The sequence below is a fragment of the Microbulbifer sp. S227A genome, assembly GCF_049800935.1.
Genome location: NZ_JBNAFZ010000004.1, coordinates 443,203 through 499,867, shown reverse-complemented (window position 1 = coordinate 499,867; position 56,665 = coordinate 443,203). Strand labels below are relative to the sequence as shown.

The following is a 56,665-nucleotide window of genomic DNA, read 5'->3' as shown; positions in this document are numbered from 1 at the left end:
TGAAACCGCTGTTGAGCGAAGCAAATGGCGTGGCGCCTGCGGAGGACGTGTAATGCCCGAAGTTACCATTCACATCGGGGGCCGCCCCTTTAACGTTGCCTGCCAGGATGGCGAAGAAAGCTTTCTGCACTCCGCCGCCGGGATGCTGGACGAAGAGGCGCAGGTTCTTGCCGACCAGGTCGGCCGGATGCCCGAGGCGCGGATGCTGTTGATGGCGGGGCTGATGCTGGCGGACAAGACGGCGGCATCGGAAGACCGGGTGAAACAGCTTGAAACCGCCCTGGCCGAACGGCAGGCCGAACTTGAGCATTTGCGCGATGCGCCCAAACCCGCACCGGAGCGCGTCGAAGTTCCGGTGGTGCCGCAGGCGGTGACCGACACGCTGGCCGAACTCGCCGCGCGGGCCGAGGCATTGGCAAGCGAAATCGAGGAAAAGGCGCGCAAATGAGAGCGTATCTGGCTTTTGCGACGCTGCTCTGCGCACCGCTGGCCTCGACGGCGCAAGATGGCCCCGAGGTGTCGAGCCGAACCTATCAATGCGAACGCGGCGTCCTGTTGCCGGTTACTTTTGTCAATCCGCCGGACGGGGCGGGGCTAGCGGTCATGCATGTCGAGGGCAAGCAGGTTGCCATGCGTGCGCTGCCCGCAGCGTCCGGGGTGCGTTATGTCGCTTTTGATGAGCAGGACAGCTACCGGCTCTATACCAAGGGGGACGAGGGTTTTGTCATGCACATGGCCGCGGATCACACCGCCGAGGAAATTCCGGTTTTGCGCGGTTGCGTGACGATCACACCATAGGCGACGGACCACCCGCACAATTTCAGGTGCCCGAAAAACAAAACCGCCCCGAAACGGGGCGGTGATGGCGTTCTGTCGTGATCCCCGGAATCAGCCGTTGGCTTCGCGGATCTTGTCCGCCGCGTCCTTGTCAAAGGTCACGCCCTTGTCCTGGAACAGCGTGTCGAGCTCGCCGGACAGGGTCATCTCGGTGACGATGTCACAACCGCCGACAAATTCGCCCTTGACGTATAGCTGGGGCACGGTGGGCCAGTCGGAGAAATCCTTGATCCCCTGGCGCATGGATTCATCCGCCAGCACGTTCACATCGGCATATTGCACGCCCATGTAGTTCAGCACCCCCGCCACGCGCGAGGAAAACCCGCATTGCGGCATTTCCTTGGTGCCTTTCATAAAGAGCACTACGTCGTTGCTGGTGACGGTATCCTTGATTTGGGTTGCGATGTCGCTCATTTCGCTATCCTTGTCTCGCGCCATGCCCCGTAGGGGCGCGCATTTCGGTTGTCCGTGGTTCGGCAGATCGGTGATCTGTCGCAATCGGTTCGTTCGGTTACGCCGGGACCTTGGTGGTCAATGCCAGCGCGTGCAATTCCCCGCTTGAGCCGTCCATCTTGCCCTTGAGGGCCGCATAGACCGCGCGTTGCTGCTGCACCCGGTTCTGGCCGCGAAAACTCTCGTCAATGACTTCGGCGGCATAATGATTGCCGTCACCCGCCAGGTCGGTGATCGAGATCTTGGCATCGGGAAAGCTTGCGCGGATCAGTTCTTCGATTTCATGGGCCTGCATTGCCATGTGGTGCGTCGCTCCTGCTGGTTCGGTCTAGATTTAGGGTGATGCCGCTCAGGGCGCAAGGGATTGCGTGGTCACAACCGGTTCGCAATGGCCCGGTGCCGCCATGGGAAGGCGAAGGGCTAGGGGCGCAGGCGCTTGGCAAACCCTGCCGGATCGTCCTGCATCTGTCGCAGGATCAATTCGGCCCAACAGGTCATCAATCGCAGGGTTTCGGGGGCAAAATGGTCTTCTGCCTCCAGGCTCTGCGGGTCGGCCACGGTCTCGTCGCCGGCGGCCAGAAGTGCTGGCAGGAAACAGGGGTCGCCGATCCAACGGGCGTCCATCTGTTCGGCGTCGTCGCGATAGCGGGCCTGGAACCAGTCACAGAGCGCGCGGGACAGGCGGAGCTTTTCGAACGGGCGTTGTGACGGTGCGGCGTGCAGCAGCCGACCGAATTGTTTGCCGAACGGAATGGCCGAGGGGTGTTCCGGGCCCAACTGCTCGGCAAAGCGGCGTTGCAGCAGGCGCATCAGGGCGAGATCGGCAAGGGACAGAGACGGGTTGGCATCGGTGGTGTCGCCAAGCTCGTAAGCGCCATCGCCCAGGATCAGCCGCAGGAAGTCGTGCCGCACATCGCCACCGGCCAGACGGTTGCGGGTGAACGGGCGCACGATCAGCCGGTCGCCAAACGCGTCGCGCCAGCGTTGCAGCCGCGAGACATAGTCGAGCCGCCCGAGGCGATCCATTCGGGAGGCAAAGTCCTGCATGTCGCCAATCGTGTGGCCGTTCTTGAGGTTCTCGGCAAACTGCGACAGGAAACGCCCGGCATGGGGGCGCACATAGGCGACGACGCGCAGGCTGTCGGCATGGTCGGGAATGTGCTGGCGCAGCACATCGGCGACCCGGTCGGGGGCAGAAAATTCGAACAGCTCGGTCGAGATCACCGCCACGTCCCAGTCGGTCGCGGCAAGGGTGCGCCCGATATTGCCCCAGCGTTTGTCCCGCAGATGCTTGTGCGTGGTCAGCGAGCGGGCCAGCATCCCGTGCTGCATCGGGCGCGGCATCAACAGGCGGGTGCCCGGCGTCACAAGACCGGACCCCGCCAACATGGTCTGCAAGGTGGTCGATCCGGTCTTGCAATCGCCGATATGCAGGTAAAGCTGCTGCGTCATCCCTTAGCTGAGCGCGTCGTGAAACGCGCTGCGATAGGTTTGTGCCAGCTCGGACAGCGGTGCGGATGCCGCCCCGATCTGCACCGTATCGCCGGTAAACCGGCCCACGGATGCCACGGTGACGCCGGCCTGCCCGGCGGCGATCATCAGCGCCTCGGCCTGGTCGAAGTTGCAGGCCACGAGATAGCGCGCCTGATCCTCGCCAAACAGGAACTGGGTCGAGGCGTCGTCAAGCTGTACACCGACACAAGCGCGTTCGGCGAGCTCAAAGGCCGCAAGCGCCAGCCCGCCATCCGAGAGATCGGTACAGGCGGTGACCAGTTCGCGATTGTCGCGGATGAATTCGCCGTTGCGTTTCTCCGCCTCCAGATCGACCGCCGGTGCGTCCCCTTCCTCGCGGTTGAAAACTTCGGCGAGCAGGGCGGACTGGCCCAGATGCCCGGCGGTTTCCCCGATCAGGATCGCCACATGCCCATCGCGCACGTCGCAGCCGATGATGTCGTCGGTATGGTCGAGCAGCCCGACAGCCCCGATCGTCGGGGTGGGCAGGATCGCGGCACCATCAGTTTCGTTATAGAGCGACACGTTGCCTGACACGATCGGCATGTCGAGCGCCAAACAGGCCGCCCCGATGCCCTTGAGCGCGCCGACGAACTGGCCCATGATCTCGGGCTTTTCCGGGTTGCCGAAATTCAGGTTGTCGGTGGTGGCGAGCGGGCGCGCACCCACCGCGCACAGGTTGCGCCAGGCCTCGGCAACCGCCTGTTTGCCGCCTTCTTCCGGGTTGGCGCGCACATAGCGCGGGGTCACGTCGCTGGTAAAGGCCAGCGCCTTGTCGCTGCCATGCACACGCACGATGCCGGAACCCAGCCCGGGAGTCCGGGCGGTGTCGGCCATGACCATGGTGTCATATTGTTCATAGACCCATTGCTTGGCTGCATAGTTGGGCGAAGAGATCAGCGCCCGCAACCCGTCGATCGGATCGATGCCGGGCACATCGGCAAGGGACTCGGCGGCGGGGGTCGGAACCCAGGGGCGATCATATTCCGGCGCAGAGCCCGACAGCGTCGCAAGCGGCAGATCGGCCATGACCTTGCCCTGATGTTCGATGATGAACCGGTCTTCGGCGATGGTTTCACCGACGATGGCAAAATCGAGATCCCACTTTTCGAACACGGCGCGGGCCTCGGCCTCGAGCTCGGGGTTCAGCACCATCAGCATCCGTTCCTGCGATTCCGACAGCATCATTTCATAGGCGGTCATGTTCGGTTCACGCTGTGGCACCGCGTCCAGATTGAGCCGCACACCAAGGCCACCCTTGTCGCCCATCTCGACCGCCGAACAGGTCAGCCCCGCCGCGCCCATGTCCTGGATCGAGACAACCGCGCCGGTCTGCATCAGTTCGAGCGTGGCCTCCATCAGCCGCTTTTCGGTGAACGGGTCGCCGACCTGTACGGTGGGGCGCTTTTCCTCGATGGTGTCGTCGAACTCGGCGCTGGCCATCGTCGCGCCGCCAACCCCGTCACGGCCGGTCTTGGCCCCGAGATACACAACCGGGCGGCCGACACCGCTGGCGGCGGAATAGAAAATCTTGTCGCTGTCGGCGAGACCGGCGGCAAAGGCATTCACCAGGCAGTTGCCGTTATAGGCGGGGTGAAAGCGCACTTCTCCCCCCACGGTCGGAACGCCGAAACAATTGCCATACCCGCCGATGCCTTCGACCACGCCATTGACCAGCTGCCGGGTCTTGTGGTGGTCGGTTGCGCCAAAGCTCAGCGAGTTCATCGCCGCGATCGGGCGCGCGCCCATGGTGAACACGTCGCGCAGGATACCGCCAACACCGGTCGCGGCCCCCTGGTAGGGTTCGATATAGGACGGGTGGTTGTGGCTTTCCATCTTGAACACCACCGCCTGGCCATCGCCGATATCGACCACGCCGGCATTCTCGCCGGGGCCACAGATCACCTGCGGTCCCGAGGTGGGAAGCGTGCGCAGCCATTTCTTGGACGACTTGTAGGAACAATGTTCATTCCACATGGCCGAAAAGATGCCGAGCTCGGTAAAGGTGGGCTCGCGGTTCAGAATGCGCAGGATCTCGGCGTATTCGTCGGGTTTCAGCCCGTGGTTTTCGATCAGCTCAGGCGTGATGGCAGGCTCTTGCATCCGGTCTTTCCCCAGGGTGGCGTGATTGCGCCGTTGTTAGTGCAAGCCGCGTCCGGGGAAAAGCCCTGTTCCCAACTTGTCGCGATTGCGGGGCCGATACCGGGGTGGGACAGTCACGTGAAACGCCGCCCCGCGATGAAACGGGGCGGCGTTGCTTTGCGCGTCGGCCATGGCACCGCCAGCCGGCGCGGGGGTCACTTCTTGGCGTTCTGATCCTCGATCTGGGCCTGCACCACGCCACCGGCCCCGGCGGCGATGGCCTGTTTCTCGGCGTCGCTCAGGTCGTCGTCGTGATCCAGCCCCGGAATGGCAACGCGTACTTCGCGGCGGGCAAACTCGATGCCGTTTTCGGCGAATTCCTTGCGCACGCGATTGTAGATTTCCTTGCGGATGGTGAATTGCGTGCCGGGCTTGGCCATGAACTTGCCGCGCATGACGATGCCGACATCATCGAATTGCAGCACGCCCTGGCTCTTGAACGGCTCGAGGAAATCGTCCTTGAACAGTTCGTCCTGCATCATCTCGGCCCCGATCTTCTTGAAGATCTTCTTGACCTTGTTGGGGTCGGTGTCGAAGGGCACGGTGAACATGAGTTTCATGATGACCCAGTCGCGGCTGAAATTGGTGACTTTCTCGACGCTGCCATATGGGATGGTGTGCACGTTGCCGCGATGATGGCGCAGCTGCATCGAGCGGATCGAGATTTTCTCGACCGAGCCCATGGTGCCGCCGACATCGACATATTCCCCGACGCGAAAGGCGTCATCGATCAGGAAGAAGATGCCCGAGACGATATCGGTCACCAGCTTTTGCGCACCAAAACCGATGGCGAGGCCAAGAATGCCGGCCCCGGCCAGCAGCGGGGTGATGTCGATGCCCAGCGATCCGACCGCGAGCAGCGTGAAGATGACGGCAATGGCGATCTGCGCGCTCAGCCGCAACAGCGGCAACACCGTGGCCAGGCGCGAACCGCCGGCACCGCCGCCTTCGCCCCCTGCCGAGTCTTCGCTGACCGGTCCGGCGCTGGTCTGTTCCTTGGCCAGTTTGCGGTTGATCCACAGCGAGACAACCTCAAAGACGACGTAACCGACCGCCAGCGTCATCAGGAATTCGACCAGCCGCGCGCCAAAGCCTTGGCGTTGCGCGGTGAAATCGGCGATGTCCATATCCCAGCTGTTGGCGACCAGCACGAGCACCAGCCCGCCAATCAGCACCCGACCGATGCGGATATAGCTGCGCTTGGTGGCGCGATAGGCTTTCTCGGCGATCGGGCCCTGTCCGATCATCGGCGGCACCAGGTGGCGCACCAGCCCCCGCACCAGCATGTCGAGCGTCGGGGCAAGGATGAGCCAGAACATCGTGGTGTAATGCGCCCCCTGAAGCAGCAGCGCGATGTTTCCAAGCCCGGTCATCGTGGTGACGAGCACCCACATGCCTGCGGCCACGGCCATCACGTAATAGGGATAGTTGCGCGCGACCATTTCGTCATAGTCCGTGCGGTCCGGATCAGAACCGCGCATCAGCTGGACCAGACCGTCGCGCGCGGTCCAGGCGATGATGACGATATAGATATAGACCGCGGTATCGAGCCAGAAGCCCAGACGCGTTTCGGCCAGCGGCTGGCCGGCATTGATGTTGAAGCTGACCGCGAAGATGGTGAATCCCGACAGCAGGATCAGGCCGATGAGGTGGCGATGCAGGTAGCGCGCCCAGGTGTCGTCAAGGCTGACAAGGCGCAGTTTGGGCTGCCGGGGTGCGAGAACCAGGCGCGACACAGCCGCGGCAAGCCGGGGCCACCAGACCAGGTAGGTCACAAGCGGGGCGGCAAAGCTCAGCTGTTGTGCATCCAGCAGCGCGCGCCCGACCATGCGGATGGTAAAGTAGAAGATGATCAGGCCGAAAATTTCGCGCATGAACCGCCGGAAGAGGAAATTTACCGACTCCGACAGGGTCGCGGTGTCCGATTGCGGGATGCTGCGTTGCCAGCGTTTGGTCAGGCGCTCGGCCAGGAATTCCACGGCAAAGCCGATGGCCAGGGCAATTGCGGTGAGGCCGAGCATCTTGAACACGCCGCTGGCACCGCCGAAATTGGCCATGAAGCTCGATATGGCCTGTCCCTGTTTCTGGAACAGCGTGGGAAGCTTGACGATCGCGTCCAGCGGGTTTGAATAGAACGCCGTCCAGAGCGTGTTGAGCCGTGCAAACACACCGGTATTTGCGGGGGCGCTGGCCTCGGCCTCGGCGGCGGCGACCGCATCGAGCCGGTCCAGCAGCATGTCGCGCACCTGGTCATCGGACATCCGCGCGACCATCTCGCGCACGGCATCCTGTGTCAGGGGATCGGGAAGTTGCGCCGCCGGGGTCTCTTCGCTGCCGGACGTGCCGCCTACCGAGGCGAGCGCCTGGCTATGTGCGTCGGTTGCCATTGTCTGGAATGCAAGGATGGCGAACACAATTGCGCACATGCGCGAAACAAGACCCATGATACAACTCCCGTTTGAAGAATGGCGATCAATATCCACTTCATTGGCGCGAGTTGGCTGAAATTTCAACAGAATTGGCAAATAGCGGTTCCGCCCGCGCGCCAGTGTTGCCATGACGGGACGGGGTTGCGGAAAAAAAGAGGCCGAGCACTAAGCTCGGCCAAAGTCCAACAGGGAGGTATGAAGTGATGAGCTTTTAGGCATCAATCGCTTCATGCGTCCAACTAGGCGTCGATTTCTGTTCGATCAAGGCCCATATTGCCGCACCATGAGCAATGCCGCTATGCGATTTCTGCATGCCTTACTCTTTTTCCAGTGATCTCAGGTGTTTACGGTAGGTGATGATTTCTTCCTGAACAAAGTCCCGAAACGCCGCGATCCGCTGGGATTGGCGCAATTCCTCGGGATAGGCGAGAAAGACGGGCACATCCGCCGACTCAATCTCGGGTAGAACCCGGACCAGTTGCGGAAAATCGTGGGTTACATAGTCGGGCAGCACGCCGATGCCCACATTGTGCAGCACACCTTGCAGCACGCCGAAATAGTTGTTGATCGTCAGCGTCGAGTGCGGGTTGTGGGTCATCAGAGATTGCACCAGGGTTGCGCCGGCCATGGCCTGCGCGGCGTCGGTGTTCTGGCAGATCAGGCGGTGGTCGGCGATATCTTCGATGCTGGTGGGCGTGCCGTTCTGGTCGAGATATTCGCGTGATGCATACAACAACATCTGAACCGACATCAGGCGCTTGCGGATCAGGTCGGCCTGGCTGGGTTCTTTCATGCGGATGGCGACATCGGCCTCGCGCATGGGCAGATCGAGAACCCGCTCGTCCAGGATCAGGTCGACCTTGAGCTCCGGGTAGCGTTCGTAAAGCTTGGGTAGGCGCGGCGCGAGCCAGAGCAGGCCAAAGCCGAATGTCGTGGTGACCCGTAGTTCTCCAAAGACTTCTTCCTCGCTGTCCTTGATGCGGGCGGCAGCGGTTTCCAGCCGTTTGGACATGGAATTGGTGGCATCAAACAGCAATTCGCCCTGTTCCGTAAGGATCAGCCCCCGCGCGTGGCGGTGAAACAGCGTGGCACCCAGGCTGTCTTCAAGCGCGCGGATTTGCCGGCTGACCGCCGATTGCGAGAGGTTCAGCCGGTCTCCCGCATGTGTCAGGCTGCCAGCATCGGCAACGGCGTGAAAAATTCTGAGCTTGTCCCAATCCATTCGAGAAGCCTTTGATCCATTGCATTGCCCTATAAGAAAGGCCGGTATGCCCTCCATGCAATAGTCGTAACGTCACGGCAATCGTCTTTTTGGGCTATACAGGTCAGGAATTATGACCTATTATCGGGATAGCCAGCACAATCATGTATAGCGGGGAGGCCGACATGAGCACGCAAAAGATCTCGTTGAACGATCGTTACGACCTGAGCAAGAGCCCGATCATGCTGAACGGGACGCAGGCCCTGGTGCGGCTGATGCTGATGCAGAGTGCGCGTGACAAGGCGGCGGGTCTGAACACGGCGGGGTTCGTGACCGGTTATCGCGGCTCTCCGCTCGGGGCGGTCGATCTGCAGATGCAGCGTGCGGCGAAACCGCTGGCCGAACATGACGTGACCTTTCAACTGGGGCTGAACGAAGATCTCGCGGCGACCGCACTCTGGGGCAGCCAACAGGCGGAACTGCGCGGCGATGGCAAATATGACGGCGTGTTTGGCCTGTGGTACGGCAAGGGGCCGGGCATCGACCGTTCCGGTGACCCGATGAAACATGCCAACATGGCCGGCAGCAGCCCGCATGGCGGCGTGCTGATGGCGATGGGCGACGATCACACGGGTGAATCGAGCACCGTGCTGCACCAGAGCGAATGGGCGCTGGTCGATGCCTATATGCCGGTGGTCAGCCCGGCGGGCGTTCAGGAAATTCTCGACTACGGTATCTATGGCTATGCATTGTCGCGGTTCTCGGGGCTTTGGGTCGGCCTGAAAACCATGAAGGACACCATCGAGGTCACGTCGATCGTTGACGGCGACCCCGAGCGTATGAAGCTTGTCACCCCCGAATTCGACATGCCCGATGGCGGCCTGAACATCCGTCTGGTCGACACGCCCACCGCACAGGAAGCGCGGGTCATTGATTACAAGCGCTTTGCCGCCGAGGCCTTTGCCCGTGCCAACCGCATCGACAAGCGGGTCTGGGGCAAGCCCGGAGCCAAGATCGGTTTTGTCGCGGCTGGTAAGAACTGGCTCGATCTGGTGCATGCGATGTCGCTGCTCAATATCGACGAGAACGAGGCCGAGCGCCTGGGGATCACCACCTACAAGGTCGGCCAGACCTTTCCGCTCGACATGGACAGCTTTCATGAATGGGCCGACGGCCTTGAATTGATCGTGGTGGTCGAGGAAAAGCGCAAGCTGATCGAGGTGCAGGTCAAGGAAGCGATCTTTGACGACCGTGGCGGTCGCCGGGTCTATGGCTGGCACAAGGGTGACACATGGGAGCACGGACGCCGCCTGGAGCTGTTCCCGACCCGTGGCGCGCTGGACCCGATCATGATCGCCGAGAAGCTGGGCGAGATCCTGATGGAAGAGGGGCGCGAAACCGATGGCATTCGCGCCGGCATGGCAACGCTGAGCGATGCGCGGCGCAATGACAACGCCGAAGAGATCGCCGCGCGCCTGCCGTATTTCTGTTCGGGCTGCCCGCATAACAGCTCGACCAAGCTGCCCGATGGCAGCCGGGCTTATGCCGGGATCGGCTGTCACTATATGGCGCAGTGGATGGACCGTTCGACCGTCGGGTTCACCCATATGGGCGGCGAGGGGGTCAACTGGATCGGCGAAGCGCCGTTTTCCAAGACCAAGCACGTGTTCCAGAACCTCGGAGACGGAACCTATAACCACTCCGGCATCCAGGCGATCCGCGCCGCACATGCCTCCAAGACCAACATCACCTACAAGATCCTGTATAACGACGCGGTGGCGATGACCGGCGGCCAGGACAACGAGGGCGATCTGGACGCGCCGCGTATCGCGCGTGAGCTCAAGGCCATCGGGATCGAACGGGTCGCCGTGGTCTATGACGAAAAGGAAGAGCCGGCGCGCGACGGTTTTCCCAAGGGGCTGGAATGGCACGAACGGGCCGATATGGACGCGGTGCAGCGCGAATATCGCGAGATCGAGGGTGTCAGCGCCATCATCTATATCCAGACCTGCGCCGCGGAAAAACGCCGTCGGCGCAAGCGGGGGCAATTCCCCGACCCGGACAAGCGGGTGTTCATCAATACCGATATCTGCGAGGGCTGTGGCGATTGCGGTATCCAGTCGAACTGTGTTTCGATCGTGCCGGTCGAGACCGAGCTGGGCCGCAAGCGGGCGATCGACCAGTCCAGCTGCAACAAGGATTTCTCTTGTCTCAAGGGGTTCTGCCCGTCGTTCGTGACGCTGGAGGGGGCCAAGATCAAGAAAGAGGCCACCACCGAACTGACCCTGCCGGACCTGCCGGAACCGGACCTGCCCGAAATCGACGGCACCCATAACGTGGTGATCACCGGCGTCGGGGGGACCGGGGTTGTGACCATCGGGGCGCTGCTGGCGCAGGCGGCCCAGATCGATGGCAAGGGGGCCGGGATGATGGAAATGGCCGGCCTCGCCCAGAAGGGCGGCGCGGTTCACATCCATTGCCGGCTGGCCAACAAGCCCGAAGACATCAGCGCCATCCGGGTTGCCACCGGCGAGGCACATGCGCTGATCGGTGGCGACCTCGTGGTCAGTGCCGGGTCCAAGACGCTGGGCCTGACCAAGACCGGACAGACCGGGGCCGTGGTGAACAGCCACGAGATCATCACCGGGGATTTCACCCGCAACACCGAGTTTGCATTGCCGTTCGACCGGCTGGAGCTGGCGTTGCAGGCGCGGATCAAGGAGCGGCTCGATCTTTTTGACGCGTCGGATCTGGCGCGGGCCACCCTGGGCGATTCGATCTTTTCCAACATGATGGTGTTCGGCGGTGCCTGGCAGCGCGGGCTGATCCCGCTGAGCTATGAGGCGATCACCGGTGCCATTCAGCTGAACGGGGCCGCGGTGGAGCGCAACCTGCGGGCGTTCGAAATCGGTCGCTGGGCGGTGCTTTATCCCGAAGAGGCCGCGGGATTGTCGCAGCCCAAGGTGATCGAACTGCCCAAGACGCTGGATGAAACGATTGCCTATCGCGCCGATCACCTGACACAGTACCAGAACAAGCGGCTGGCCATGCGCTATCGTAGGATGCTGGACGGGATCGAGAATTCGGAGCTGAAGGAGGCGGTTGCCAAAGGCTATCACAAGCTGTTGTCCTACAAGGACGAATACGAGGTTGCGCGCCTCTTGCTGAGCAGTCAGGAAAAGGCGGCAGCCGAGTTTGACGGCGATTTCAAGATGACATTCCACCTGGCCCCGCCGATGCTTGGGGGCAAGGGCTCGGATGGACGCCCCAAAAAGCGCGAGTTCGGCGCGTGGATGCAGACGCCGCTCAGGTTGCTGCGCGGGCTCAAGATGCTGCGCGGCACGCCGCTGGATGTGTTCGGATATAGCGAAGAACGCAAAATGGAACGGGCGCTGATCCGGCAATATGAAAGCGACATGGCGGACATCCTGTCCAAGGTGACGCCGCAAACGATGGATGTCGCGGTGGCGCTGGCGCGGTTGCCGCTGGACATTCGTGGGTTCGGTCCGGTCAAGATCGCGAACGAAGCCAAGGCGGCGAAACGGCGCGAGGAATTGCTGGCGGCATTCCGCAGCGGCGGGCCGAAAATGTCCGAGGCCGCGGAATAGGAAAACTGTTACAAAACTGATATACGCGGCCCGACAGGACAGGCACCTGGGGGTGCCCAACGATGGTGGCCCGTATGAAATCACGCCGGCATTTGGTGCGCGACATTTCCTATTCCCACTCCGCCCCCTCGCGCGGGGGGCGCGCCATGATCCGCCTGATGGAGAACAGCACCGGGCGGATCGGGCTGATCAGGCGGGCTCGCGGATATGAAGAGGAGGTCGCGCAGGGGCGCGACTTCTGGTCGGTGATGATCGAACGCTACGGGCTCACGCTGGACGTGGTGGGGGGATCGCTGGCCAATATCCCCGCCGACGGGCCGTTGATCCTGATCGCCAATCATCCTTACGGCATTCTCGACGGGTTGATGATGGGGCATATCCTGGCGCGCACCCGCACGGATTTTCGCATCCTGGCGCATCGTATTTTCCGCAAGGCCGACGAGCTTGAACGTATCGTGTTGCCGATCTCGTTTGACGAGACCAGGGAGGCGGTGCGCCAGAATCTCGCGACCCGCAAGGAAGCGCTTGGCTATCTGGGGCAGGGCGGCGCGATCGGGATTTTCCCCGGCGGCACGGTCAGCACCGGGGTCAAACCGTTTTCTTACCCGATGGATCCGGGCTGGCGCAGCTTTACCGCGCGGATGGTGGCCAAGTCGGGCGCCACGGTTGTTCCGGTGTTTTTCGATGGCCATACCAGCCGGCTGTTCCAGATCGCCAGCCACCTGCATGCAAATCTGCGCATGGGGCTGTTGATCAAGGAGTTTCACAAGCGCGTGGATCGCCCGGTACAGGTGGTGATCGGAGAACCGCTGGGGCGCGACATTCTTGCGCCGCTGACCAAAGACTCGAAAGCGATGATGGATTTTCTGCGAAAAGCCACGTATGAGCTGTCTCCAACGCCATTGAAGTCGTATGACTATGGCTGTGAGTTTGAGGACAAGCATCGCGCTTGAGCAAAATGGCAGTAGGTATTTTCGATTCCGGGCTGGGCGGGCTGACCGTTCTCGCGGCGGCGCAAAAGCGTCTGCCCGAGGTGGATTTCCTGTATCTCGGCGACAGTGCGCACGCGCCCTACGGGGTGCGTGATGCGGATGATGTGTACAACCTGACGACCACGGCGGTTCACCGCCTGTGGGACGCCGGGTGCGACCTGGTGATTCTCGCCTGCAACACCGCCAGCGCCGCCGCGCTGCGCCGGATGCAGGAGGGCGGACTGCCCAGGGGCAAGCGCGTGCTGGGGGTTTTCGTGCCGCTGATCGAAGCCCTGACCGAGCGGCAATGGGGCGACAACTCGCCCCCGCGCGAGGTGGCGGTCAAACATGTGGCGTTGTTCGCCACGCCGGCAACCGTTGCCAGCCGGGCCTTTCAGCGGGAGCTGGCGTTTCGGGCCATCGGCGTGGATGTCGAGGCACAGGCCTGTGGCGGAGTCGTGGACGCGATCGAAGACGGCGACATGATCCTGGCCGAGGCGCTGGTGCGCAGCCATGTAGATGCGCTGAAACGCAAGATGCCACAGCCGCAGGCGGCGATTCTGGGCTGTACCCACTATCCGTTGATGCAGGATACCTTTCAGGATGCGCTTGGCCCCGATGTGCAGGTGTTCAGCCAGGGCGCGCTGGTGGCGGAGAGCCTTGCGGATTACCTTGTGCGGCACCCTGACATGCTGGGTGGCGGCGCGGCGGGGTATCTGACCACCGGGGATGCCGCCCGCGTCAGTGACCGCGCGACACAATTCCTGCGACGACAGATCACGTTTGCGGCGGCCTGATCCTGATCAAGGCGCGGGCCGGATACATCCGTTAGCCCTGTCGACGCGGACATGGGCTGCTTCTTCCTACATATGATCAAAGAACGATTCCTGACATGACCCATAAAATCGCGATCCTAGGTGCCAGTGGCTATACCGGTGCAGAACTGATCCGGCTGATTGCCGGGCATCCCAACATGGACATCGTCGCCCTGTCGGGCGAGCGCAAGGCCGGCATGAAGATGGCCGAGGTGTTTCCCCATCTGCGCCACATGGCCCTGCCGGCCCTGTGCAAGATCGACGAGATCGATTTTTCCGGCGTTGACCTGTGTTTCTGTGCCCTGCCGCACAAGACCAGCCAGGAGGTCATCCGCGACCTTCCCGCGGAACTCAGGGTGGTTGATCTCTCGGCGGATTTCCGGCTGCGGGATCCGGAGGACTACCGGAAATGGTATGGCAATGCCCATGCGGCGCTGGCGCAGCAGGGCGAGGCGGTCTATGGGCTGAGCGAGTTTTACCGTGACGAAATACGCGGCGCGCGGTTGGTCGCGGGAACCGGATGCAATGCCGCGACCGGACAATTTGCCTTGCGGCCGCTGATTTCGTCGGGTGTGATCGATCTGGACGACATCATCCTCGATTTGAAATGCGCCGTGTCCGGTGCGGGGCGGAGCCTCAAGGAAAACCTGCTGCATGCCGAACTGAGCGAGGGCTACAACGCCTATGCCATTGGCGGCACACATCGGCACCTGGGCGAATTCGACCAGGAATTCAGCGCGTTGGCGGGGCGACCGGTCAAGGTACAGTTCACCCCGCACCTGGTTCCGGCGAACCGGGGCATCCTGGCGACCGTCTATGTCAAGGGCGACGCAGAGCAGATCTACCGCACGTTCGAAGCGGCCTATGCGGATGAGCCCTTTGTCGAATTGCTGCCCTTTGGCGAAGCGCCCAGCACACATCACGTGCGCGGGTCGAATTTTGTGCATATCGGGGTGGCTGCCGACCGAATCGAGGGCCGGTCCATCGTGATCGCGGCGCTGGACAACCTGACCAAGGGCAGCAGCGGGCAGGCGTTGCAAAACGCCAACCTGATGTTAGGTGAAGAGGAAACCACCGGGCTGATGATGGCCCCGCTGTTTCCCTGAGCGCCGCGCGACCATTCGGCGCGGAAAGCGCGCATAGGAGGGCACGAAATGAGAAACCTGAAAAAGCAACGCCGTATGCAGGTGATCGTTTTGACGCTGGTGTCCTTGATGGCGGCGACCGCCCTGATCGGCTACGGGATGCGCGATGGCATCAATTTCTTTCGTGCGCCTAGCCAGGTTCTGGAGGAGCCGCCCGCGCCGAACGAAGTGTTTCGCATCGGTGGGCTGGTCGAGGAGGGCACGCTTGAGCGTGGGCAGGGCGAGGTGATCCGTTTTTCGGTGACCGATGGCGGGGCTTCGGTACCCGTGTCATTCTCGGGCGTTCTGCCGGATCTTTTCGCCGAGAATCAGGGGATGGTTGGCACCGGAAGTTACGTGAACGGAGTGTTTGAAGCCACTGAAATATTGGCGAAACATGACGAGACCTATATGCCCAAGGAAGTCGTGGACGCGTTGAAGGCACAAGGTGTCTACCAGGAGCCGGGCGAAGGCTGAGCGCAGTGTGACCCGGTGTGTTTCGGGTCTTGCCATACCCAGCCGGCAGCACCTGCAGGGGTGAGACTTCGGAGGCCGGGCCACGTTGGCGGACCAGCATGTGACAGGAAGCGCTTTAACCGCCCGCGCGCCATGATCGGCGCGCGTTAACCATTCTTGTGGAGGTTTTCCGGCATTGGTTCGGGAGACTCCCATGCAGAATGTTCGTCAGATTGCCGAAGAGATCGTCGCTCGCGAAGGCGGCTATGTGAATGACCCGGATGATCCGGGCGGTGCGACCAAATACGGTGTTACCATCCATACCATGCGCAGGCTGGGCCTTGACCTGAACGGGGATGGCATTGTCGGTGTTGCCGATGTGCAGGCGCTGAGCCGGGCACAGGCGGTGGACATATTCATCACGCATTACTTCGAACGCCCGCGGATTGCGGAAGTGCCAACGGCGTTGCAGTCCAGCCTGTTTGACATGTACGTGAACGCGGGCGGCAACGCCGTCAAGATCCTGCAACGGATGCTGCGGGACATGGGCTATGAGGTGTCGGTTGACGGCGCTATCGGACCGCAGACGCTGGCCGCGGCACGGGATGCGGCCATGCCCGATGCGGTGGCCCTGCGCGATGCTTATGGCGTGGCGCGGCGCAATTACTATTTCCGCATTGCCGACAAACGCGTGGCGAGCCGGAAATACGCCCGCTCAAAGGCGGGCGGCAAGGGAGGCTGGATCAAACGCGCCGAAGAGTTCCTGTCTCCGAAGTTTCACATGACACCGGCGCAATTCCAGAGGAGGGTGGCGGCATGGGGCTGATCCAGGGATTTCTGAGCCTGATGTTTGGCGGTGGACGCAACGTGATCCGTGAAACCGCCGAGGTGTTTACCGAGAATGCCGAAGCCGGTGCCAAGCGGGCGGTTTCGGTACAGGGGCAGGCCATGCAGCAATTCGGAGCCGAGTTCGCGGTGCCGCGCGCCGGTTGGTTCGACCGGTTCATGGACGGGCTCAACAGGTTGCCGCGCCCGGCGCTGGCGCTTGGGACGCTGGGACTGTTTGTCACCGCGATGGTCGATCCGCTCTGGTTTGCCGCGCGCATGCAGGGGATCGCCCTGGTGCCCGAACCCTTGTGGTGGCTTTTGGGGGTGATCGTGTCCTTTTACTTTGGGGCGCGGCACCAGGTGAAGGCACAGCAGTTTCAGCGCGAAGTCGCAACCACGATGGCGCGGGTGCCGCAGGTAATGGAGAATATCGACCGGCTCGACCGGATGCGGGCAGACAGCCCGGGTGCCGCCGATCCGGGACCGGATGTCAAACTGAGCATCGCGGTACTCAGCCCCGAAGACAATCCGGCGCTGGAAGCCTGGAAGGCACGTCGCCGTCGATAGGGTTGCGACAATGTGATCCCGGCGGGGCGGCAAAAAGCATTGGCCCCCCGCCAGCAGCGGCCTATACCCGTAGGCATGATTACAGAACTTGGCCACTTTGCCCTGATCCTCGCGTTTATGGTTGCCATCGTGCAGATGGTTGTGCCCCTTGTCGGGGCGCATAATCGTTGGCCGGGGTGGATGGCGATGGCCGAGCCCGCCGCCACGGTACAATTCATCCTGACGGCATTTTCCTTTGGCGCGCTGACCTGGGCCTTTGTGACCTCGGATTTCAGCCTGAAGATCGTCGTCGAAAACAGCCATTCGGCGAAACCGATGCTTTACAAGATCAGCGGGACCTGGGGAAACCACGAAGGGTCGATGCTGCTCTGGGTGCTCATCGTGACGCTGTTCGGCGCGATGGCGTCATGGTTCGGCAAGGGGTTGCCGCCAAGCCTCAAGGCGCGTGTTCTTGGCGTGCAGGCGGCAATTGCGGTGGCGTTTTTCGCCTTTATCCTCTTTACTTCCAACCCGTTCCTGCGCCTTGCGGTGCCGCCCTTTGACGGGCAGGATCTGAACCCGCTGTTGCAGGATCCCGGCCTGGCCATACATCCGCCGTTCCTTTACCTGGGCTATGTCGGCCTGAGCATGGCGTTTTCCTTTGCGGTCGCGGCGCTGATCGAGGGGCGCGTCGATGCGGCCTGGGGCCGTTGGGTGCGGCCCTGGACCCTGGCCGCGTGGATTTTCCTGACCATCGGGATCGCGCTCGGGTCGTGGTGGGCCTATTACGAACTGGGCTGGGGCGGGTTCTGGTTCTGGGATCCGGTTGAAAACGCGTCTTTCATGCCCTGGCTGCTGGCGGCGGCGCTGCTGCATTCCGCGATCGTGGTGGAAAAACGCGAGAGCCTGAAAAGCTGGACGATCCTTCTGGCGATCCTCGCCTTCGGGTTCTCGCTCATCGGTACGTTCATCGTGCGCTCGGGGCTGCTGACCAGCGTGCATGCCTTTGCAAACGATCCCGAGCGGGGCGTTTTCATCCTGATGATCCTGGTGATCTTTACCGGCGGCGCACTGACCTTGTTCGCGATGCGGGCAGGGGCGCTCGAGGCCAAGGGTGTGTTCGGGATCGTCAGCCGGGAAAGCGCGCTGGTGGCGAATAACGTGATCCTGGCGGTGTCCTGTTTCGTGGTTTTCATCGGCACCATGTGGCCGATGGTGGCCGAGATGTTCTTTGATCGCAAACTCAGTGTCGGCCCGCCGTTCTTCAACCTCGCCTTTACGCCGTTCATGGTGCTGCTCGGGCTGATCCTGCCGGTGGGTGCGATGCTGCCATGGAAACGCGGACGATTGGGACGTGCCATGCGCCCGCTGCGGGGGGTGTTCCTGTTGGCGGTTGCGCTGGCGGTGCTGGTCTGGGCGATGCAATCAGGACGCAGCGCGCTTGGGCCCGTGGGTCTGTTCCTCGGGTCATGGATGGTGTTTGGAGCGCTGGTCGACCTGTGGTCGCGCACCGGGCGCAAGGGCGACCGGCTGGGCCGCCTGCGCCGCCTGCCAAGGGCCGATTGGGGCAAGGCCATGGCCCATGCGGGGCTGGGCATCACCATGTTCGCGATCGCCGGGCTGACCGCATGGGAGGAAGAGGATATCCGCGTGGCCACCATCGGCGAGTCCTTCGAAGTCGGCGCCTATGTCCTGACCTTGCAGGACGTGGTTGATGCGACCGGCCCGAACTATCTGAGCACCACCGGCATCGTGTCGCTGGCGCGAAACGGCGCGGTTCTGGCCGAATTGCGGCCGGAAAAACGCCAGTACCCGGTGGCCCGTATGCCCACGACCGAGGCGGCGATCGATTACCGGTTCATGCGCGATGTCTATGTGGTGCTCGGCGACCGGCAGGCGGATGGCGGCTGGACCATGCGGACCTATATCAAGCCCTTTACCAACTGGATCTGGGCGGGTTGCCTGATGATGGCGCTTGGCGGCACGCTGAGCCTGTCGGACCGGCGCTTTCGTGTGGCGGCGGGGGCGCGGCGGGTCGCTGCCAAGGGGATGCCCGCGGAATGATCATGCGCCTTGTCCTCGTGTTCCTGTTCTGCGCATCGGCGGTCTTTGCGGTGCAGCCGGACGAAGTGCTCGATGACCCGGTGCTGGAAGGCCGGGCGCGTGAGCTGAGCAAGGAATTGCGCTGTCTTGTCTGTCGCAACGAAAGCATCGACGAAAGCAATGCCGATCTCGCGCGCGACCTGCGGTTGCTGCTGCGTGAACGGCTGGTCGCGGGCGACAGCGATGCCCAGGCGATTGATTTCATCGTCGCGCGCTATGGCGAATACGTGCTGCTGCGTCCGACGACCGGCGGCTCGAACTGGCTGCTCTGGGCGGCGGGGCCGATGATGCTGCTGCTCGCCGGCGGGATCGGGATCGGGTACCTGCGCAAGCGTGCCACCGCCACCGGCAGCCAGGAGACCGAGTTGAGCCCGCAAGAGCAGGAACGGTTGCGCCGAATTCTGGAAGAATAACGCGCCGTTCCTCTTTTCTTGCGCCTCCGCTTGCGTCACTCTGCCGCCGAACAGGCACATGAGGGCGCGATGGACTATCAGACAATCAAGGTCGAAATCACCGAGGGCTTGGGCGTTTTGACGCTGAACCGGCCGGACAAGATGAACTCGCTGACCGGGCAGATGCGGGCCGAGATCGACCATGCGATGCGCGACATGGCCAAGTCGGCGCGGGTCATCGTGATGACTGGGGCGGGGCGGGCGTTTTGCACCGGACAGGATCTGGGCGATTCCGGCGACGCCACGCAGGTCGATCTCGAGCGCGTGCTGCGGGACGAATACGCGCCGATGCTCGAAGCGATCTATGACTGTCCGGTGCCGACACTCGCGGCGGTCAACGGGCCGGCAGCCGGTGCCGGGGCCAATCTCGCGCTTGCCTGTGACATCGTGATAGCCACCGAAAGCGCCTATTTCCTTCAGGCCTTTGCCCGGATTGGCCTGTTGCCCGACGCGGGCGGGACATGGTTCATGCCCCGGCAAATGGGGCTTGCCAAGGCCATGGGCGCGGCGTTGTTTGCCGACAAGATCAGCGCCCGGCAGGCCGACGACTGGGGCCTGATCTGGGAAGCGGTGGCGGATGCCGAGTTCGACGCCCGGTGGCAAGCACGCGCCGCGCAACTGGCGGCCGGACCGACCATGGCCTATGGCGCGATCAAACAGGCGATACGCGGCAGCTTTGACAAGACCCTGTCCGAACAGTTGGAAACCGAAGCCCATTTGCAGGGGCAATGCGGCAAGTCACGGGATTTCCGCGAAGGCGTTCTGGCCTTCATGGAAAAGCGCAAGCCGTCATTCGAAGGCCGCTGAGGCGGGCCAGGACATGCAAAATATGAAAAACCCGCGGTTGTCGCCGCGGGTTTTTTTGTTGCCTACCGCGCCGGATGAAACCGGCGTTTTTCAATCAGCGGTTCTCGATGTCGACATAATCGCGCTGAGTCTCGCCCAGATAGAGCTGGCGCGGGCGACCGATCTTGTTCTGAGGATCGGCGATCATTTCTTTCCACTGGCTCACCCAGCCGACGGTGCGCGACACCGCAAAGATCGGCGTGAACATGGATGTCGGGAAACCGATCGCTTCGAGGATGATGCCCGAGTAGAAATCGACATTCGGGAACAGCTTCTTGTCCGCGAAATACGGATCCTCAAGCGCCTGTTTTTCAAGTTCCTTGGCGACTTGCAGGATCGGGTTGTTCTCGACGCCGAGCAGGTCGAGAACCTCGTCCGCCGATTGTTTCATCACCGTCGCGCGCGGATCGAAATTCTTGTAGACGCGGTGGCCAAAGCCCATCAGGCGGAACGGATCGTTCTTGTCCTTGGCGCGGGCGATGAATTCGGGGATGCGGTCCGGCGTGCCGATCTGCTTGAGCATCTCAAGGCAGGCCTGGTTCGCGCCGCCATGGGCCGGACCCCAGAGACAGGCGATGCCCGCCGCGATACAGGCAAACGGGTTCGCGCCCGAGGACGAGGCAAGCCGCACGGTCGAAGTCGATGCGTTCTGTTCGTGATCAGCATGCAGGGTAAAGATGCGGTCCATCGCACGGGCGATGATCGGGTCCACGTGATACTCTTCTGCCGGAACCGCAAAGCACATGTTCAGGAAGTTCGCCGCATAGCTCAGGTCGTTGCGCGGATAGATGAACGGTTGCCCCACCGAATACTTGTAGGCCATCGCCGCGATGGTCGGCATCTTGGCAATCAGCCGGTGCGTCGCGATCTCGCGCTGGCGTTCATCGGCGATGTCGGTGCTGTCGTGATAAAAGGCCGACATCGCGCCCACCACGCCCACCATGGTTGCCATCGGATGCGCGTCACGACGGAAGCCACGGAAGAAATAGTGCATCTGTTCGTGGATCATCGTGTGGCGGGTGATCGTGGTTTCGAACTCTTCCAGCTCGGATGCGGTCGGCAGGTAGCCATAGAGCAGCAGGAAGCACACTTCGAGGTAATGCGACTTGCTGGCCAGCTGGTCGATCGGATACCCGCGATGCAGCAGTTCACCTTTTTCACCGTCGATAAAGGTGATGGTGCTGTCGCAGCTGGCGGTCGACGTGAATCCGGGATCATAGGTAAAGACATCGGCCTGCCCATAGAGCTTGCGGATGTCGAGAACGTCGGGACCCGCGGTAGGCGAGTAGATCGGCAAATCATATGACGTGCCGTCAATGGTCAATGTCGCGGATTTCGTCGATTCAGTCATGTATGTCCCTTCCTCTTGTGTCCACGGGGCGGGGCATCGCCAGACCCGTGCGGGGGCTTGCCGTGCGGTGGCACGGCACTGCTTGTATCGGCGTCGTATGACCGGGACGTGAACCCCGACTTAACCGGACGCGTCTTTCAGCCGGTTCAGGGTCTCCTCGCGCCCCAGAACCAGCATCATGTCGAACACCGAGGGCGTGACGGCCCGGCCTGCCAGCGCCGCCCGAAGCGGGCCGGCGAGCTTGCCGAACTTGGTTTCCTGCGCTTCTGCAAAGCTGTTCAGGGTCGCCTCGAGATCGTCTCGTGTCCAGCTAGCATTTTGCAACTGCGGCGTCAATTCTGCCAGTATACCATGGGATACTGAATTCAGCGCCTTTGCCGCTTTCTCGTCCGGCACAATCGGCCGCGAGGTCAGTACAAAATGCGCCTTTTCAAGGAGTTCGGGAAAGGTACGCGCCCGATCCTTGAGGCAATACATCGCAGCTTCAAGATGTTTTGCCTGATCCGACGTCAGCGGCGCTTGCCGGGCTGCGGCCAGGTAGGCTTGGATCTCCTGCCGCAGTGCAGCATCGTCCGAAACGGCGATATGCTGCCCCGAGAGATTCTCGAGTTTCTTGAGGTCGAACCGCGCCGGGCTCTTGCCGATTCCGCCCAGGTCGAACCAGTCGAGCGCCTGCGCATCGGTAAAGAACTCGTCATCGCCATGGCTCCAGCCCAACCGCGCGAGATAGTTGCGCATACCGGCGGCGGGATAGCCCATGGCCTGGTACTCCTGCGCCCCCAAAGCGCCGTGCCGCTTGGACAGTTTCTTGCCATCGGGGCCGTGAATCAGCGGGATATGCGCCCAGACCGGCACCTGCCAGCCCATCGCGTCATAGATCATCATCTGCCGTGCCGCGTTGTTCAGGTGGTCATCGCCGCGGATCACATGTGTCACGCCCATGTCGTGGTCATCCACAACCACGGCGAGCATGTAGACCGGCGTGCCATCGGCGCGCAGCAGGATCATGTCATCAAGCTGGTCGTTGCGGATGGTCACGTCGCCCTGCACCTCGTCGCGGATCACCGTGGTCCCGTCCTGCGGTGCCTTGATACGGATCACATAAGGCGCGTCAGGGTGGGTCGACGGGTCGGCATCGCGCCACGGGCTGCGGTACAGGGTCGATTTCCCCTGCGCGCGGGCCTCTTCGCGAAAGGCGGCGATTTCGTCCTGCGTGGAAAAGCATTTATAGGCCTTGCCTTCGGCGAGCAGCTGGCGGGCAACCTCGGCATGGCGCGCGGCACCTTCAAACTGGCTGATCACATCGCCATCGTGATTCAGCCCCAGCCAGGACAGCCCCTGCAGAATCGCCGCCGTGGCCTCGGGTGTCGACCTTGCCCGGTCGGTGTCTTCGATGCGAAGCAGGAACTTGCCGCCACGCCCCCGCGCAAAAAGCCAGTTGAACAGCGCCGTGCGCGCGCCGCCGATATGCAGGAATCCGGTGGGTGAAGGCGCAAAACGGGTAACTACGGGGTCGGACATGTGCGGGGGTTTACCTCTTGGCAGGGGATGTGTGCATATCTTGCAGCGACGGTCCGTTGGGCCCCGGGGGACGGCGTGGCACAGTCGCAGCGGTTCGATGAGGCGGATACCGGGTTTTGCAGGCAAACGGAAGCCTGCCTTGGTGTCGATGTCCCGTCGTTGATACCTTGCCGTTGAGACCCTTGCCGCATTCGCCGGCCCGATTGCCGCTTGCCCCGGCGCGCGGCCCATCCCATGCTGCGGTTGGGGCAGCATGATACGAACAGAGAGGCAGGCACATGAAACTGCGGGTCGCCAAACCGTCGGAACTCGATCTGATCCTCGACTGGGCGGCGCATGAGGGCTGGAACCCCGGGGTCGCGGATGCGCCGGCCTTTCACGCCAGCGACCCCTATGGGGTCTTTGTTGCCGAAATCGCGTCGGACCCTGTCGCGGCGATTTCCGTGGTCAATCACTGCGACAACATGGCCTTTCTGGGATTGTACCTGTGCCTGCCGGATTATCGCGGGCAGGGCATCGGCTATGCGCTCTGGACCCACGCTCTGGCCCATGCGGGCGAGCGTGTTGTGGGCCTGGACGGAGTGGCCGAGCAACAGGGGAATTACGCCAAGTCCGGCTTTGTTCCTGCCGGGGCCAGCCTGCGGTTTCAGGGGAGTCTGACAGCCGCGCCCGATCCCACAGTGCGGCTCGCAACGGCGCGGGATCTGCCCGAACTCGTGGCGTTGGACCGCGCTGCAAACGGGTATGCGCGGCCACGGTTCCTGTCGGCATGGCTGGCCGGTCAGGACAGCCGCAAGACCGTGGTCCTTGAACGCGCCGGGGCCTGTCGCGGGTTCGCGACGGTGCGCAGATGCCGAACCGGCGTCAAGATCGGCCCGATCATCGCGGATGACGCTGTGGTGGCGATTACCCTGGCGCGCGCCGCCCTGGCCGTGCTGGCCGGTGATACGGTGATAATCGATGTTCCATCGGACAATGAGCCGCTGGTCCAGGCGCTTGCTGATCTCGGCTTTGCCGAGACCTTTGCAACCGCGCGCATGTATCGCGGTCCCGCCCCGGTTTCAGGGCCGAACCGGCAGGCGATTGCGACGATGGAACTGGGCTAGGGCCGCGTCGTGGTCCTCGTTTGATAACCATTTGATAACCATACTCCGGTTACCGTCATCCCATGTGACAAGCCGGAGGGCAGAGATCGGATATGCGGGGCCTGAGACGGGCGCTGAACTGGGGCGACATGGTGTTGCTCTGCCAAAGGGGGCACCTGTTTCCATGGGCGCCGGTCTGTCTCGCGATTGGAATTGGCAGCTACTTTTCGCTTCCGGTCGAACCTGGCGCGCCGATCTATGCAGCGCTTTGCGTGTCGGGAAGTATCTGTGCGGCGGTTGCCATGCGCTGGCCAGGGGGCTGGTCGGCGCTGGCATGGGCGATGATGCTCGTGGCGATCGGGTTCGGTCTGTCCGGGGTGCGCGCCCATCTTGCCGCCGCACCGGTGCTGGACTGGCGTTATTACGGACCGATTGAAGGGCGCATCGTCGCGATGGATCGCAGCGCGTCGGACGCAATGCGCGTCACCCTCGATCGCGTCACCCTCGATCGCGTCACCTTGGAACGGGTCGCCCCGGCGCGCCGGCCCGACCGGGTGCGCATTTCGCTGCATGGCCCGCCGGTGCCGCTCGAACCGGGCCAGAGAATCATGACCACGGGGCATCTCTCGCCGCCACAGGGGCCGGTTGAACCCGGTGGTTTCGACTTTCAGCGTCACGCCTGGTTCCAGGGGCTGGGCGCGGTCGGCTATACGCGCAATCCGGTGCTGACGGTCGCGCCCGGGCGCATGGGGCAGGACGGGTTGGGCGTCTTTACCCTGCGCATGGCCGCTTCCGAACGGGTGCGTGCGATCCTGCCCGGCGATGTGGGCGGGTTTGCCGCCGCTGTCACCACCGGCGATCGCAGCGGCGTCGGGCAGGGCGCGCTTGATGCATTGCGGGCCAGCAACCTGGCGCATCTGCTGGCGATTTCCGGGCTGCATATGGGGCTGTTGGCGGGCTTTGTCTTTGCGCTCCTGCGCATGGGCCTGTCACTGTTTCCGGCGCTGGCCTTGCGCGTCCCGGTGAAAAAACTCGCCGCCCTCGGTGCGCTTGGCGCCGCGGCGGTCTATCTGGCGCTGTCGGGCGGCAATGTCGCGACCGAGCGCGCCTTTATCATGGTGGCGGTGGTCCTGCTCGCGGTGCTGGTGGATCGGCGCGCCTTCAGCCTGCGCGCGGTGGCCATGGCCGCGCTTGTTGTTCTGTTCCTGCGCCCCGAGGCGTTGCTGGGACCGGGGTTCCAGATGTCCTTTGCCGCGACCACCGCCTTGATCGCCTTTTTCGGCTGGCTGCGGGATGCGGACCTGCCCCGGGCACCGGGCTGGGCCAAGCCGGTTCTGGGGGTGTTGATGTCCTCGGCGATCGCGGGGCTTGCCACCGCGCCGGTGGGGGCGGCCCATTTCAACACCCTGTCGCATTACGGGCTGATCGCCAACCTGGTTTCGGTGCCGTTGATGGGGGTGCTGGTGATCCCGGCGGCGGTGGCCGCCCTGTGTCTTGCGCCCCTCGGGCTCGAATGGCTGGGGCTGGTGCCCATGGGCTGGGGCCTGTCATGGATACTTGGCGTCGCGCATTGGGTGTCTGGCCTGTCGGGTGCGCAGGGTCATGTTCCGGGGCCCGGGCCGATGGTGCTGCCGATGATCGCGTTGGGCATGTTGTGGCTGATGCTGTGGCAGGGGCGCGCACGGGTTGTCGGCGTCGTGCCGGTCATCATTGCCTTTGCGCTCTGGTCGCAGGCGCAGCGCCCCGCCATCCTTGTGGCCGATAGCGGCGGGCTTGTCGGGGTGATGACCGCGCAGGGGCGCGCCCTGAGCAAGCCGCGCGGGGCCGGGTTCGTGGCGCGCAACTGGTTGGAAAATGACGGCGACGGCGTCGACCAGGAAATGGCCGCGCTGCGCTGGCCGGGCGAGGCGGGCAAGCTTCGCGTCATGGCGGCGGGCGGGGCAGAGATCATCCACGTGATCGGCAAGACCGGTGCGGCGCAGATGTCAGCCTGCACCAAGAACCAGGTGGTGATTGCCTCGGTGCCCCTGCAAATTGACGGGCCCTGCGAGGTCTATGATCCCAAGCGGTTGCTGCGCACCGGCAGCCTCGCAATCAGCAAGAACGGCGTTGTCACCGCGCAGCAGGCCGCCGGGCGACGGCTCTGGAACACGCGCGACAGGCCGCAAACCCGACTTGCCCGGGCTCAGTAGGTGCGGATCAAACCAACGAGCCTGCCTTGAACCTTGACCTTGTGCTCGGGCAGCACGCGGGTCTCGTAGGCGGGGTTCGCAGCTTCGAGCGCAATCGAACCGCCGCGCCGGTAATAGCGTTTCAGCGTCGCTTCGTGATCTTCGACCAGCGCAACGACGATATCCCCGTCATCCGCCGCCGACGTTTCGCGGATCACCACCACGTCACCGTCATTGATCCCGGCCTCGATCATCGAATCCCCGCGCACTTGCAGCGCATAGTGATCGCCGGTGGCGGACAGCATCTGTGACGGCACGGCGACCTGGTTTTCCACATGGCTGATCGCTTCGATGGGCACGCCGGCGGCAATCCGCCCCATCATCGGCACATCCGTGGCGCTGGATGTCGCCGGGGCGGCAGGGGCCGCATGGGACGCTGGAGATTTGCCGCCCTCGACCACGCGCGGGGTGAACCCGGTGGTCGGTTCGCCTCCCAAGCTCTCGGGCAGGCGGACAACCTCGATTGCCCGGGCGCGATGCGCGAGGCGGCGGATAAAGCCTCGCTCTTCAAGCGCGGTGATCAACCGGTGAATGCCCGACTTGCTGCGCAGATCCAGCGCGGCCTTCATTTCATCAAAACTGGGAGGAACACCGTCGCGTTGGACGCGCTTGTGAATAAACTCCAGCAAATCCAACTGCTTCTTGGTCAACATTGCCTGAACCTCTTGCCTGTGGGTTTGCATTTGTTCTAGACATGTTCTCGTTTTGTGTCAACTCTCGGGCCTCAGAGCGGCAGGTAGTTGACCATGGCCCCGGCCTTCTGCGCTGGATCATCCGGCGCGCGCACCAGCAGGGCGTTGGCCTGTGAGAGGATGGTCAGCAGCGAACTGTCCTGGTTGTCAAAAGCGTTGACCTGGCCATCGCTGACGATCGCGCGCATGTAATGTTCGCGCGGGCCGTTGCGCGTCAGCGGGGCGTCCAGCCGAGCCTGGCGCAGGGGTGGCAGGTCGGAGCCAAGGCCCAGCATCGCGCGGACCATCGGGACAAGGAAGATATGTCCGCACACCATGGCCGAGACCGGGTTGCCGGGCAATCCGACCATCGCGGCCCCGTTCAGCCGGCCCGCCATCAGCGGCTTGCCCGGGCGCATCGCCACCTTGTAGAATGACCGTTCCATCCCGAGATCGGCGGCGGCCTGCGCCACCAGGTCGTGATCGCCGACCGAGGCCCCGCCGATGGTCACAATCAGATCGGCACCGGTGGCCAGCTCAAATGCCATGCGCAGCGATGACAGGCTGTCGCGGGCAATCGGCAACAGGCGCGCGGTGGCCCCGAGCTGTTCGACCATGGCCTTGAGACCAAAGCTGTTGGAGGCGATGATCTGATCGGGGCCGGGTGTCTCGCCGGGCATCACCAGTTCGTCCCCTGTGGCGAGGATGGCGATCACCGGTTTACGGGTCACGGGCACACGGGCGATGTTCATCGAGGCAAGCAGGGCGATGTCCTGCGGTGCGAGCACACGCGGGGCGGAAACCGGCGTGCCCCGGGTGAAATCACCGCCGGCGGGGCGGATATTGCTCTTGCCGCCCGGATCGTCGGTGATGGTGATCAGATCGCCGCTGCGGCTGACATCTTCCTGGATGACCACGAAATCGGTGCCCTCGGGAACCGGCGCGCCGGTAAAGATGCGCACCGCCTGTCCGGCACCGACAGGTCCGTCAAAGCGATGCCCGGCGGCGGCTTCGCCGACCACCTTGAACATTGCGTGCAACTCGACCTCGGCGGATTTCACCGCGTATCCGTCCATCGATGAGGCGGCAAAGGGCGGTTGATCGCGCTGTGCAAACACCTCGCGTGCCAGGACCCGCCCGGCGGCGTCAATCAGGTCGATCTCTTCTGCGGGCAGCGGCTTGACCAGGTCGAACAGCGCCGCGCGGGCTTGGGAAACGGATATCATTCTGCGGTGTATCGCCCTGATTTTCCGCCATCTTTCAGAATGACGCGAATGCCGCCGATCTGCATCTCCTTGTCGACGGCCTTGGTCATGTCATAGACCGTCAGCGCTGCGGTGGACACGGCGGTCAGGGCCTCCATTTCAACGCCGGTCTGGCCGGTGGTCTTGACCGTGGCCTCGATCGCGACGCCGGGCAGGTCCGGATCCAGCGTCAGCTCGATCGCGACCTTGCTGATCGGCAGCGGATGGCACAGCGGGATCAGCTCGGGGGTCTTCTTGGCCCCCATGATCCCGGCAAGCCGGGCCACGCCCAGAACATCGCCCTTGCTGGCCCGGCCTTCGGAAATGATTTCAAAGGTTTCGCGCTTCATGCTGATGAGCCCGCGGGCCACCGCAACCCGCGCGGTCACCGCCTTGTCCGAGACATCCACCATATGCGCGTCGCCCTGCGCGTCGAAATGGGTCAGGGGCATCACATGCCCCCCGCCGTCAGCGGGTTTTCGAGCAGGGCGCGGGTTGCCTCGGTGACGTCCTGTTGCCGCATCAGGCTCTCGCCGATCAGGAAATCGCGTACACCATACCGCGCCATTTCGGCCAGTTCCTCGGGGCTGTTCAGCCCGCTTTCGCAGACGATGGCGCGATCCGCCGGGACCAGTTTGCTCAGGGTGCGGGTCACGTCGAGCGAGGTTTCAAAGGTGCGCAGATCCCGGTTGTTGATGCCGATCAGGCCGCTCTTGAGCCGCGTTGCACGGTCAAGCTCTGCCGCGTCATGCACCTCGATCAGAACATCCATGCCCCATTCGATGGCCGTGGATTCAAGTTCGGCGGCCTGCTCGTCGCTGACGCTGGCCATGATGATCAGGATGCAATCCGCGCCCAGGCTGCGGGCTTCGACGACCTGATAGGGGTCATACATGAAATCCTTGCGCAGAGCAGGCAGCGCGCAGGCTTCGCGGGCCTGGGTCAGAAACGGTTTGGCCCCCTGGAAACTGGGGCCGTCGGTCAGCACCGACAGGCAGGCCGCGCCACCGGCCTCATAGGCACGGGCCAGCGCGGCTGGGTCGAAATCGGCGCGGATCAGGCCCTTGGAGGGGCTGGCCTTCTTGATCTCGGCGATCAGCCCATAGCCGCCACGGCTGGCTTGGTGCAGCGCTTCGGCAAAGGGGCGCACCGGGCCAGCCATGCGCGCGGCGGCTTCGACCTGATCGATCGGCTGCGCCGCCTTGTCCGCGGCAATCTCTTCAAGCTTGTAGGCCTTGATCTGGTCGAGAATCGTGGCGGTCATGCGGGCTCCTGTGTGATGCGCGCGAGGGCGGTGATCTTGTTGCGGGCGGCACCGCTGTCGATGCTTTCAACGGCCATGGCCACACCATCGCGCAGGGTTTCGGCGGCCTCCGCCACGACCAACGCGGCGGCGGCATTCAGCAGCACCGCGTCGCGATAGGCCGAAGGCGCACCATCCAGCAGCGCCCCAAAGGCCTGGGCGTTGTGCTCGGGGCTGCCGCCCAGAATGTCCTCGAACGGGTGTACTGGCAATCCTGCGTCCTCGGGGTGCAGTTCGATCTCTTTCACCGTGCCGCCCTCAAGCGCGGCAACCCAGCTTAGCCCGGTGATGGTCAGTTCGTCGGTGCCGTCGCTGCCATGTACCAGCCAGGCGCGCTCGGAGCCCAGCGTGCCGAGGGTTTCCGCCATCGGGCGGATCATCTCGCGCGCGAAGGCTCCGGTCAGCTGGCGTTTGACGCCGGCGGGGTTGGTCAACGGGCCGAGAATGTTGAAGATCGTGCGTGTGCCCAACTCGGTACGGCTGGGCCCCACATGGGCCATGGCCGGGTGGTGCATCGGCGCCATCATAAAGGCGATTCCCACCTGGTTCAGGGCCTTTTCAACCACTTGCGGGCCGACCATCACGTTAATGCCCATCTGGGTCAGGGCGTCCGCGGCACCGGATTTCGAGCTCAGGTTGCGATTGCCGTGCTTGGCCACGGTGACGCCGGCCCCGGCAACCACAAAGGCCGTGGCGGTGGAAATATTGAGCGTTCCCTTGCCGTCGCCCCCGGTGCCGACGATGTCCATCGCGCCGCTGGGGGCCGCGACCGGGTTGCATTTCGACCGCATCACGGCGGCGGCGGCGGCAAATTCGTCAACCGTTTCGCCACGCGTGCGCAACGCCATGAGCAGGCCGCCAATCTGGCTGGGCGTGGCTTCGCCCTCGAACAGGATGCCAAAGGCGGCTTCGGCCTCCTCACGGGTCAAAGGGCGGTCGGCGGCGGCTCCGATCAGCGGTTTCAGCGCGTCGCTCATGCCGGGACTTTCAACTCGTTCAGGAAGTTCCCGAGCAGCGCGTGGCCGTGCTCGGATGCAATCGACTCGGGGTGGAACTGAACCCCGTGGATTGGCAGGTCGCGATGTTGCAACCCCATGATGGTGCCGTCCTCAAGCTCGGCCGTGATGTCCAGACAATCGGGCAGGGTGTCGCGCTCGACCACCAGCGAATGATAGCGCGTCGCCTCGAACGGGCTGGGCAGACCGGCAAAGACGCCGGTGCCGGTATGGTGCATGCGGCCCATCTTGCCATGGACGATTTCATGACAGCGGACCACCTTGCCGCCGAACGCCTGCCCGATGGTCTGGTGCCCCAGGCACACACCCAGCAACGGCGTGCGGGTTTCGGCGGCGGCCTCGGTCAGCGCCAGGCAGATGCCGGCCTGATCCGGATCGCAGGGGCCGGGTGACAGCAATATGCCCGCCGGGTTCATCGCCATCGCCTGTTGCACATCCAGCGCGTCATTGCGGTGAATTTCGACATCCGCCCCCAATTCGCCCAGGTAGTGCACAAGGTTATAGGTGAAAGAGTCGTAATTATCGATCAGCAGCAGCATGGGGCAATCATTCGCCTATGGCGTCCGTAGGAAGCGGTTTTCTTGGTGCCCATACATGTTCAGGGTTGCCGGGCAGCGTCAAGTGCGCATAACCACGGTCGGTGCCGGGTCCGGGACCGGTCGGCATCGGGTAATCGAACGGAGCAATGCGACATGCGCGGGTTTCTGGGTGGAATTGTCTTGGGGCTTCCCCTGTGCGGGGTGGGCCTTGCGGCGCTGTCGGTCTGGTCGCCCCTGGCGCCTGTGCCCGAACTCATGCCGGCGACGGTCCAACCAAAGCTGCCCGCCAGCGCGGGGCTGGGAATCGCCGGGGCGATTCCGGACCCCGTGGAGCGGCACGACCCCCCGGTTTCCCCCGCCGCACAGCCGTCGCAAACCGGCGATGTGGCCGGGATTGCCGCAATCGAGTCCCGCGTGGCCGATCATCCGCAGGCCGGGATCACCGCCGCTGCGCCCGTCGCGCCAGAGGCGGCGGCAACCCCTTTGCTACCGGCACAATCTGAAACCGGGGCTGTCGACAATCCCGCGAGTGCCGCACCGGTTGCGACACCGCAGGTGCCGGACCAGGAGGCGGCGGTCGGGGCGGATATGGCTGAACCGCCCGTGGTGGCGGCCTTGGACGGGCTGGGCGGGGCGGATCGCCTGTTCGCCGACGGCGGCGACCGGCCCGCGACACCCGACGTCAAGGCCACCCGCGATCCCGCGATTTCCGCCGTGGCCCCGGTGACGGTTGCGCCGGAAACCAATGCCGATCCGGCACCGGATGCGGCCGCCGGCTCTGCGCCGATCCCCGAGATTGCCGGGCTGCCGCATCTGTCCACGCCGGTCGGTGCGACCGCGCCCGCCGTGCCACGGGCCTTTGCACAGGCGGCGAACGTGCCGGTGCCGCCGCTTGCGATTGCACCAGAGCTCGAAGCCGTGACGCGGGTTTCGGATCAGCCGGACCGCGGCTTGCCCCGCATCGCCCCCTTGCCGCAGGCCGGGGTTAAGAGCAACGTCACCGGGCCGACCATCGGCACCCCGGTCATTCCCCTGACCGAACGACACAAGGCCGCTCCCGCGCCCGCAGGCGATGCCGGGCAGGCCGCCGACCTGCCGCCGCTTGCGCAATATGCCGAGCCGTTCGAGAATGCCGGCGCGGTTCCGCTCATGTCGATCGTGCTGGTCGATGACGGGGACGCGGCGGGCGGCGATGCGCTGTTGGGTCTGCCCTTTCCGGTGAGCGTCGCGGTTGATCCGGCGATGCCCGATGCCAATGCGCGCATGGCCCGCTATCGCGCGGCGGGGCACGAGGTGCTGGCCTTGGTCGAAATGCCGAAATTCGCCACCGCCCGCGATGTCGAGATTTCGCTGGCGGCCAGTTTTGACATTCTGCCGGAAACCGTCGCCGTGCTCGAACACGAGAGCGTGCAGACCGGGCGCGACGTTGCGGCGCAGCTTGTCGCCGCCGTCAACGGCAGCGGGCGCGGGCTGGTGACGCGAAATGTCGGGCTGAATTCTTCGCTGCGGCTGGCGCAGGGCGATGGCGCGCCGGTGTCGGCGGTGTTCCGCGATGTCGACCGCACGGGGCAGGACGCCGCGGCGATCGAACGCAATCTCGACCAGGCGGTCTTTCGCGCCAGCCAGGATGGCAGCGTCACTGTCACCGGCCGCCTCGAGCCGGACACGGTGCGCATTCTGCGCGCCTGGGTTGACGATCACCGCGCCAGCCGGGTCGCCCTGGCCCCGGTCTCTGCCGTGCTTCGCCTGGGCGGGAACCCGTCCTAACCGGCAAACAGGAAGGTCGGAAACCGGGTCAGCGCCGCTTCGGATGTCAGGCGGGTGTCGCCATCGGTGCCGCTGGCTTCGCAGGTTTCGTAGAACCCGAGCATCTCGGCCAGTGCCGCCATGCGTGCCGCCCGCTGATCGGCGGGCAGAAACGGTGCATGGGTCGACAGGTAGAGCGCCGGCCGCTGCGCCCGGAGCCAGGGCAGCAGCGCGGGCAAGACGTCGAACTCGGCGCCTTCGATATCCATCTTGACGAGCGCCACGCCCGACAGGTCAACCGACCCGGCAAAGTTCTCCCAGCCGATGGTCAGCACATCACTGCCCCGCGCCCCGTCGGCGTTCAGCAGGCTGGTCATGCTGTCGCCCGGCTCGCCGCCAAAGCTGGCCATGCGGGCGATGCCGACATCCTGGCTGATGGCGGCGGCAAAGGCGCTGACATTGGTGATGTCGTTGAGGGCGATGTTCCAGGCCAGCGCGCGGAAGGCTTCGGGGTCGGGTTCGAAACACCAGACATGCCGCGCCTTGCGGGCACCATAAAGAACCGTGGGGCCGATCCATGCGCCGATGTCGAGATAATCCTGCCCCGCCGCAAGAAAGCGATCAAGCACCGCAAAGGTCTCGGGTTCCCATTTTCCCGCCGTGGCCTTGCGCCAGAATTTGCTGTGATAGGGATCGAGCCGGAACGCTTCGCCCGCCAGCGAACCGTGGTAATATCCGCGTGCACGGTACATCATCTTGCGCGCCCTGGTCAGCACCGCGCACCTCCTGTCGTGTTTCGCCTGCCAGCCCTTGACCTGCCCCGAACATCACCGCATGTAACGGTGAGAACCGAATTTTATCAAAGTGGGGGGCCGACTATGGCTTTTGAACTACCTGACCTTCCTTATGCACATGACGCGCTTGCATCCAAGGGCATGTCCAAGGAAACGCTCGAATATCACCACGACCTGCACCACAAGGCCTATGTGGACAACGGCAACAAGCTGATTGCCGGCACCGAGTGGGACGGCAAGTCGCTGGAAGAGATCATCACCGGCACCTATGATGCAAATGCGGTTGCCCAGAACGGCATCTTCAACAACATCAGCCAGCTGTGGAATCACAACCAGTTCTGGGAAATGATGGGGCCGGGCGACGCGGGCATGCCGAGTGAACTCGAAGCCGCGCTGACCGAGAGCTTTGGCAGCGTCGACAAGTTCAAGGAAGAATTCTCGGCCGCTGGCGCGGGCCAGTTCGGCTCCGGCTGGGCCTGGCTGGTGAAAAACGCCGACGGCTCGCTGGCGGTGACCAAGACCGAGAACGGCGTGAACCCGCTCTGCTTTGGCCAGACCGCGTTGTTGGGATGTGACGTGTGGGAACACTCGTACTACATCGACTTCCGCAACAAGCGTCCGGCCTATCTGACCAATTTCCTCGACAATCTCGTCAACTGGGAAAACGTCGCCAGCCGCCTGTAATCCGGCCGGCTCACGGATTGATGCGAAACAGCCCCGTGCAAGATATGCGCGGGGCTGTTTTCATTGGCGCATAGGGCGCGTCTGTCGGGTTGTGTCAGAACGCGATTTTCAGATGCCGGCTGGGCTGGCGGCGGATGAATTCATCCTCGATCCAGCCAAGCACGCGTCTCTGCCCGCCAAAGGCGACCATATCGGCGGCTTGTTGAAAACCGACCCAGCGATAGGCGCTGTGTTCGTGGTTCAGCGTGACCTCTTGGTCCGCTTTGATAATGGCGACAAAAACCGGTGCCATGGTGATGGCATCGCGGCCCGGTTCGTAGAACTGTTCGCAGGTATCCGCCGAGTAGAGCGCAACCGGTGTCAGGCCGGTCTCTTCCCGCAATTCGCGCAGCGCGGCCTGCCAGGCGGTTTCCCCCGCCTCGATGCTGCCGGCGACCTGGCACCATTCACCGGCAAGCGTTTGTGTGCGCCTGAGCAGCAGAACCTGCCACGCGCCGTCGACCTGCCGGATGGCGACAAGCGAGACGAGAAAGGCCCGGATTGCAATTTCTGGCATGGCTCGGCCCTCGCGACATTGGCGTATCGCTGCTTGATAGCCGCTCGCCGGGTCCGCGCCAAGCGCGTGCTTTGCAACGGACCGGGACGAGGCGACCGCATCGCTCAGAGCAGCCGCACCGACATGCCGCCATCAACCGCCATTGCCGCGCCGGTGACAAAGCTGGCGCGTTCGGACAGCAGGAACAGGGCGGTTTCGGCAATCTCTTCGGGGGTGGCGAGGCGCCTTTGCGGGTGCAGCCCGGCGATGAACTCATGCACGGATGGGTCATCGCCCGCCATGGCCGTCAGGGTGCCCCCCGGCAGGATACCGTTGATTCGTATGCCCTCGGCGGCGTGTTCGACCGCCATCGACCGGATCAGCCCGACCAAACCGGCCTTGGCGGCGGCATAGGCGGCCATGCCCGGCATGCCGCCATTGCTGACCCCGACAAATGAGCCGGTAAAGACCATCGCCCCGCCACCCCGGGCGCGCAGCGCCGGTATCTGCGCCCTGGCGGCCAGAAATCCCGCCGTCAGGTTGGTGTCCAGCACCGATTGCCAGTTCTCGAGGGTCATTTCGGGCACCGGTGACAGCGTCCCGAGGGCCCCGGCATTGTTGAATGCCCCGTCAAGCCCGCCGAACTCGGCCTCGGCCAGCTCCACGAGGGCAGGGGCATAGGCGGGGTCGGTGACATCCCCGGGCAGGCAGATGGCCTGCCCGCCGGCATCGGTTATCTGCCGCACCAACCGTTCAAGTTCCGGCTTGCGCCGCGCGCCAAGCACCAGCCTGGCTCCCTCGCGCGCCAGGAGCCGCGCGGCGGCGGCCCCGATTCCGCTGCTGGCCCCGGTGATGATGATGGTCTTGTCTCGCGTCTGCATGGCTTTTCCTTTCGGTTGTTCACAGCGCCAGACCTAGCGATGCCCTTGGCTTTGCGGCGACCCGGATCCTGCGCCTTGGGGCAGGGGGCAGCGCAAGGCGCAAGATCCGGGTCGCGGCTTGACCGCCCACACCGGGCGTGTCACGGCTGTGCCAACGCGTGGGGAGGACGCATGAGCGACACCGGGAAAGGCATTCTGGCGATGATCGGGGCGGCGGGGATCTGGGGAATCTCGCCGATCTATTACAAGCTGCTGGCGCATATCCCGGCAGCCGAGGTCATGGCGCATCGCACCGCATGGTCGCTGGTGTTCTTTGCCGGGCTGCTGGCGGTTCAGGGCCGGCTGGGCGAGATTCGCAAGGTGATGCGCGTGCCGCGCCGACTGGCGCTGATCATGCTGGCTTCGCTCATGGTTTCGACCAACTGGTTCCTGTTCATCTATGCCACCCAGGTCAACCGCACCACCGAGACCAGCCTTGGCTATTACATCTATCCGCTTGTCGCGGTTCTGGTGGGCCGTTTTGCCTTTGGGGAGCGGCTGGGGTTGGCGCAATGGCTGTCGGTGGTGCTGGCGACGGCCGCGGTGGCGGTGCTGGCGCTCGGGCTGGGGGCCTTGCCCTGGATCTCGCTGACGCTGGCGGGCACCTTTGCGCTATACGGGATCATCAAGAAACTCTTGCCGGTGGGGCCGATCGTGTCGGTGACTTGCGAAGTCCTGATCGCGGTGCCGGTGATGCTCGCAGTGGCGGTATGGCTCTACCTGCAAGGCAAGATCGATCCCAGCTATACGCCGCTCGATCTGGCATTGCTGGTCGGTTCCGGCCCGATCACCGCCTTTCCGCTGATCCTGTTCACCATCGCCGCGCGGCGGGTGCCGATGGCGACGGTCGGATTGCTGCAATATCTCAACCCGACATTGCAGTTTCTCTGCGCGGTGGTCCTGTTCGGCGAGATCTTTACCCCGTATCATCAGGTGGCCTTCCCGATGATCTGGGCGGCGCTAGCGATCTATTCGGTGGCCACCCTGCGTCAGGACAGGGCGGCGCGCAGAGCCTCGATTGCCCCTGTCGGGGTGTCCACCCAGGTGATGAAACCGGCCAGCGAGGCATCGGCAAAGCCCTGATCGATGACATGGTCGATCAGCGCCCGCAGCGGCTGCCAATAGCCGTCGGTACCGAGCACGAGAATCGGTTTGTCATGCAGCCCCAGCTGGCGCCAGGTCAGCGCCTCGAACAGCTCGTCCAGCGATCCGGCACCGCCGGGCAAGACCACCACGGCATCGGCATTCATGATCATCACCTTCTTGCGCTCGTGCATGGTTTCGGTGACGACAAAACGGGTCAGGTCGGTCTTGCCGACCTCGAGATCCACAAGGTGCCTGGGGATCACGCCAAAGGTATCGCCGCCCGCCTTTTGCGCGGCGCGGGCGACTTCGCCCATCAGCCCGACATCCCCCGCGCCATAGACCAGCCGCCAGCCTTCGCCGGCGATTGCCTCGCCCAATGTGCGGGCGGCTTCTGCATAGGCAGGGCGCGCGCCGTTTCTTGATCCGCAATAGACACAGATGGACTTGACGGGCATGGTCGGGCCTTTCGTGCTGGCATGGGGGGAAATGACAGGTTTTGACCGGTGATAGCCGGATTGATAGGCTGGCTCAACCGCGCTCGACAGCGCCCGACCGTGCGGGGGACAATGGCGCGCGTGGCGAGGATGAAGGGAAGGACATGGCGGAAATTTCAGCAGGGTCCACAGGGCGCACGCGCCGCTGGCTGATCGGGGGCATGACCGGGGCGGTGATCGCGCTGACCGGCTATTACCTGGGCGGGTACGTCCTGCCGCGTGATGGGCCGGAGCCGGTCGAGACCGTCGCGAAAGGCGAAACGCCCCCGCAAGCCGCGAACCCCGCACCGGATACCGCGGCCCTCGCGACCGCAGATGAGACGCCCCTGGATGAGACTCTTGCGGAACCCCATGCGCTGGAGCCGCCGGTGTTTGATGTGGTCCGGGTCGATCCCGAGGGCAATACCGTCATCGCCGGAAGCGCCGCGCCGGGCAGCCGGGTTGCCATCCTCATGGATGATGACGCGGTCGAATCCCCCAAAGCCGGATCGGATGGCAGTTTCGTCAGCCTGCTGTCCCTGCCGGTTTCCGACGCACCCCGGGTTCTGACGCTGCGCGCGGAGCGGGATGGACAGACGGCGCTGTCGCAGGAACAGATCATCCTCGCGCCAAGCCCTGCCAACCCGCGCGCCGAACTGAGCGCGCCGGGGGCAGAGACGTTGCCAGTGGCCGACGGCACCGCAACCCCGCCTGCGCTCTCGCAGGCCGATGTGGCGGCGACATCGGGCGAGACGCCGCGGCCATCCCCAGTGCCAGTCCCCGTCCCAACTCCCGCCGGCCCGGGCCCGGTCACCGTGCTGCGTGCCGATGCCGAGGGGGTCGAACTGTTGCAACCGGCGCTGCCGGACACGGTGGCAGCCTCGCAGGTCACGCTGGACACGATCAGCTATTCGGCACAGGGCGAGGTGTTGCTGCGGGGCACCGCCGAGGAAGGTGCGGCGGTGCGGGTCTATCTCGACAACAAGCCGGTGATCGATCTGGACACCAACGCCAAGGGACGGTTCCGGGGCAAGATCGGCGCGGCCGCTCCCGGCGTCTATACCCTGCGGCTGGACGAGGTGGGCGCAGATGGGCAGGTGCTCAGCCGGTTGGAGACGCCGTTCAAACGCGAGTCGCCGGAGGTGTTGCAGCCCCCGCAGGACGAGACAGGCGAAGCTGGCTCGCCGGTGCGGGCGGTGACGGTGCAAACGGGCGATACGCTCTGGGCAATCTCGCGGGCGCGCTATGGCGACGGGGTGCTGTATGTCAAGGTGGTCGAGGCCAACCGGGACAGCATCAAGAATCCCGACCTGATTTATCCCGGCCAGGTCTTTGCCATCCCCGATTGAACCGGGCCATGCGGTCGTGCAGGGCTGGCAAACCCGCGCCGCAGGGATTATGTCGGGCCAAAGCTTTCGGGAATTCTCATGCCGCCCTTTCAAGACACCGAAGCGCGCGAGGCGCGCTTTTCCGGCCTGCGCACCATCCGCCGTGTGGCGCCCTATCTGTGGCCTGACGACCAGACCTGGGTCAAGCGGCGGGTGGTGCTGTCGCTGGCTATCCTGGTGCTGTCCAAGCTGATCGCCGTCTATACGCCGATCCTCTACAAGGGCGCGGTGGACAGTCTGGCCGGAGATGGCGTGCCGACCCTGGCGCTCGGGGCGATCGGGCTGACCGTGGCCTATGGCATGGCGCGGCTGATGAGCGTCGGATTCCAGCAATTGCGCGACGCGGTATTCGCACCGGTCGGGCAACGGGCGCTGCGGCGACTGGCGCTTGAGACGTTCGAGCATATCCACCGCCTGTCGATGCGCTATCACATCTCGCGCAAGACCGGGGGGCTGTCGCGGATCATCGAACGCGGGGTCAAGGGGGTGGAATTCCTGCTCCGCTTCTTGATCTTCAGCATCGGGCCGCTGATCCTCGAATTGCTGCTGGTCGGCGTGATCCTGACCGTGCTGTTCGATGTCTGGTACCTGGTGATCGTGGCGGTGACCATCGTGCTCTATGTGGCCTTTACCTTTGCCGTCACCGAATGGCGGGTCAAGCTGCGCCGCCAGATGAACGATCAGGATACCGATGCCAATCAAAAGGCCATCGACAGCCTGTTGAACTATGAAACCGTCAAGTATTTCGGGGCCGAATCCCGCGAGGCGGCGCGCTATGACGTGGCGATGAAGGGCTATGAAACCGCGGCGCTCAAGACCGCCTATTCGTTGGCTTTCCTGAATTTCGGGCAATCTCTGTTGATCACCGCCGGGCTTGTCGGGGTGATGATCCTTGCCGCGCTCGGGGTGCAGAATGGAAGCCTCACGGTGGGCGATTTTGTCATGGTCAACGCCTACATGATCCAGATCACCGTGCCGTTGAACTTTCTCGGAACGGTCTATCGCGAGATCCGCCAGAGCCTTGTGGACATGGGCGAAATGTTCGACCTGCTGGAACAACCCGCAGAGATCACCGACAAGCCGGGTGCGCCGGCGCTGCGGGTTGACGGTGGCGAGATCACGCTGGCGGGCGTGCATTTCGGCTATGATGCCAAGCGCGAGATCCTCAAGGGTGTCGACCTGACGGTACCGGCAGGGCAGACCGTGGCCATCGTCGGGGCGACGGGATCGGGCAAATCCACCATCGGGCGGCTGTTGTTCCGGTTCTATGACGTGACGGGCGGTGCGCTGAAGATCGACGGGCAGGATATTCGCGACGTGACCCAGACCAGCCTGCACGCGGCCATCGGGGTGGTGCCGCAGGATACGGTGCTGTTCAACGACACGATCCGCTATAACATCGCCTATGGCCGCGATGGCGCAACCCAGGACGACATCGAACAGGCCGCCCGCGACGCGCAGATCCACGGGTTTATCGCGGGCTTGCCGGACGGCTACGACACCGCCGTGGGCGAACGCGGGTTGAAACTGTCAGGCGGCGAGAAACAACGCGTGGGGATTGCCCGTACCTTGCTTAAGGATCCGCCGATCCTGCTGCTGGACGAGGCGACCAGCGCGCTTGACAGCGATACCGAACGTGAAATCAAGGATGCGCTGGATCGTGCGGGCGAGGGCCGGACGGTGATCACCATCGCGCACCGCCTGTCGACAATTGCCGAGGCCGACCAGATCGTGGTGTTGCACCAGGGCGAGATCGCCGAACTGGGCACCCATGATGAACTGCTTGCCCGCGACGGGCGCTATGCCAACCTGTGGAACCGCCAGCAAAACGATCTGGACGTGGCCTGAGCGATGGCTGGGCAACTCGATTTCCTGCGCCTGCCCGATGTTCCACCCGACGAGATCGCCCGGCACATGTCGCATCCGCGCACGGCCGAACATATGCCGCTGCTGACCGGGGCTTGGGACCGGGAGCGCGCCCTGGCCTTTGTCGCGGCGAAAGAGGCGTGCTGGGCGCGCGACGGGCTGGGGCATTGGGCGTTCATGTGCGACGGGGCCTATGTGGGCTGGGGCGGTTTTCAGAAAGAAGGCGACGACTGGGATTTCGGGCTGGTTCTGGTACCCGCGCGGTTCGGCCTTGGCCTGCGCATCGCGCACAAGGCGCTTGCCTTTGCCCGTGCCGATGCCCGCATTCCCCATGTCACGTTCCTCTTGCCGCAGTCGCGCCGCCATCTGGGAGCACTGGCCCGGTTGGGGGCCACGCCCATGGGTGATGTCACGCTGGATGGCGTGAGCTTTCAGAAGTTCCGGCTCGACACGGGCGGGGCAGGCTGAGCCGCCCCGCAACCCGCCTTTATTCGGCGGCGCGCAGCGGCGGTTCCCCCGGCGCAGGCGGCGTTTGCGGCCCGTCCCCCGGTATCGCGGGTTCTTGCGGCGCGGCCGCGGCAACCTCTTCCCAGATGATCTCGTCCATGCGGATCTTGCGCGCCGCGCGGTCCAGCCGCATGTCGCGCGCGGTCTGGGTTTCCTTGCCGCCGGTGATCCGCACCAGCAGCAATCCGATCCACGCGGCATAGGTCGAGAACCACACCCGCAGCGCCAGGAAGGACGGCGTGACGATCAACGTGAGAACCGTTGCGATCCCAAGCCCGAACACCACCGCCGTCGCCAATTGTTTCCACCAGAGCGCGGTCGGGCTGTCGATGGAATAGCCGCCATTGATGAAATCAAGGCTGAGCCCGAACATCATCGGCGCAAGGCCGGCCATGGTGGTGATCGTGGTCAGCAGAACCGGGCGGATGCGCGCTTCGGCGGTGCGGATGATCGCCTCGATACGCGGCATGTATTGGCTGAATTCCTGGTAGGTATCGATCAGCACGATGTTGTTGTTCACCACGATCCCCGCCAGCGCGACGATGCCGGTACCGGTCATGATGATCGAGAACGGTTGCTGCATCACCATCATGCCGATCAACACCCCGGTGGTCGAGAGCACCACCGCCAGCAAGACCAGCACCGAGTTGTAAAAGCTGTTGAACTGCGCCAGCAGGATGATGAACATCAGGCCCAGGGCCCCCAGGAAGGCGTTCTGTAGGAAAGCCCCGGATTCCTCCTGTTCTTCCTGGTCCCCGGTCCATTCCCAGTCGATGCCGGCAGGCAGCGGGTTGGTGTCAAGCCATTGGGTGATCACGGCGATGCGCTCATTGGCATTGACCGGCACGAATTGCACCTCGCCCGACGCTACCGCGCCGCGCAGGTCATCAACGCGTACCCCATCGCCCAGATGCACGATTTCGAACCGCTCACCAGAGGCGTTTTCCAGCGTCGCCCCCCCGGCAATCGCGCCACCGTCCAGCGCGCGTACCAGGACCCGTTGGTCGTCGCCGCCAGTATCGGGATCCTCGGCCACGAGTTTGAACAGCGCGCTACCCACGTCGGCCTTGACGTCGAATACCCGCTGCTGGTCGACACGGTTGATCTCGGCCAGTTTGCTGACCGGCTGGCGGGTGACAAAATTGCTGAGTGGCACCAGCCCGTCGCTGGTGCGCACCTTCATCGAATCCAGCGTGCTCAGCACCCGGTCCTGTTCGGGCAGGCGCACGCGGATTTCGATCTCTTCGTCGCTGCTGTCGACCCGCATGGTATCCAGCAGGATGCCGCGTGTGACCAACTGTACCATGCCACCGACCGTTGCCACATCGGCGCCATAGCGACCGGCCTTTTCCACGTCGACATCGATCTGCCAATCGATACCCGGCAGGGGCAGCGTGTCTTCGGTCTTGATCAGGCCGGGCAGGGTATCGAAATAGGCCCGCGCGGTGTTGGCGGCGGTGGTCAGGTCGGCCCAGTCGTCGCCCTTCAGACGCAGATGGATCGGCTTGCCCGAGCCGGGCCCCTGTTCCAGCGGCAGGATCTCGGCTTCGAAACCGGGGATTTCCTTGAGCTTGGCATTCAGCTGCTCGATCACGAAATCGCCGTCAAAATCCGGTGCGGTCACATCGCGTTCGAGCTTGCCAAAGAACCAGCTTTCGCGCGCCGTGGGGCGGTCTTCCCAGGGGATGATTTCGAACTGGACCTGGCCCACCGTATCCTGCGGGCTCTGCTGCCCCGGACCGCCGGTGTTCAATCCGCCGCTGCCGGCAAAGGCAAAGACATTGATCACCGCCGGGTGGGCGCGGATCACCTCTTCGACCTGGCGTACCATATCGTCGGTCTCGTGCAGCGAAAGGTTGCCGCGCGCACGCACATAGACATTGGCCTGTTCGGGTTCGGATTCGACAAAGAACTCGACCCCGCGCGAATTGGCCGGGAACAGTACGGCGGCGACATAGAACACGGCGGCAAACACCGTCGCGATTGCAACGATCGGCATGACCGGGTTGCCGGCGATGAACTTGATGAAATGGCCAAAAGGGGTCAGCCGGTGGCCGGGCTGAACGGCGCGCGGGGCCCGTTCGATCCGGGCCGCTCCCAGGGTCACGGACGCCGAAAAAGATCCGAAGAGAAACACCAGCGCCCCAAAGAGCAGCCCCGCCACCCCGCCGGTTCCCGCCGGCAGCAGGTAGGCGGGGTTCAGAACCTGCATCGCCCCGAGGAACATCGTGTACATCGCCACCGGCACCAGCGCCGCCCGCACGGTCCAGGGCAGGCGGGCGCGCAGGGCGTCGGATATGCGGCCGAAGATCCGGCTCATCCGCCCGGTGACACCGCCCATCACCGGCAGATAGACCAGCGCCACGATCAGCGACGCGGACAGCACAAAGATCAGCGTGACCGGCAGCATTCCCATGAATTCACCGGGCACACCGGGCCAGAACAGCATCGGCAGGAAGGCGCACAGCGTCGTCGCGGTTGACGAGACGATGGGCCAGAACATCCGCTGCGCCGCCTCGACATAGGCGTGCATCGGGCCGACCCCTTCCTTGATGCGTTTGTCGGCGTATTCCACCACAACGATGGCCCCGTCCACCAGCATCCCAACGGCAAGGATCAGGCCGAACATCACGATGTTCGAAATCGTCACGCCCATGATGGCGAGGAACATGAAACACAGCAGGAACGACGTCGGGATCGCGAACCCCACGAGCAGGGCCGCGCGGCTTCCGAGGGCGCTCAGAACCACGATCATCACCAGCGCCACGGCGGTCAGGACCGAGCCTTCGAGCTGGCTGACCATCGAGCCAACAACGCGGCTCTGGTCATTGCTGGTGCCGACCTGAACCACCGCCTGCAACTCGGGCGGCCATTTTGCCTTGCTCGCCGCCAGGGTTTCCTTGACCAGCGCAACCGTGTCGATCAGGTTGAAACCCTTGCGCTTGACCACCTGCAGGGCCACCGTACTCTCGCCGTTGAAACGGGCGGTTCCCTCGCGGTCCTCGAATGTGAAATTGATCTCGGCCAGCTCGCCCAGTGTGACCACCCGGTCGCCATTGGTCTTGATCGGCAGGTTGTAGACATCGCGTGGCTCATCAAAACTCGACGGGATCTTGACGCTGAACTTGCCTTGCGCGGTTTCGACCTCACCGGCGGCGATCAGCTGGTTGTTGTTCTGCACCACGTTGATCAGTTCGAGCGCGGTGATGTTATAGGACTCAAGCCGCAGCGGATCGATCACGACTTCGAGCATCTCGTCGCGATTGCCGGCAATCCCCGCTTCGAGCACCGCATCCAGCGCCTCAAGATCATCCTGCAATGCCTTGGCAATACGCGCCATCGTGCGTTCGGGCACCGCGCCGGTCAGGTTGACGATGACAATGGGAAACTCGGAGAAATTGATTTCGGTGATGGTATATTGTTCGGCCCCTTCGGGAAATTCCGCCTGGGCCGAGATCATCGCATCGCGCACATCCGCCATGATGGCGGTCTTGTCCCAGCCAAAATCGAATTCCAGCGCCACCCCGGCATAACCCTCGGCCGCCGTCGCCGACATCTTGTCAAGCCCGTCAAGATCGGCCAGCTCGGTTTCCATCGGCTTGACCAAAAGGCTCTCGGCGTCTTCGGCCGAAATGCCGGGGAACTGCACCGACACGAACAGCGCCGGGATCTCGATATCGGGCTCGCCTTCCTTGGGCAGGTTGGCATAGGCAAAGCCACCGATGATCAGCGACAAGGCGATGAAGGCCAGCACCATGCGGGCCCGTTCCGAGGCCCAGGTGACGATCCCGGTCATTGCGCGGCCTCCCGGTAGGCGGGTTTGACGCGCACACCTTCGGTCACGAATTCCTGTCCGACCACGATGACGTCGGTTTCGTCCTCGAGCCCACCGACCCAGATGCCGTCAACCTCGTCACGCAGCAGCCGCACCGGGCGGAAATCCACGATATTGTCCGCAAGAACGATACGCACGCCCAGCTGCCCGTCATTGTTCAGCGTCAGGGCCGAGGCGGGCAGGCGATGCGCCAGGGTGCCGTCGGCGGATATGGCGATCGCGGCGGTCTGGCCGTCACGGATCGACATGTCCGGGTTGGGCGCGGTGATTTCGACTTCGAAGGTACGGGTGGTGGGATCGGCAGAGCGGCTGATGAATTCGACCGTGCCCTGCACGCGCCGCCCATCGGTCAGTTCCGCGCCCGCCGCCGCGCCAAGCGCGATGCGGTTGACTTCGGTCTCGGGCACGTATCCCACCAGCTTGATCGGATCGAGCTGGATCACCGTGGCGCAGAGGCTGCCGGCCTGCATCAGGCTGCCGAGTTCGGCGGTGTCGGATTCCAGCAGCCCGTCAAAGGGCGCGCGAATGGTCAGCCGTTCGATTTCCCGTTCGGCGGCGGCGACGGCGGCGGCGGCACCCTGGATGCCGGCCTGCGTGGTTTCCAGCCCGGATTTTGCCGCCGCCAGCCCGGCCTCGGCAGAGCGAACCGCCGCCTGTGTCGAGGCCAGCCGGGTTTCAGAGGCGTAACCGCCCTTGGACAGCTTGTCCGCCGCGTTGTTGTTGATCAGCGCCTCGGCCAGCAGGGCTTCGGCCTCGGCCAGGCGCGCTTCGGTCTCGGGTTCGCGCGCCCGGGCTTCGCTCAGCCGGGCTCTGGCCTCGGCCAGCGAGGCCTCGCGGGTGCCCACGTCAAGCTGGCACAGGATGTCCGTGGCATGCACGAACGACCCCTTGGGAAGCGGGCTGGACACTACGATGGCCGATGTTTCGGCGCGCACCTCGACCTCGCGGTCGGCCGCGGTCTGGCCGCGCAGGATCACCGAGCTGTCGATCTGTTGCGCGACGCTGCGCAGCACCACCACGCCCACGGCGTCCGAAGCGTCCGCGACCGGCGCATCGCCTGCCGCTTGTGATGCGTCCGATGTGGTTTCGGCGGCGTCATCCCCCCGCGCAAACGCAAACAAGGCCTCGCGCTCGAACACGATCGCATAAAGTCCAAGAGTCACCAGAATGGCGGTGATAACAGGGATCAATCGCATCTTGCGGCTTTCCACTTCAATTGAATTGGCCAAAATCAACGCCCGCGAATACCGGGCTTTGAGGCATATAAGGGCTTTTTCTACTAAACTAACCAGTTCAGATCAATTTTTTTTCAAGGAATGCGCGACCAGCGGCGGTTTTGCGTCACAGCGGCCACTTGGCTTGCCCCGGTATGCAGGATAAGAGGGGGCCGTTGCCCAATATCCGGGCAGAACAAGGCCTCGAAACCGGGGCGTCACGGGGCCACAGACAGGGCAGAACATGAGCGACAGCGACAGTTTCATCGAAGAAGTGACCGAAGAGGTGCGCCGCGACCGGTTGTTCCTGATGTTCCGTCGCTATGGCTGGATCGCGATCGTGCTGATCGTGCTGATTGTTGGCGGGGCCGCGTGGAACGAATACCGCAAGGCACAGGAACGGGCGGCTTCCGAGGCCCTGGGCGACGGGATCATCGCGGCGCTGGCAGCCAATGAGCCGGCCGACCGGGCGGCCGCGCTTGGCGAGGTCACGGCCGATACCCCCGGCGGCGCGGCGGTGGTGAATTTCCTGATCGCGGCGGCCGAGGTCAATGCCGACGAGACCGCAGCGGCGGTGGCGCGGCTGAACCAGGTAGCGACCGATGGCGATCTGCCCGAGATCTATCGCCAGATTGCCAGCTTCAAGGCACTGACCTTGCAGGCCGACACGATGCCCGCCGCGGACCTCCGGGTACAGTTCGAGGCGCTCGCGCAACCCGGCGCACCGCTGCGCCTGTTGGCCGAGGAACAGCTGGCGCTGATCGACCTGTCCGAAGCGGATGTCGAGGCGGCGGTGACGCGGCTTCAGGCCATTCTTGACGACGCCGAGGCCACCTCGGACTTGCAACAGCGGGTTTCTCAGTTGATGGTGGCGCTTGGCGCGACGCCGCAGGTTCCATCGCGGATCCAGGGGTAGCCGCCACCGGCGCTTGACCGCAGTAAGAGAAAGACAGGCAGGGATTTTAAAGATGGCACCGTTTCGAGCATCCCGTTCCGGGTTGGCCCTGCTGGGCGTTCTGCTGATGACCGCCACCGCCTGTTCCGAAAAGGAACAGATCCTGCCGGGGCAGCGCGAAGATATCCGCCCGTTGGAAGACGGGGCGGTCGCCACCTCCGCCACGGTGGTCAATGAAAGCCGTCCGATCAGCCTGCCATCGCAATCGGCCAACGCATCCTGGCCGCAATCCTTTGGCACCCCAGCCTACCGGACCGGTAACGCCGCCCTGCGCGCCGCGCCACAACGCATCTGGACGACCCCGATCGGCTCGGGCAACAGCCGCAGACAGCGCATCACCGCATCACCCATCGTTGGCGGCGGGTTGATCTATACGCTGGACAGTGCCGCGCGGGTCTCTGCCGTTGCCCCGACCGGCGGGGTGGTCTGGAGCATCGACCTGATCCCCGCCAGCGACGAGGAAGGCCAGGCCACCGGCGGCGGCATGGCCTATGACAACGGCACGCTTTACGTCTCGTCCGGGTTCGGGCGGCTGGCGGCGCTGGACGCCCGCACCGGGGCGACGCGCTGGATCCAGCAACTGGGCGCGACCGGCAGTGGCATGCCGCTTGTGCGGGACGGGCTGGTGTATCTTGTCGCCGGCGACAATATCGGCTGGGCGATCGACGCCTCGGACGGGCGCATCGCCTGGCAGCTCGAGGCCAGCCCAAGCGTGACCAATGTTCTGGGCGCGCCCGCGCCGGTACTGGCGGGCGATTTTGTCGTCTTCGGGTTTGGCTCGGGCGACATCGTGGCGGCCTTTCGCCGGGGCGGCATCCGCCGCTGGAACGCCACCGTGGCCGGGCAGCGCACCGGCAGCGCGATTTCCAAGATCGGGGACGTGACCGGGGGGCCGGTTGTTGTCGGAGACCGGATTTACGCGGGCAACCATTCCGGCCGCATCGTTGCCCTTGACGTTGCGGATGGCGAGCGGATCTGGACCGCGCGCGAAGGCGCGCTTGGACCGGTCTGGCCCGCGGGCGACAGCATTTTCTCGGTCACCGACCAGAACAAGCTGGTGCGGATCAGCGCCGCGGATGGCGGGGTCATCTGGGCCGTGGACCTGCCCAATTTCGTCAAGGACAAACCGCGCAAACGGGGGGTCAGCTTTGCGAATTACGGTCCGATCCTGGCGGGTGGACGGATTGTCGTGGCCTCGTCAGACGGACAGCTGCGCTTTTTCAGCCCCGATAACGGCGTGATGACGGCATCGGTTCCGGTGCCCGGCGGTGCCACCAGCGCACCGGTGGTTGCCGGCCAGACCCTCTATGTGATGGGCGGCGACGGTGAACTGCACGCTTTCCGTTGAGCGCGGGATGCGCTAAAGGGCGCATCTGATCTGGATCGAAAGCAGCAACCATGCCCTTCACCCTCGCCATCGTGGGCCGCCCGAATGTGGGCAAGTCCACATTGTTCAACCGCCTCGTGGGCAAGCGTCTTGCGCTGGTCGATGACACGCCGGGCGTCACCCGCGACCTGCGCGAGGGCGAGGCGCGGCTGGGCGACCTGCGGTTTACCGTGATCGATACCGCCGGGCTTGAGGATGCAACCGATGACAGCCTGCAAGGGCGGATGCGCCGCCTGACGGAACGGGCCGTGGACATGGCCGATATCTGCCTGTTCATGATCGATGCGCGCACCGGGATCACGCCGACCGACCAGGTATTTGCCGAGATCCTGCGCAAACGCAGCGCCCATGTCATCCTTGCGGCCAACAAGGCCGAGGGTGCCGCCGCCGATGCGGGGGTGATCGAAGCCTATGCGCTTGGGCTGGGCGAACCGATCCGGATGTCGGCCGAGCATAACGAAGGGCTGAACGATCTCTATTCGCAGCTGATGCCGCTGGCGGACGGGTTTGCCGAACGGGCCGCCGCAGAAGCCCCGGTGACCGACGTGGAACTGGACGATGCCGATGACGACACGGCGGTGCCGGTCCCGACGATGGACAAACCGTTGCAGGTTGCCGTGGTGGGGCGGCCCAACGCGGGCAAGTCGACGCTGATCAACCGGATCCTCGGGGAAGACCGCCTGTTGACCGGGCCCGAGGCGGGAATCACCCGCGATGCGATTTCGCTGACCACCGACTGGGCCGGAACGCCAATGCGGATTTTCGACACCGCCGGCATGCGCAAAAAGGCCAAGGTTCAGGAAAAGCTTGAAAAGCTCTCGGTCAGCGATGGTTTGCGGGCGGTGAAATTCGCCGAAATCGTGGTGGTGTTGCTGGATGCGCAAATCCCGTTTGAACAGCAGGACCTGCGCATTGCCGACCTGGCCGAGCGCGAGGGGCGTGCGGTGGTGGTTGCGGTCAACAAATGGGACGCGGAAGAGAACAAGCAGGAAAAGCTGCGCGACCTGCGCGAGTCGTTCGAGAGGCTGTTGCCGCAATTGCGCGGCGCGCCGCTGGTCACGGTCAGCGCGCTGACGGGCAGGGGGCTTGACCGCCTGCATGCGGCGATCCTGCGTGCGCATGATGTCTGGAACCGCCGGGTGCCCACCGCCGCGCTGAACCGCTGGCTTGCGGGGATGCTCGAACAGCACCCGCCGCCAGCCCCTCAGGGCAAGCGGATCAAGCTGCGTTATATGACCCAGGCCAAGACGCGGCCGCCGGGTTTCGTGGTGATGTGCTCGCACCCGGACAAGATGCCGGCCAGCTATTCGCGCTATCTCGTGAACGGCCTGCGCGAGGATTTCGACATGCCCGGTACGCCGATCCGCCTGCATATGCGCGGGCAGAGCGACCAGAACCCGTACAAGGGCCGCAAGAAAAGCGGGCCGAGCAAGCTGCGCAAGCATATTTCCGGCCGCAAGGCTTGATGCCCCGCTCGCGGCGCCGATGCCGGGCGTTGTCTTGACCGGATAACGCCAGGGTTGAGCGATTCCATTGCTGAACTACCGAATCCATGGTATTTTCCATGCATTTATCAAAGGTAATTCATCATGAAGCGTATTGCGGTTTTTTGCGACGGAACCTGGAACTCACCTGACCGGCTTGACTGGACACATGTGGCCAATCTCTACAATGCGGTTGACCAACAGGTGGATGTCCAGATTGCCCATTACTTTCCCGGTGTCGGCACCAAAACCGCGAATGCGGGCTTTTTTGGCGGGTTGCTGAACCGGGTCGGTGGCGGTGCCTTTGGCTGGGGGCTGGATCGCAATATCAAGCAGGCCTATGCCTATGTCTGCAAGGTTTACGAGCCGGGCGACGAGATCCTGATCTTTGGGTTCTCGCGCGGGGCCTATACGGCCCGGTCGCTGGCCGGGATGATCCGCAAATGTGGACTCCTTGAGGATTATGGCGGTCATGCGCTGAACGCGGCGTTCAAACTCTACAAGAGCGCAGGCGAGGGCAACCGCCCGGATTCCCCCGCCGTGATGGCCAAACGCAAACAGAACTCGCCGCGATTTGCCACTTCCGAGGCGGAACGCATCCAGCGCAATGACGGATCCGCCGTGGTCAGGATCAGCTATATCGGGGTGTGGGACACGGTGGGCTCGCTGGGCATTCCGTCGGTGCTGCTGGGACGGATCGCCAGCTTCTGGAACAAGAAATACGAGTTTCACGACACCGACCTTTCCAGCATGGTGACAAGCGCGCGCCATGCGCTGGCGCTGGATGAGCGGCGTGCGTTCTTTCAGCCTTCGCCCTGGAACAACCTTGACGCGACCGAGTCCGGGCCGGGCCTGAACAAGGGGGATACATCCGGGGACCGACCGTTCCAGCAACTGTGGTTCGTGGGCGATCACGGCATTGTCGGCGGCACCGGCGACAGCGCCAGCCTGTCCGCGATCACCTTGCAATGGATCGCCGAGGGCGCGCAGAAGGCGGGGCTGACCCTGCGGGCGGATGCCGAAATCCCGGCGGTCGACCCCAACCCGGTCGATGACGTGCCGGTACTGCGCGATCCTTCGCCGATCTACGGTATCTCGCCGGACCTGCTGGTTTGGCGGAATGGCCCGGACAAACCGGCCGACACCTCGCCAACGGTCAAACAACGGCTGGACGCGATGATCGGATACCGCCCGCAGAGCCTGAAGCGGCTGTTTCCCGATTTCTTTGACTGACGCCCCTGGGCGGGCCGGTCTTGGGTGAGCCGATCTGGTCCGCGATAACCGGTCGGGCCATGCAAACCGGCAACCGGGCAATTTGTCGCCAATGTCCGCGCCGATGTGCCAGACCATTGAAACTCGGAGCGATAGTTGACAGGAATGGGGCAAGGATTCCAGTTGTTTTGCCGTGCAAGCGGCCAATCGTCACGTCACGGGTAGATGACATGAATTTGCGAGAACACACGCGGAAATACTGCGACAAGGACAACCGTATCGCGAGCCTCAGTTTCTTTGGCACGTTCGCGGTCTATTTCACTTCGCTGTGGCTGGCGATCGGCCAGTCGGGCCATTGGTTTATCCTGATCCCGGCGATGATCGTCCATGCCTTCTCGGCGGTGCGGCTATATGTGCTGCAACATGATACGGGGCACCATTCGCTGTTTGCGACCCGCGAACAGAACGAACTGGCGGGCCATGCCCTGTCGCCCTTTACCTTTGCGCCGTTCGAAGTGATGAAACAGAACCACAACCTGCACCATGCGGGGGTCGGCAACCTGGATCATCGCGAAACCGGCGAAATCCACACCATGACCCTGCGCGAATGGAACGCGGCGGGGGGCTGGACGCGGCTGCAATACCGGCTGTATCGCAACCCGTTCATCCTGGTGCCGGCGGGGGCGCTGTTTACCTATTTCATCCGCTACCGCTGGCCCAAGAACACCCTGCGCTTTGGCTGGAAGGGCGTGGTTCTGCACAATGTCGCGGTTCTGGCCTGGGTCGGGTTGATCTACCTGCTGGCCGGGTGGCACGGGTTGGCTGTCTATTTTGCCGCCTCGATGCTCGGCGGGATGCTGGGGGTGTTCCTGGTCTATCTCCAGCACAATTTCGAAGACACCTACTGGGATCGCCGCCCCGATCTCGATCCGCAGATTGCCGCCATCCAGGGGTCATCCTGCCTTGATTTCGGGGCGTGGTTCGATCACGCGGTGGCCTGTATCACCTTGCATGACATCCACCACCTGAATTCCCGCATCCCGTCCTATCGCCTGCGCGCCTGTCACTACAGCCTGCCCGAGGATATCGCACCGAGGCGGATCGGGTTTCTAGAAGCGGTCGCGGCGCTGAATCTCAAGCTCTGGGACGAGGAGCAGGGGCGCCTGGTTCCTTTCCCACGGGCCGAACAGCGGGCGGCGAAACCGGCGGATTCGGTCGCCGGTTGATCAGGACGCACGCAAACCCCAAGACAACAACGGCCCCGGATCGCTCCGGGGCCGTTTGGTGTTTCAATGGGCAAGGCGTTTCACGTGGCTGCCAATGCACCCGACGCGACCTGGCCCCGGCACAGGGTGCACCGGCTATTTCTTGGTGGGGATCTTGAACTGGTTGATGTTGAAGCTGATGATGATGCGTTCGGCTTCGGGGCCATCGCCCTGTGCAAGGTTCGGCTCGACCGCGTGATACAGCCAGCTGGGGAAGAACAGCATCTTGCCCGCGACCGGCTTGACCTTGACCTTGGTCCAGCATTCGGTCTTGCGGCGTTTCTTGGGGATGTAGACCGGGCTGTTCATGATCGTCACCACCCGCGGATCGACGAAATCGATTGCGCCCGCGCCGTCGGGGGCCTGCACGTAATACACACCGCTCCATAGCGCGCCGGGGTGGATATGGGCGCGGTTCGAGCTGAGCGGGGGGTTGGTGATCGACCACATGGTCGAGATCTTGAGCTCGCGCTTGGTGTCATAGCCCAGGTTCTCGCTGACGCCCGCCAGCATGGTGTTGACCCGTTTGGTCAGGCGGCTGAACTTGGGATCCTTGTGCAGGTTGTTGTGGCTGTGCCACCCGCCGAGCGAGCGATAGTTCGAACGCTCGATGCCTTTGGAATCCTTGTCGCGCTCGGCAAGGATCGCGGCGAGGATTTCCTTGTTCATCGACTCCGCGTCGTGAAGCTTGGTCGAATAGACCAGGGTCGGGAAATAATCATCGCGGCGCAGCTCATCCTGTCCGTTCTGGGTGTCGATCTGTGCAATGGTCCGGGTCATCTTTTTCTCCTGATGGATTGTATTTGGCGGGCAACTTAGGGCGCTGACCGTCTCGTTGGGGTAAATCGATTTGAAAAATTTCTGGGTTTATTCGCATCCGTCCGGTGGCGGGGTCGGCGGCGCGATTTCGATCGGTCTGTCGAGAATGCGTTCGACAAAGGCGATCCGGGCGGGGACGAGCCGGGCGATGTCGGCGCTGTCGGCCGGCGGGATGCGGCCGGGATGGCGCAACAGGGAATAGGCAAACAGCGCGGTTTCCGCGAGATCCTCGCGGTCGGGCCGGCTCGCCGCATAGCGGGTCAGGAAACGGCCATCCTGCTGTTGCGCGGCCATCCAGTCCGGGGACAGGCGATATTCTGCATCAAGCGTCGCATGCACCCCCTCATGCAGCAGCGACTCTTCCAGATGATTTTGCGAAATCCGCCGGTCGGCCATGTCCGCATAGACAAACACCTTGCCGGTTCCGGCATGAAATCCGCGATCCCCCTTGTGAATGCCGAACTGCCGGATTCCGTGGCGAAAAACCAGCGGTACCCGGCCCAGCCGATGGGTGTATTTCCCGGCCTCCGCCCGCGCGGCCTCGGGGGTTTCGAATTCGGGATTCAGGATGATGTCGATTGATGGCATATCGCTGAAATGGGCGGTGAAGTGAAACACTTCGAGATCGAATTCATTGTTCTGCCGCTTGTCCCACATCTGTCGCGTGGTGCGCCCTTCGTAAGCAAGGCACAGAAATGTGCTCGGATCGCTGTCGCGGATGATGTCAAACACGGTGTCGGCGGTCGCGTCATAGGGATAGTCCTCAGCCGCGCTGGCGGTATCTGGCAACAGCGCCAGCGACAGCACCAGCGCAAGGGCGCTGCAAGCGTTGTGTGGCACGGGGCCGCGCGAGCCTCTGCATAGAATGCGCGTGAACATGTCCAATCACCTCGGCGTCTGGTAGTGGTCCCACCGAAAACGTAAAAATTCAAATACTTGCCAGAAAGACCAAAACATCCCATCGAAGATATTCACATCTGACAATCTGAAGACTAGCGAAGCCAACTGGGTGGCGCAACGTAGTGTTTTCCTGACCTTTTGCAACTTTGGCGCGATTGTGGTCCGATCTGCGCGACCCTTTGCAGGTGTGCTGAAAAATTGACCGGTGCATGGCTCTGCGCGATCTGGCAGGGTCGGGGCAACGGGCGGAAAGCAGGGCGGCGCGCGATGTTGAACGGAATTCGGATTGTCGAGATCGAAGGGCTGGGGCCGGGGCCGTTTGCCGGGATGATGCTGGCGGATCTGGGCGCGGATGTCATCGTGCTGCATCGCGCCGGCGGCAGCGCGGCACCGGGAATGCCCGAGCGCCCGATCCTGGATCGCGGCAAGCGCTCGATCGCACTGGACCTCAAGGCGCCGGCGGATCGCGACACGGCGCTGGCGCTGATCGCCACGGCGGATGCCCTGATCGAGGGGTTCCGTCCCGGCGTGATGGAACGGCTGGGGCTGGGGCCAGAGATTTGCCACGCCCGCAACCCGGCGCTGGTTTACGGGCGGATGACCGGTTGGGGGCAGGACGGGCCGCTGGCAGAGCGCGCCGGGCATGACATGACCTATATCGGCCTGGCCGGGGCGCTCTGGCACGCGTCGCCGCCGGGGCAGCCCCCGGTCGCTCCGCCCACGCTGGTTGGGGATATCGGCGGCGGGGCGCTGTATCTGGTTGTCGGGATCCTCGCGGGTATCCTGAACGCCCGCGCGACCGGGTGTGGCACGGTGGTTGACGCGGCGATCTATGACGGGACGGCCAATATGATGAACCTCCTGATGACGCTGGCGCAATCCGGCGGGTTTCGCTGCGAGCGGGGGCAGAGCCTGCTGGATGGGCCCCATTGGAGCCGCAGCTACCGGACGTCGGATGACCGTTTCATCAGCGTGCAATGCCTGGAACCGAAATTCTACGCGATATTTCTAGAGTGCCTGGGGCTAGCCGACGATGCGGATTTCGCAGCGCAGTTTGATCCGGCATCCTGGCCACACCTGTCGCGGCGGCTCGAAGCGGTGTTCGCCACGCGGTCACAGGCCGCGTGGCAAGCCGTGTTCGATGGCACCGATGCCTGTGTCGCGCCGGTCCTGACACCGCGGCAATCCTCGGAACACCCGATGAACGCGGCGCGCCGGACCTGGGTTCACGCCGATAACGGGTTGCAGGCCGCGCCGGCACCACGGTTTTCCGGTCCCGCGGACTGGTCGCCCCCTCCGGTTCCCGCACGCGGCGAACATGGCGAGGCGATTCTGGCCGAACTGGCCAAACGGGGAGAGTAGCGGCGGGAACTTGCGTCCGAAACGCAGAGATTTTGCGGCGGGGGCGAGGTGGCTGGGCAATCTTCGCCTGTCCCCACGCGAGGCACACTTGACAACAGCCAAGACCGGTGGAACGCTCCGAGACTTCGGGGGAGGTGATTGGGCGACGTTTAAATAGCTGATAGATTGAGAAAATCAGCCGGGTTTATTGTCGCTGTTACAAGATGCATCTACGCCTCTACCTTCGTCTGAACAAGAATTGTGACACGGGAGAAACTGGATGAAATATCAATCAAAGCTGACGCTGGGTGCGTTGGTCACCACGGCGTTCATGGCCCCGGCGGCCATGGCCGAAGAATTCATCACCATCGGCACCGGCGGCGTGACCGGGGTATATTATCCGACCGGCGGCGCGATCTGCCGGCTGGTGAACAAGGGCCGCAAGGAACATGGCATTCGCTGCTCGGTCGAATCGACGGGCGGCTCGGTCTACAACATCAAGACCATCCGCGCGGGCGAGCTTGAATTCGGCGTTGCCCAGTCGGATTGGCAATACCACGCCTTTAACGGCAGCTCGGACAATTTCGAGGCGGATGGCCCGTTCGAAGGTCTGCGGGCGGTGTTCTCGGTGCACCCCGAGCCGTTCACCGTGGTGGCACGTGCCGATTCCGGCATCTCCAGCTTTGAAGACCTCAAGGGCAAGCGGGTGAATATCGGCAACCCCGGATCGGGCCAGCGCGGCACCATGGAAGTCGTGATGGATTCGATGGGCTGGAGCACCGATGATCTGGGCCTCGCCACCGAGTTGAAGGCCGCGGAACAATCCGCCGCCCTGTGCGACAACCAGATCGACGCGATGATCTATACGGTGGGCCACCCCTCGGGTTCGATCCAGGAAGCCACCACCGCCTGTGACAGCGTTCTGGTCAACGTGACCGGCGAAGCCATCGACAAGCTGATTGCCGACAAC

General features: G+C 63.7%; 50 protein-coding genes (2 of these 50 running past the window's edge). 28 read left to right on the top strand and 22 right to left on the bottom strand.

The window, feature by feature from the left end:
• The 3 genes in view from ACP15R_RS12855 to ACP15R_RS12845 are tightly spaced (each overlapping or abutting the next) and all read left to right on the top strand, a layout consistent with a single transcriptional unit that may run on beyond the window.
• Window positions 1-53, top strand: partial view of a hypothetical protein gene (locus tag ACP15R_RS12855; protein WP_424986816.1) — the final stretch only. 481 nt of this gene lie to the left of the window's left edge; the window shows 53 of its 534 coding nt (coding positions 482-534); its start codon lies beyond the left edge, outside the window; the stop codon is at window positions 51-53.
• A complete protein-coding gene (locus tag ACP15R_RS12850; RefSeq protein WP_424986815.1) occupies window positions 53-448 on the top strand; it encodes a cell division protein ZapA in 396 nt (131 codons plus the stop codon). The genes ACP15R_RS12855 and ACP15R_RS12850 overlap by 1 nt, the downstream gene beginning before the upstream one ends.
• Window positions 445-798 (top strand): MliC family protein, encoded by a 354-nt coding sequence (locus ACP15R_RS12845; RefSeq protein ID WP_424986814.1) that lies wholly within the window; start codon window positions 445-447, stop codon window positions 796-798. Before ACP15R_RS12850 ends, ACP15R_RS12845 begins: the two co-directional genes overlap by 4 nt.
• A gap of 90 nt (window positions 799-888) precedes the next feature.
• On the opposite strand, the gene grxD is transcribed toward ACP15R_RS12845, so the two are convergent.
• The 6 genes from grxD to ACP15R_RS12815 form a co-directional block, all read right to left on the bottom strand.
• The gene (grxD, locus tag ACP15R_RS12840) at window positions 889-1,251 is read right to left on the bottom strand and encodes a Grx4 family monothiol glutaredoxin (RefSeq protein WP_424986813.1); all 363 of its coding nucleotides are present in this window, start codon (window positions 1,249-1,251) and stop codon (window positions 889-891) included.
• A gap of 97 nt (window positions 1,252-1,348) precedes the next feature.
• The gene (locus ACP15R_RS12835; RefSeq protein WP_424986812.1) at window positions 1,349-1,591 is read right to left on the bottom strand and encodes a BolA/IbaG family iron-sulfur metabolism protein; all 243 of its coding nucleotides are present in this window, start codon (window positions 1,589-1,591) and stop codon (window positions 1,349-1,351) included.
• A 119-nt stretch (window positions 1,592-1,710) separates the two neighbouring features.
• A complete protein-coding gene (locus ACP15R_RS12830; protein WP_424986811.1) occupies window positions 1,711-2,742 on the bottom strand; it encodes a hypothetical protein in 1,032 nt (343 codons plus the stop codon).
• Between the two features lie 3 nt (window positions 2,743-2,745).
• On the bottom strand, window positions 2,746-4,905 hold the full coding sequence (gene purL / locus ACP15R_RS12825) for a phosphoribosylformylglycinamidine synthase subunit PurL (RefSeq protein ID WP_424986810.1): 2,160 nt from the start codon (window positions 4,903-4,905) through the stop codon (window positions 2,746-2,748).
• A 194-nt stretch (window positions 4,906-5,099) separates the two neighbouring features.
• Complete coding sequence (locus ACP15R_RS12820) at window positions 5,100-7,388, bottom strand: mechanosensitive ion channel domain-containing protein (RefSeq protein WP_424986809.1); 2,289 nt, start codon at window positions 7,386-7,388, stop codon at window positions 5,100-5,102.
• Between the two features lie 301 nt (window positions 7,389-7,689).
• Entirely contained in the window at window positions 7,690-8,595 is a 906-nt protein-coding gene (locus ACP15R_RS12815; RefSeq protein ID WP_424986808.1) for a LysR family transcriptional regulator, read from the bottom strand.
• A 164-nt stretch (window positions 8,596-8,759) separates the two neighbouring features.
• Between ACP15R_RS12815 and ACP15R_RS12810 the strand changes: the two genes are divergently transcribed.
• From ACP15R_RS12810 to ACP15R_RS12765, 10 genes are all read left to right on the top strand, one after another.
• Entirely contained in the window at window positions 8,760-12,182 is a 3,423-nt protein-coding gene (locus tag ACP15R_RS12810) for an indolepyruvate ferredoxin oxidoreductase family protein (RefSeq protein ID WP_424986807.1), read from the top strand.
• A 146-nt stretch (window positions 12,183-12,328) separates the two neighbouring features.
• Window positions 12,329-13,135 carry a lysophospholipid acyltransferase family protein gene (locus ACP15R_RS12805; protein ID WP_424986806.1) on the top strand — a complete coding sequence of 269 codons (807 nt, stop codon included), beginning with the start codon at window positions 12,329-12,331 and terminating at the stop codon, window positions 13,133-13,135.
• Window positions 13,136-13,140: 5 nt separating this feature from the next.
• The gene (locus ACP15R_RS12800; protein WP_424986877.1) at window positions 13,141-13,950 is read left to right on the top strand and encodes a glutamate racemase; all 810 of its coding nucleotides are present in this window, start codon (window positions 13,141-13,143) and stop codon (window positions 13,948-13,950) included.
• A 95-nt stretch (window positions 13,951-14,045) separates the two neighbouring features.
• Window positions 14,046-15,074 carry an N-acetyl-gamma-glutamyl-phosphate reductase gene (gene argC, locus ACP15R_RS12795; RefSeq protein WP_424986805.1) on the top strand — a complete coding sequence of 343 codons (1,029 nt, stop codon included), beginning with the start codon at window positions 14,046-14,048 and terminating at the stop codon, window positions 15,072-15,074.
• A gap of 48 nt (window positions 15,075-15,122) precedes the next feature.
• A complete protein-coding gene (gene ccmE, locus ACP15R_RS12790) occupies window positions 15,123-15,569 on the top strand; it encodes a cytochrome c maturation protein CcmE (protein WP_424986804.1) in 447 nt (148 codons plus the stop codon).
• A 193-nt stretch (window positions 15,570-15,762) separates the two neighbouring features.
• On the top strand, window positions 15,763-16,374 hold the full coding sequence (locus ACP15R_RS12785) for a holin-associated N-acetylmuramidase (RefSeq protein ID WP_424986803.1): 612 nt from the start codon (window positions 15,763-15,765) through the stop codon (window positions 16,372-16,374).
• The gene (locus ACP15R_RS12780; RefSeq protein ID WP_424986802.1) at window positions 16,365-16,943 is read left to right on the top strand and encodes a holin family protein; all 579 of its coding nucleotides are present in this window, start codon (window positions 16,365-16,367) and stop codon (window positions 16,941-16,943) included. The genes ACP15R_RS12785 and ACP15R_RS12780 overlap by 10 nt, the downstream gene beginning before the upstream one ends.
• A 75-nt stretch (window positions 16,944-17,018) precedes the next feature.
• On the top strand, window positions 17,019-18,986 hold the full coding sequence (locus tag ACP15R_RS12775; protein WP_424986801.1) for a heme lyase CcmF/NrfE family subunit: 1,968 nt from the start codon (window positions 17,019-17,021) through the stop codon (window positions 18,984-18,986).
• Window positions 18,983-19,438: a cytochrome c-type biogenesis protein gene (locus ACP15R_RS12770; protein ID WP_424986800.1), complete on the top strand. Its 456-nt coding sequence runs from the start codon at window positions 18,983-18,985 to the stop codon at window positions 19,436-19,438. The genes ACP15R_RS12775 and ACP15R_RS12770 overlap by 4 nt, the downstream gene beginning before the upstream one ends.
• Before the next feature lie 69 nt (window positions 19,439-19,507).
• Entirely contained in the window at window positions 19,508-20,284 is a 777-nt protein-coding gene (locus tag ACP15R_RS12765) for an enoyl-CoA hydratase-related protein (RefSeq protein WP_424986799.1), read from the top strand.
• Window positions 20,285-20,378: 94 nt separating this feature from the next.
• Here the strand turns inward: ACP15R_RS12765 and ACP15R_RS12760 are convergent, their stop codons facing one another.
• Both ACP15R_RS12760 and gltX read right to left on the bottom strand, forming a co-directional pair.
• Window positions 20,379-21,674, bottom strand: coding sequence for a citrate synthase (locus ACP15R_RS12760; protein WP_424986798.1), 1,296 nt, complete (start codon window positions 21,672-21,674; stop codon window positions 20,379-20,381).
• A 120-nt stretch (window positions 21,675-21,794) separates the two neighbouring features.
• On the bottom strand, window positions 21,795-23,195 hold the full coding sequence (gene gltX / locus ACP15R_RS12755) for a glutamate--tRNA ligase (RefSeq protein ID WP_424986797.1): 1,401 nt from the start codon (window positions 23,193-23,195) through the stop codon (window positions 21,795-21,797).
• Between the two features lie 278 nt (window positions 23,196-23,473).
• On the opposite strand from gltX, the gene ACP15R_RS12750 reads away from it, so the two are divergent.
• Entirely contained in the window at window positions 23,474-24,301 is an 828-nt protein-coding gene (locus tag ACP15R_RS12750) for a GNAT family N-acetyltransferase (protein WP_424986796.1), read from the top strand.
• A 92-nt stretch (window positions 24,302-24,393) separates the two neighbouring features.
• Window positions 24,394-26,472: a ComEC/Rec2 family competence protein gene (locus ACP15R_RS12745; RefSeq protein WP_424986795.1), complete on the top strand. Its 2,079-nt coding sequence runs from the start codon at window positions 24,394-24,396 to the stop codon at window positions 26,470-26,472.
• Here the strand turns inward: ACP15R_RS12745 and lexA are convergent.
• The 6 genes from lexA to ACP15R_RS12715 all read right to left on the bottom strand — a co-directional run bounded on the left by lexA (window position 26,466) and on the right by ACP15R_RS12715 (window position 31,284).
• Entirely contained in the window at window positions 26,466-27,164 is a 699-nt protein-coding gene (gene lexA / locus ACP15R_RS12740; protein WP_424986794.1) for a transcriptional repressor LexA, read from the bottom strand. The genes ACP15R_RS12745 and lexA overlap by 7 nt on opposite strands.
• A gap of 71 nt (window positions 27,165-27,235) precedes the next feature.
• A complete protein-coding gene (gene glp / locus ACP15R_RS12735; protein ID WP_424986793.1) occupies window positions 27,236-28,408 on the bottom strand; it encodes a gephyrin-like molybdotransferase Glp in 1,173 nt (390 codons plus the stop codon).
• Complete coding sequence (gene moaC / locus ACP15R_RS12730) at window positions 28,405-28,881, bottom strand: cyclic pyranopterin monophosphate synthase MoaC (RefSeq protein WP_424986792.1); 477 nt, start codon at window positions 28,879-28,881, stop codon at window positions 28,405-28,407. The genes glp and moaC overlap by 4 nt, the downstream gene beginning before the upstream one ends.
• Window positions 28,878-29,690 (bottom strand): indole-3-glycerol phosphate synthase TrpC, encoded by an 813-nt coding sequence (gene trpC, locus ACP15R_RS12725; RefSeq protein WP_424986791.1) that lies wholly within the window; start codon window positions 29,688-29,690, stop codon window positions 28,878-28,880. Before trpC ends, moaC begins: the two co-directional genes overlap by 4 nt.
• Window positions 29,687-30,706: an anthranilate phosphoribosyltransferase gene (trpD, locus tag ACP15R_RS12720; RefSeq protein WP_424986790.1), complete on the bottom strand. Its 1,020-nt coding sequence runs from the start codon at window positions 30,704-30,706 to the stop codon at window positions 29,687-29,689. Before trpD ends, trpC begins: the two co-directional genes overlap by 4 nt.
• Window positions 30,703-31,284 (bottom strand): anthranilate synthase component II, encoded by a 582-nt coding sequence (locus ACP15R_RS12715; RefSeq protein WP_424986789.1) that lies wholly within the window; start codon window positions 31,282-31,284, stop codon window positions 30,703-30,705. The genes trpD and ACP15R_RS12715 overlap by 4 nt, the downstream gene beginning before the upstream one ends.
• A gap of 153 nt (window positions 31,285-31,437) precedes the next feature.
• Here ACP15R_RS12715 and ACP15R_RS12710 point away from each other — a divergent pair, with 153 nt between their 5' ends.
• Window positions 31,438-33,051, top strand: coding sequence for a divergent polysaccharide deacetylase family protein (locus tag ACP15R_RS12710; RefSeq protein WP_424986788.1), 1,614 nt, complete (start codon window positions 31,438-31,440; stop codon window positions 33,049-33,051).
• On the opposite strand, the gene ACP15R_RS12705 is transcribed toward ACP15R_RS12710, so the two are convergent.
• Window positions 33,048-33,806 (bottom strand): FkbM family methyltransferase, encoded by a 759-nt coding sequence (locus tag ACP15R_RS12705; protein ID WP_424986787.1) that lies wholly within the window; start codon window positions 33,804-33,806, stop codon window positions 33,048-33,050. The genes ACP15R_RS12710 and ACP15R_RS12705 overlap by 4 nt on opposite strands.
• A 102-nt stretch (window positions 33,807-33,908) precedes the next feature.
• Here ACP15R_RS12705 and ACP15R_RS12700 point away from each other — a divergent pair, with 102 nt between their 5' ends.
• Window positions 33,909-34,508, top strand: coding sequence for a superoxide dismutase (locus ACP15R_RS12700; protein ID WP_424986786.1), 600 nt, complete (start codon window positions 33,909-33,911; stop codon window positions 34,506-34,508).
• A 94-nt stretch (window positions 34,509-34,602) separates the two neighbouring features.
• On the opposite strand, the gene ACP15R_RS12695 is transcribed toward ACP15R_RS12700, so the two are convergent.
• Complete coding sequence (locus ACP15R_RS12695) at window positions 34,603-35,064, bottom strand: NUDIX hydrolase (RefSeq protein ID WP_424986785.1); 462 nt, start codon at window positions 35,062-35,064, stop codon at window positions 34,603-34,605.
• A gap of 104 nt (window positions 35,065-35,168) precedes the next feature.
• Window positions 35,169-35,924, bottom strand: coding sequence for an SDR family oxidoreductase (locus ACP15R_RS12690; protein ID WP_424986784.1), 756 nt, complete (start codon window positions 35,922-35,924; stop codon window positions 35,169-35,171).
• A 171-nt stretch (window positions 35,925-36,095) separates the two neighbouring features.
• Here ACP15R_RS12690 and rarD point away from each other — a divergent pair, with 171 nt between their 5' ends.
• Entirely contained in the window at window positions 36,096-37,046 is a 951-nt protein-coding gene (rarD, locus tag ACP15R_RS12685; protein WP_424986783.1) for an EamA family transporter RarD, read from the top strand.
• On the opposite strand, the gene ACP15R_RS12680 is transcribed toward rarD, so the two are convergent.
• Window positions 36,953-37,504, bottom strand: coding sequence for a TIGR00730 family Rossman fold protein (locus ACP15R_RS12680; RefSeq protein ID WP_424986782.1), 552 nt, complete (start codon window positions 37,502-37,504; stop codon window positions 36,953-36,955). The genes rarD and ACP15R_RS12680 overlap by 94 nt on opposite strands.
• 143 nt (window positions 37,505-37,647) lie before the next feature.
• On the opposite strand from ACP15R_RS12680, the gene ACP15R_RS12675 reads away from it, so the two are divergent.
• The 3 genes from ACP15R_RS12675 (at window position 37,648) to ACP15R_RS12665 (ending at window position 41,244) form a co-directional block, all read left to right on the top strand.
• Window positions 37,648-38,871 carry a LysM peptidoglycan-binding domain-containing protein gene (locus ACP15R_RS12675; RefSeq protein WP_424986781.1) on the top strand — a complete coding sequence of 408 codons (1,224 nt, stop codon included), beginning with the start codon at window positions 37,648-37,650 and terminating at the stop codon, window positions 38,869-38,871.
• Between the two features lie 78 nt (window positions 38,872-38,949).
• Window positions 38,950-40,758 carry an ABCB family ABC transporter ATP-binding protein/permease gene (locus ACP15R_RS12670; protein ID WP_424986780.1) on the top strand — a complete coding sequence of 603 codons (1,809 nt, stop codon included), beginning with the start codon at window positions 38,950-38,952 and terminating at the stop codon, window positions 40,756-40,758.
• 3 nt (window positions 40,759-40,761) lie between these two features.
• Complete coding sequence (locus tag ACP15R_RS12665) at window positions 40,762-41,244, top strand: hypothetical protein (protein ID WP_424986779.1); 483 nt, start codon at window positions 40,762-40,764, stop codon at window positions 41,242-41,244.
• A 19-nt stretch (window positions 41,245-41,263) separates the two neighbouring features.
• Here the strand turns inward: ACP15R_RS12665 and ACP15R_RS12660 are convergent, their stop codons facing one another.
• Window positions 41,264-45,079 (bottom strand): efflux RND transporter permease subunit, encoded by a 3,816-nt coding sequence (locus ACP15R_RS12660; protein WP_424986778.1) that lies wholly within the window; start codon window positions 45,077-45,079, stop codon window positions 41,264-41,266.
• Complete coding sequence (locus ACP15R_RS12655; protein WP_424986777.1) at window positions 45,076-46,314, bottom strand: efflux RND transporter periplasmic adaptor subunit; 1,239 nt, start codon at window positions 46,312-46,314, stop codon at window positions 45,076-45,078. Before ACP15R_RS12655 ends, ACP15R_RS12660 begins: the two co-directional genes overlap by 4 nt.
• A 262-nt stretch (window positions 46,315-46,576) precedes the next feature.
• Between ACP15R_RS12655 and ACP15R_RS12650 the strand changes: the two genes are divergently transcribed.
• From ACP15R_RS12650 to ACP15R_RS12630, 5 genes are all read left to right on the top strand, one after another.
• Complete coding sequence (locus ACP15R_RS12650) at window positions 46,577-47,248, top strand: tetratricopeptide repeat protein (protein ID WP_424986776.1); 672 nt, start codon at window positions 46,577-46,579, stop codon at window positions 47,246-47,248.
• A gap of 52 nt (window positions 47,249-47,300) precedes the next feature.
• Window positions 47,301-48,635 (top strand): PQQ-binding-like beta-propeller repeat protein, encoded by a 1,335-nt coding sequence (locus tag ACP15R_RS12645; protein WP_424986775.1) that lies wholly within the window; start codon window positions 47,301-47,303, stop codon window positions 48,633-48,635.
• A 50-nt stretch (window positions 48,636-48,685) separates the two neighbouring features.
• Complete coding sequence (der, locus tag ACP15R_RS12640) at window positions 48,686-50,140, top strand: ribosome biogenesis GTPase Der (protein ID WP_424986774.1); 1,455 nt, start codon at window positions 48,686-48,688, stop codon at window positions 50,138-50,140.
• 123 nt (window positions 50,141-50,263) lie between these two features.
• Window positions 50,264-51,391: a DUF2235 domain-containing protein gene (locus tag ACP15R_RS12635; protein ID WP_424986773.1), complete on the top strand. Its 1,128-nt coding sequence runs from the start codon at window positions 50,264-50,266 to the stop codon at window positions 51,389-51,391.
• Window positions 51,392-51,600: 209 nt separating this feature from the next.
• Entirely contained in the window at window positions 51,601-52,596 is a 996-nt protein-coding gene (locus ACP15R_RS12630; RefSeq protein ID WP_424986772.1) for a fatty acid desaturase, read from the top strand.
• Between the two features lie 135 nt (window positions 52,597-52,731).
• Here ACP15R_RS12630 and ACP15R_RS12625 read toward each other — a convergent pair whose 3' ends face one another.
• Together ACP15R_RS12625 and ACP15R_RS12620 are read right to left on the bottom strand one after the other, a co-directional pair.
• Window positions 52,732-53,415 (bottom strand): TIGR02466 family protein, encoded by a 684-nt coding sequence (locus ACP15R_RS12625; RefSeq protein ID WP_424986771.1) that lies wholly within the window; start codon window positions 53,413-53,415, stop codon window positions 52,732-52,734.
• A gap of 87 nt (window positions 53,416-53,502) precedes the next feature.
• Entirely contained in the window at window positions 53,503-54,333 is an 831-nt protein-coding gene (locus tag ACP15R_RS12620) for a hypothetical protein (RefSeq protein ID WP_424986770.1), read from the bottom strand.
• A gap of 288 nt (window positions 54,334-54,621) precedes the next feature.
• On the opposite strand from ACP15R_RS12620, the gene ACP15R_RS12615 reads away from it, so the two are divergent.
• Window positions 54,622-55,716 carry a CaiB/BaiF CoA transferase family protein gene (locus tag ACP15R_RS12615; RefSeq protein ID WP_424986769.1) on the top strand — a complete coding sequence of 365 codons (1,095 nt, stop codon included), beginning with the start codon at window positions 54,622-54,624 and terminating at the stop codon, window positions 55,714-55,716.
• 259 nt (window positions 55,717-55,975) lie between these two features.
• A protein-coding gene (locus tag ACP15R_RS12610; RefSeq protein ID WP_424986768.1) for a TAXI family TRAP transporter solute-binding subunit crosses the window boundary here: on the top strand, window positions 55,976-56,665 show its 5' portion. Its footprint extends 282 nt past the window's final position; 690 of the gene's 972 nt are visible here — the first part of the coding sequence; the start codon lies at window positions 55,976-55,978; its stop codon lies off the right edge, out of view.

What these genes read in the sequence shown, in the direction of transcription:
- ACP15R_RS12625 (WP_424986771.1), bottom strand. Translation starts at nt 53,415, where the DNA reads ATGACCCGGACCATTGCACAGATCGACACCCAGAACGGACAGGATGAG.
- ACP15R_RS12650 (WP_424986776.1), top strand. Translation starts at nt 46,577, where the DNA reads ATGAGCGACAGCGACAGTTTCATCGAAGAAGTGACCGAAGAGGTGCGC.
- gltX (WP_424986797.1), bottom strand. Translation starts at nt 23,195, where the DNA reads ATGTCCGACCCCGTAGTTACCCGTTTTGCGCCTTCACCCACCGGATTC.
- ACP15R_RS12800 (WP_424986877.1), top strand. Translation starts at nt 13,141, where the DNA reads ATGGCAGTAGGTATTTTCGATTCCGGGCTGGGCGGGCTGACCGTTCTC.
- rarD (WP_424986783.1), top strand. Translation starts at nt 36,096, where the DNA reads ATGAGCGACACCGGGAAAGGCATTCTGGCGATGATCGGGGCGGCGGGG.
- purL (WP_424986810.1), bottom strand. Translation starts at nt 4,905, where the DNA reads ATGCAAGAGCCTGCCATCACGCCTGAGCTGATCGAAAACCACGGGCTG.
- ccmE (WP_424986804.1), top strand. Translation starts at nt 15,123, where the DNA reads ATGAGAAACCTGAAAAAGCAACGCCGTATGCAGGTGATCGTTTTGACG.
- ACP15R_RS12655 (WP_424986777.1), bottom strand. Translation starts at nt 46,314, where the DNA reads ATGCGATTGATCCCTGTTATCACCGCCATTCTGGTGACTCTTGGACTT.
- ACP15R_RS12715 (WP_424986789.1), bottom strand. Translation starts at nt 31,284, where the DNA reads ATGCTGCTGCTGATCGATAATTACGACTCTTTCACCTATAACCTTGTG.
- ACP15R_RS12850 (WP_424986815.1), top strand. Translation starts at nt 53, where the DNA reads ATGCCCGAAGTTACCATTCACATCGGGGGCCGCCCCTTTAACGTTGCC.
- ACP15R_RS12780 (WP_424986802.1), top strand. Translation starts at nt 16,365, where the DNA reads ATGGGGCTGATCCAGGGATTTCTGAGCCTGATGTTTGGCGGTGGACGC.
- ACP15R_RS12745 (WP_424986795.1), top strand. Translation starts at nt 24,394, where the DNA reads ATGCGGGGCCTGAGACGGGCGCTGAACTGGGGCGACATGGTGTTGCTC.
- ACP15R_RS12810 (WP_424986807.1), top strand. Translation starts at nt 8,760, where the DNA reads ATGAGCACGCAAAAGATCTCGTTGAACGATCGTTACGACCTGAGCAAG.
- ACP15R_RS12785 (WP_424986803.1), top strand. Translation starts at nt 15,763, where the DNA reads ATGCAGAATGTTCGTCAGATTGCCGAAGAGATCGTCGCTCGCGAAGGC.
- ACP15R_RS12620 (WP_424986770.1), bottom strand. Translation starts at nt 54,333, where the DNA reads ATGTTCACGCGCATTCTATGCAGAGGCTCGCGCGGCCCCGTGCCACAC.
- ACP15R_RS12760 (WP_424986798.1), bottom strand. Translation starts at nt 21,674, where the DNA reads ATGACTGAATCGACGAAATCCGCGACATTGACCATTGACGGCACGTCA.
- argC (WP_424986805.1), top strand. Translation starts at nt 14,046, where the DNA reads ATGACCCATAAAATCGCGATCCTAGGTGCCAGTGGCTATACCGGTGCA.
- ACP15R_RS12815 (WP_424986808.1), bottom strand. Translation starts at nt 8,595, where the DNA reads ATGGATTGGGACAAGCTCAGAATTTTTCACGCCGTTGCCGATGCTGGC.
- ACP15R_RS12820 (WP_424986809.1), bottom strand. Translation starts at nt 7,388, where the DNA reads ATGGGTCTTGTTTCGCGCATGTGCGCAATTGTGTTCGCCATCCTTGCA.
- ACP15R_RS12660 (WP_424986778.1), bottom strand. Translation starts at nt 45,079, where the DNA reads ATGACCGGGATCGTCACCTGGGCCTCGGAACGGGCCCGCATGGTGCTG.
- ACP15R_RS12710 (WP_424986788.1), top strand. Translation starts at nt 31,438, where the DNA reads ATGCGCGGGTTTCTGGGTGGAATTGTCTTGGGGCTTCCCCTGTGCGGG.
- grxD (WP_424986813.1), bottom strand. Translation starts at nt 1,251, where the DNA reads ATGAGCGACATCGCAACCCAAATCAAGGATACCGTCACCAGCAACGAC.
- glp (WP_424986793.1), bottom strand. Translation starts at nt 28,408, where the DNA reads ATGATATCCGTTTCCCAAGCCCGCGCGGCGCTGTTCGACCTGGTCAAG.
- ACP15R_RS12665 (WP_424986779.1), top strand. Translation starts at nt 40,762, where the DNA reads ATGGCTGGGCAACTCGATTTCCTGCGCCTGCCCGATGTTCCACCCGAC.
- trpD (WP_424986790.1), bottom strand. Translation starts at nt 30,706, where the DNA reads ATGAGCGACGCGCTGAAACCGCTGATCGGAGCCGCCGCCGACCGCCCT.
- ACP15R_RS12630 (WP_424986772.1), top strand. Translation starts at nt 51,601, where the DNA reads ATGAATTTGCGAGAACACACGCGGAAATACTGCGACAAGGACAACCGT.
- ACP15R_RS12670 (WP_424986780.1), top strand. Translation starts at nt 38,950, where the DNA reads ATGCCGCCCTTTCAAGACACCGAAGCGCGCGAGGCGCGCTTTTCCGGC.
- ACP15R_RS12615 (WP_424986769.1), top strand. Translation starts at nt 54,622, where the DNA reads ATGTTGAACGGAATTCGGATTGTCGAGATCGAAGGGCTGGGGCCGGGG.
- ACP15R_RS12775 (WP_424986801.1), top strand. Translation starts at nt 17,019, where the DNA reads ATGATTACAGAACTTGGCCACTTTGCCCTGATCCTCGCGTTTATGGTT.
- ACP15R_RS12845 (WP_424986814.1), top strand. Translation starts at nt 445, where the DNA reads ATGAGAGCGTATCTGGCTTTTGCGACGCTGCTCTGCGCACCGCTGGCC.
- lexA (WP_424986794.1), bottom strand. Translation starts at nt 27,164, where the DNA reads ATGTTGACCAAGAAGCAGTTGGATTTGCTGGAGTTTATTCACAAGCGC.
- der (WP_424986774.1), top strand. Translation starts at nt 48,686, where the DNA reads ATGCCCTTCACCCTCGCCATCGTGGGCCGCCCGAATGTGGGCAAGTCC.
- ACP15R_RS12835 (WP_424986812.1), bottom strand. Translation starts at nt 1,591, where the DNA reads ATGGCAATGCAGGCCCATGAAATCGAAGAACTGATCCGCGCAAGCTTT.
- ACP15R_RS12680 (WP_424986782.1), bottom strand. Translation starts at nt 37,504, where the DNA reads ATGCCCGTCAAGTCCATCTGTGTCTATTGCGGATCAAGAAACGGCGCG.
- ACP15R_RS12750 (WP_424986796.1), top strand. Translation starts at nt 23,474, where the DNA reads ATGAAACTGCGGGTCGCCAAACCGTCGGAACTCGATCTGATCCTCGAC.
- ACP15R_RS12695 (WP_424986785.1), bottom strand. Translation starts at nt 35,064, where the DNA reads ATGCCAGAAATTGCAATCCGGGCCTTTCTCGTCTCGCTTGTCGCCATC.
- ACP15R_RS12635 (WP_424986773.1), top strand. Translation starts at nt 50,264, where the DNA reads ATGAAGCGTATTGCGGTTTTTTGCGACGGAACCTGGAACTCACCTGAC.
- ACP15R_RS12770 (WP_424986800.1), top strand. Translation starts at nt 18,983, where the DNA reads ATGATCATGCGCCTTGTCCTCGTGTTCCTGTTCTGCGCATCGGCGGTC.
- ACP15R_RS12690 (WP_424986784.1), bottom strand. Translation starts at nt 35,924, where the DNA reads ATGCAGACGCGAGACAAGACCATCATCATCACCGGGGCCAGCAGCGGA.
- ACP15R_RS12830 (WP_424986811.1), bottom strand. Translation starts at nt 2,742, where the DNA reads ATGACGCAGCAGCTTTACCTGCATATCGGCGATTGCAAGACCGGATCG.
- ACP15R_RS12645 (WP_424986775.1), top strand. Translation starts at nt 47,301, where the DNA reads ATGGCACCGTTTCGAGCATCCCGTTCCGGGTTGGCCCTGCTGGGCGTT.
- ACP15R_RS12675 (WP_424986781.1), top strand. Translation starts at nt 37,648, where the DNA reads ATGGCGGAAATTTCAGCAGGGTCCACAGGGCGCACGCGCCGCTGGCTG.
- ACP15R_RS12805 (WP_424986806.1), top strand. Translation starts at nt 12,329, where the DNA reads ATGATCCGCCTGATGGAGAACAGCACCGGGCGGATCGGGCTGATCAGG.
- ACP15R_RS12700 (WP_424986786.1), top strand. Translation starts at nt 33,909, where the DNA reads ATGGCTTTTGAACTACCTGACCTTCCTTATGCACATGACGCGCTTGCA.
- trpC (WP_424986791.1), bottom strand. Translation starts at nt 29,690, where the DNA reads ATGACCGCCACGATTCTCGACCAGATCAAGGCCTACAAGCTTGAAGAG.
- ACP15R_RS12765 (WP_424986799.1), top strand. Translation starts at nt 19,508, where the DNA reads ATGGACTATCAGACAATCAAGGTCGAAATCACCGAGGGCTTGGGCGTT.